The sequence below is a fragment of the Solibacillus cecembensis genome (genome assembly GCF_050272495.1).
In the GTDB taxonomy this organism is placed as follows: domain Bacteria; phylum Bacillota; class Bacilli; order Bacillales_A; family Planococcaceae; genus Solibacillus; species Solibacillus cecembensis.
In genome coordinates this window covers 7057-64727 of record NZ_JBNNMF010000019.1, presented here as the reverse complement: position 1 = coordinate 64727, position 57671 = coordinate 7057, and the positions used below count along the sequence as shown (strand labels likewise).

Below are 57671 nucleotides of genomic sequence, written 5' to 3'. Positions count from 1 at the left end.
CAAAATGTAGAGATGGCGAAAATGAGGGAATACATTGAATAAGTTGATGATTGGAATTGTAATTATCGTCATTTGTTTTCCGTTTCTTATAGCCGCTGCTAGTGTTTTTCATAAAAAAACATCGGAATTTGAGCAACTTGTACTTGGGGAGTTATCACAATACCTTTCAAGTGAAGAGGTAGTTGTTCCGACTCAGGAGTTTCAAATTGAAAAGCCATCATTAATTTCCAGTTATGATGAGTGGATTATTTATCATGAAACGGCGGGAAAACGGTACCAGTATGTTGCTGGTGAAATAGTGGAAATAGCAGGAGATTAAATTTTTTAAATCGTCATTCATAAAAAATGTCAACTAAACTTGAAGTTAGTTTAGTTGACGTTAATTTATACGTTTTTTTCAGTGGCTAATCTCTCAATAACACGACGTTTTCGATACAACATCATACCCGCCTCGGCAATATCCTCAATCATAGACTTATTAATAAATGCGCCAAATACCATCCCAGCAATCGGGATCATTTGTAAAAACTTCTTCACGCCGAAATTATCGCGGTACGTATAAAATACTTCTTGCCAACCTTGCATTTGCGACACCATATTTTCTGCTGACTTCGGTTCTGAATAATCTTTGGCTAATTCTTTTAAAATGGCTTCCTTACCAACAATATCAGAAGAGGCAAACTGTAAGCATTTGACAATAAAAATTCGTTCCATTTTATCATTCGGATCATAGCCATGGATAAAGGCAATTTCTTGCAATGTTTTAAGGGCCATCCCTAAAATAACAGGAATATCGATAGCCAGTGTAAAAATGCCTCCGAAGCCTGTTGATGCACCTTGGACAGTTGCTAATTTTGCCCGACTCTTTTGGAGTTTTACACTTAGCTCAACCATATCAGCAATCGGCATGTTTTGAATATCTTCAATGGACTCGATTGAGTGCAATGTATGCTTTTGAATATGTTGAAGCATCGACTTTTCACTCAATAAGTATTTTCCGCCCGTTTGAACATAGCTTACTAATTCATCGATTAATAAGGAAATCTTCTCTTGAATGATCTTCGGTGTTAATTTATCAAGTATTTTAAATGGGATTCGACCGATTTTCTCCCAAAACCATAACCCCTTTTGATCCTTTTCCCATTCTTCAATTGTCGTTAAATGGTGCAATAATTGTTCTTTTGATTCCACCGAGTTGCCTCCTAGTTATATGAATAGTATATTTACGCTTGGAATCCTTGAAAAGTTTCAAGAGGTTCATATAGGCACAACGTTTCCTATTCAAACTGCGTAAGCATTGGGACTAAATCATCTTTCAATTGCTCATAAAATGAAGCATCTAAGTTTAGTAGTTGCCAGTAATTTTTTTGCTCCCATAGTAAATACATTGTATCTAATTTTTCTGCATGAAAACGAAAACGATGGTTGAAATGGTCGCGCTTGTTTTCGTCGCTCAAATGCATGAAGCCACGGATAATATAATAAAGTTGATGATATTTTTTCTTTGCGACTTGATAGGCTTCGGTGCTAAATTTCCCGATTTCGGTTGCAGGGTCCTCAAACTGACGGAAATGTTTTTGCGCTTCTAAGTAAGCTTCTAATTTTTGATTAGCTGAATATAAAATATGGTGATTGGCACGATGTTCTGGGCATTCTTGATGGATAACAGCACTTACGAGTTGAAAAGCTTTGTCGTATGTATCCGGCACTATTTTTGGTGATTTCTTTAATTGGAAAAACATAAAGATCCCCCCATTTAATAACTTTTCAGAAAATTATAACTCATTCCCAGCGAATTTGCTTCTTAATTTTTGGAGGGGATTCGGTTGGATACGTAAAAAAAGACCAACATGTTCTATGCACAACATGTTGGTCTTGCTCTATTCGTTTAGAATTGTAAGTGTTTTTCGATATATGCTTTTACATCAGCGATTGGCATACGTGTTTGTTCCATTGAATCGCGGTGACGTACTGTTACTTGACCGTCCTCTTTTGAATCGAAGTCATACGTAATACAGAACGGTGTACCGATTTCATCTTGACGACGGTAGCGTTTACCGATTGATTGTGATTCATCGAAGTCTACTGGGAAAGCTTTACGTAAATCAGCCCAAACATCGCCAGCTTCTTCTGATAATTTTTTCGATAACGGTAATACTGCTGCTTTAAATGGTGCTAAAGCAGGGTGGAAGCGTAATACAGTACGTTTGTCATCGCCTTCTAATTGCTCTTCATCATAGGCATCACATAAGAATGCTAATGTCACACGGTCTGCACCTAATGATGGTTCGATGCAGTATGGTACGTAGCGTTCGTTTGTAATTGGATCAATGTAAGTGAAATCTTCACCTGAATGCTCCATATGTTGTTTTAAGTCGAAGTCTGTACGGTCTGCAATACCCCATAGCTCACCCCAACCGAATGGGAAGCGGAATTCGATATCTGTTGTAGCGTTTGAGTAGTGAGAAAGTTCATCATCTTCATGGTCACGTAAACGCATTGAATCTTGCTTCATACCAAGGTTTAATAACCAATCTTTACAGAAGTTTTTCCAGTATGAATGCCACTCAAGGTCTTCACCTGGCTTACAGAAGAATTCTAATTCCATTTGTTCGAATTCACGTGTACGGAATGTGAAGTTACCTGGCGTGATTTCGTTACGGAATGATTTACCGACTTGTGCGATACCGAATGGCGTACGTTTACGCATTGAACGTTGAACGTTTTTAAAGTTAACGAAAATTCCTTGTGCTGTTTCAGGACGTAGGAAAATTTCGTTTGATGAAGATTCTGTTACACCTTGATGCGTTTTGAACATTAAGTTGAATTGACGGATATCTGTGAAATCAACTTTACCGCAATCTGGGCAAGTTACTGCAAGCTCTTCCATTTTTTCTTTCATTTGGTCAAAGCTCATACCATCCACGATAATTTCGTTGCCAGTCTTTTCTAATGAAGCGTCTTCAATTAATTTATCTGCGCGGTGGCGAGATTTACATGCTTTACAGTCGATCATTGGATCATTGAAGTTTCCTACGTGACCAGAAGCGATCCATGCTTTTGGGTTCATTAAAATTGCTGCATCAAGGCCGACATTGTGTTCAGACTCTTGAACGAATTTTTGCCACCAAGCTTTTTTAACGTTGTTTTTAAGTTCTACACCTAGTGGACCGTAATCCCAAGTGTTTGCTAAACCGCCGTAAATTTCAGATCCTGGAAATACAAATCCACGATGTTTTGCTAAAGCTACGATTGTTTCCATTGATTTTTGTGTCATGAAAAATTCCTCCAATTGTAAATTTAATCAATTTCGCCTTGACGTAATTGCGTCCAGATTTTGAATTGCGGGGAGGTCTTGCAATTAACTCCATTCAAAATCTGTGACATCCGCTGGGGCATGTTCATTTATTGGGTATTCAAATACCCGCTGAATGAAAATAACAAAAGCACCCGTCTCCGGGCACAATAACTATGCCCGGGGACGAGTGCATCATATGTGATATACCCGCGGTTCCACCCCGCTTGTTTTCTAAATTATGTAACCAATCTCAGCGCATTATGAAAAAGTATGCCATAATGTGCGCAAAAATTGTACCGAAACACGATTTAAAAAACCTCTTTTAAAAAAAGCTCAGGGTGCCGTTTCTCAATTTGAATATAGGCTTACACTATCCCTACTCGCTGTACGTTAAATTGATACTTATTAATCCCATCATCGCTGTACTATTAAGTTGTTTTAAAGAACAATACAGTTCTACGCTCATATTGTAGCATGGGATTGTTTTCTTCGCAATATAGAGCGAAATAGTATATAATAATTAAGAAATAAGTATAACATTATTTGAAGCGGGTGAGTCTAATAGAACTCAATAAACGTCAAGAGGCTATATTGCAAATTGTTAAAGAGAATGGACCAATCACAGGTGAACATATCGCAGAGCGCCTAGGATTAACGCGTGCAACCTTGCGTCCGGATTTGGCCATTTTAACGATGGCTGGCTTTTTAGATGCCAGGCCGCGTGTTGGCTATTTTTATGCCGGCAAGAAATCTACTGTAGCAATTACAGAGTCTATGCTGAATTTAAAAGTTAAGGATTTTCAATCTGTACCAGTAGTTGTTGCTGAAGGTATGACGGTTTACGATGCGATTTGTCATATGTTCTTAGAAGATGTCGGAACGTTATTTGTAGTGGATAAAGATGGGTATTTACAAGGGGTTTTATCACGTAAGGACTTATTAAGATCAAGTATAGGTACACAAGACTTAAATAAAATACCGGTACATATTATTATGACGAGAATGCCGAATATTGCGTATTGCTTAGCTTCAGATTCTTTAGTTATGACAGCAAATAAATTAATTGAACGCGAAATTGATTCGATGCCTGTTGTAAAGGAAACTGAAAATGGAATTGAAGTAATTGGACGCCTAACAAAAACAAGTATTACGCGTGCATTCATCTCTTTAGCAGAAACGCATGATTTATAGGAGAGCCTAATGAAAAGTTTAACAATTTTTGTTGTTTCAGATTCAGTTGGTGAAACAGGTGAGAATGCGGTAAAGGCAGTTGTCAGCCAATTTCGACCGAATTTTGATAAAGTGAGAATTCGAAAATTTCCCCGAATCAATGATATTGAACTCATTGAAAAAATCGTACAAATTGCAGTCAAACAACAAGCAGCAATTGTCTTCACTTTAGTCGAAAAGGAAATGCGAAAAGCGCTCTATAATTTGGCAGTAGAAAATAATGTGCCTACCATTGATTTACTGGGCTCAATGATGGATTTAATTGAGCTATCATTTAATGAATCACCGTTACAAGAACCGGGTCTCGTTCATCAACTGGATGACGATTATTTTAAAAAAATAGAAGCGATTGAATTTGCGGTAAAGTATGATGATGGTCAAGATCCAAGGGGGCTATTATTAGCGGATATTGTATTAATCGGGGTGTCACGAACTTCTAAAACACCACTTTCACAATATTTAGCACATAAAAGTTATAAAGTAGCAAATGTACCACTTGTCCCTGAAGTGGAGCCACCCATTGAATTAATGCAAATCGATCCAAAGAAGTGCTTTGGTTTAGTCATTTCCACGGGTAAATTAAATAATATACGTAAAGAGCGTTTAATTACACTTGGACTAACTGAAAATGCTGCGTATGCACAACAGCAACGGATTGAGCAGGAAATTAGCTATTTTCACCAAATAGCTGATAAAATAGGATGTCGGGTTATTGATGTAACAAATCGGGCAGTCGAAGAAACAGCAAATACGATTTTAGATATGCTAGAAGGCGAAAAATAATAGCCCACTTAAACCACCTCAGTGAAAAGAGGAGGTTTTTTGGTCGTAAAACGCCATATGTAAGAAAAAAACGCTTTTACAAAAAAAAATCTGTTATTTTTTCTATTTTCAGTAGGATTTTTGGTGTATAACACAGAAATAGTAAAAAATAGATAGCAACGTTCAGTTTTTTGTTTTATAATAATAAAATTGTGGTAAAAATATTATGAATAAGTTTTTTAATAAAAAAATCATAAATTTTGTCGTATTTTAGAGGATTTTTTTTATTCTTCTCGAATTATGTAGAGAGTAATAATAGTAGATGGTGATAAGATGGCTGGGAAAATACCTGAACATGTGATTGAGCAGATTCGTTCGCAGTCTGATATAGTCGATGTGATTAGCGATTATATGCAGTTAACGAAAAGAGGGCGCAACTGGTTTGGATTATGTCCATTTCACGGAGAGCAAACACCCTCTTTTTCCGTGTCTCAAGAAAAACAAATCTTCCATTGCTTTGGTTGTGGAGCTGGGGGAAATGCAATAACGTTTGTGATGGATATCGAGCATATCGCATTCCCAGAAGCATTAATCAAATTGGGAGAACGTGCAGGTATTCCGTTAGATGTACAAGTGCAATCAGAACATACGACGTCAAATAATCCATATTCAAAAAAAGAAGAAATGATGAAAGAAGCACATGCATATGCTGCTGAATTTTATCATCATTTGTTGATGAATACAGAAGATGGAGAGCTTGCGTTAAGTTATTTACTAGAAAGAGGATTTACGCGTGAACAAATCGAAACTCATCAAATAGGATGGGCGTTACCGAATTGGGACACACTTTCGATATTGTTAGAACGAAAAGGTTTTCTTTTAGAAGAGATGGCTGAATGTGGGCTTATCATTCAAAAAGAAAGTGATCAAACATATTTCGATCGTTTCCGAGGAAGAATAATGTTTCCGATTCGAGATGAGAACGGAAAAACGATTGCTTTTTCGGGTAGGATTCTTAATAAAGATGCCGATGAAGCAAAGTATTTAAATAGTCCTGAAACACCCATTTTCCATAAAAGTCAGGTGCTTTACAATTTGGACAAGGCTCGTGCATCGATAAGAAAAACACGGCATGCGGTCTTGATGGAAGGGTTTATTGATGTACTGGCTGCCAATCGAGCAGGTGTTTATAATGCAGTCGCAACAATGGGGACGTCGCTTACACCCCAGCATATTACAAAGCTCAAACGCTTAGTTCAGCAAATTACGATTTGCTACGATGGTGATAATGCTGGTTTTGAAGCGGCGAAACGTGCTTCACAAATGTTACATGAAGAACGAATAAAAGTTGAAGTGGCTGTTTTACCGAACAAGCTTGACCCGGATGAATATATTCAAACGCATGGTCAAGAAGCGTTTACAAACCAAATAATTGAAAAACCGCACGCCTATATCGCATTTATGATGATGCATGCGAAGCGCGGGAAAAACTTCCAATTTGAAAATGACACCTTACAATACATTCAAGAAGTTCTTGAAACATTGAAAGATAATTCTTCACCGACCGAACGAGATTTATACATTCGTCAGTTGGCAATTGAGACAAATATTTCTCAAGAAGCGATTAGTGCACAATTACGAAAAGTTGTAGCAGATGGTGCAAAAGAACAAAAGCGTAGTCAAAATGCACTGAAGCAACCGATTGAGTTGGTTCAGCAAAAGCAGCCAAAAACGGCGACGGATCGGGCAGAGCGATTATTACTTGCTCATATGCTACATGATGTAAATGTTGTGAATAAAGTTTTGAAATTAGGAAACAACGCACCATTTATCCATGAAGAATATTTATCCGTATTTGTTCGTTTAGTGGGTTTTTATGAAGAATATGAAATGGCAGATTTTCATCGTTTTGTAGAAGTTTTAAATGACAATGAATTGCGCAAAATAGTTATGGAAGCTGCATATATCGACCGTGACCCAGAAAATGGTGAAGCGGAAATTAGTGATTGTTTAAAGCATATTGAAAAACACCGTATCGAAATAGAAATAGAAAAATTAACGCATAATCAAAAAGAAGCTGAAAAGATGCACGAACATAGGCGAGCTCTTGAAATAGCCCAACAGATTATACAGTTAAGAAGAGCGGTAAAAGGAATATAAGGCGATTTGTTTTTAGAAGGAGGAAGGTTTATGGCGGAAAAGTCAAAACATTCAAAAGAGACAGTAGTAAATGGGCTTACATTAGATGAAATGAAGAAAAAACTTTTACAAAAGGCAAAGCAAGTTGGGGAAATTTCTATGAAGGAAATTTCCGAAACACTGACTTTATTCGAAGTAGAGAATGAAGAAATTTTTAACTTTGCTGATGAAGTAGAAAAAAGTGATGTAACAGTTGAAGGAAAAGAAGAGTTTGAAGAAGAAGCGCTTTCGAAACAAGAAGCAAGCGAAGAAACTTTCGATTTAAACGATTTAAGTGTTCCTCCTGGCGTTAAAATCAATGACCCGGTTCGTATGTATTTAAAAGAAATTGGTCGTGTTGACTTACTTTCTGCTGCTGAAGAAGTTCGTCTTGCAGAGCGTATTGAAGAAGGCGACGAGGAAGCACGTAAGCGTTTAGCAGAAGCGAACTTACGCCTTGTTGTATCGATTGCTAAACGTTATGTTGGGCGCGGTATGCTATTCCTTGACTTAATTCAAGAAGGAAATATGGGTCTGATTAAGGCGGTTGAAAAGTTCGATCACCGCAAAGGATTCAAATTCTCGACTTATGCAACATGGTGGATTCGTCAAGCCATTACACGTGCGATTGCTGACCAAGCACGTACAATCCGTATTCCAGTACACATGGTTGAAACGATTAACAAATTAATTCGTGTACAACGTCAATTGTTACAAGATTTAGGCCGAGAACCATCTCCAGAAGAAATTGGAGAAGAAATGGACTTAACGCCTGAAAAGGTTCGTGAAATTTTAAAAATTGCACAAGAGCCTGTATCGCTTGAAACGCCAATTGGTGAAGAGGATGATTCACACTTAGGAGACTTTATCGAGGACTCAGAAGCACAATCACCTTCAGACCATGCAGCATATGAGCTGTTAAAAGAGCAATTAGAAGATGTTTTAGATACATTAACAGATCGTGAAGAAAATGTATTACGTCTACGCTTTGGCTTAGATGATGGCCGTACACGTACTTTAGAAGAAGTAGGTAAAGTATTCGGTGTTACACGTGAGCGTATTCGTCAAATCGAAGCGAAAGCACTACGTAAATTACGTCATCCGTCTCGCTCAAAACGCCTGAAAGATTTCTTAGAATAAATAGCATATAAAGTAAATAACATATAAAGGGTGAAGAAAATAAATAAATTTTCTTCACCCTTTTTCATGATGAATGTAGCCAAAAAGTAAGCCATAAAAAAGAAAAGGTTGTTACTTTTTACTGATGTATGAAACCTTGCAAGTAATTACAATGGTAATAGAATGAATATATAAGTAGATTTGGGGAATTTTACATGTCAAATCAAAAAAAACAAATTATTATGAATGAAATTACTTTTTGGAAGCAAAACAAATTGTTACCGGAGCATTACTGTGATTTTTTAATGACGCTTTACTCAGAAGGAAATCAAAATGAGGAAGTTTCAGGGAATGCCAAAAAAGCAATAAATCCTGTCATTAAAAGAAAAAAGTGGGGCATTGCATCGATATTCCCGATCATTGCGCTAATGTTTACCGTGTTATTATTTACGATTCAATATGAATGGGTAGTCGTGGCTATTGCAGGAATCTTTGCTGCATGCTGTTTAGCTGGAGCTTTTTACTTTGCAAAGAAAAATAAATTACTAGCTACGATGCTTCAATTAGCAGTAGCGTTATTAATGCTGGGCATTTCGGTGAAAATAAGTATGACGTATTTTGCTGGAAATAATAACATGCTATATGGCTTACTAATTACAAACTGTATTTTATGGCTGATTAGTGGGGTTATGCTGAAAATCACATACTTTACAATTTCCGGAGTTATCGGTTTTTGTATTATTATTGGTGCATGGTTTTACATATGAAGTCTTTAACTTGATTCAGCATTCATCCCCTACTTCTATGAGTGGGAGATGAATGCCAAATATGCAATTCTATTCAGTGGGAGTTCAAACCCCAGCTGAATCAAGTTAAGCCCCGGCGGATGTCACAGATTTTTTAGGGGAGTTTTTAGAGCGTGCTGGAAAAAAATCTGGACGCAATTACGCCGTGGCGTAATTGATGGTTCACCAATAAAATAATCGTTTAAAAAGGACAAATGCTTTTGTGAGCGAATTTGTCCTTTTTTTATTTTTGAATAAAAATTCTACTTTAAGCTCGATTTTACTGTGAAAGTTTATGTATTTCATATAAAATGAAGGGGATACATGAGTGAAAGAAAGGGTGGGATGACATGAATTTTGACTTAACAGCGGAACAACAAATGTTGCAAAAAATGATGCGGGAATTTTCGGATGAAGTTGTAGCACCAGACGCAATTGAACGTGATAAGACAAAAGAATTTCCAATGCCTATTTTTAAAGAATTATCCAAGATGGGGATAATGGGCTTACCATTTTCAGAAGCTTACGGGGGAGCAGGGGCAGATACGATTAGTTTTGCCATCGTTACCGAACAGTTGAGCCGTGTTTGTGCTTCTACGGGCATTACGTATTCTGCGCATATATCATTAGGCGGAGCACCACTTGAATTATTCGGGACAGAACAACAAAAACAAAAATATCTTGTGCCGATTTGTACAGGGGAATCCTTTGGGTCATTTGGTTTAACAGAGCCGAATGCTGGATCTGATGCAGGGGGCACGGAAACTACAGCGGTATTAGAAAATGGACAGTATACGATAAATGGTTCCAAAGTTTTTATTACAAATGCGAGCTATGCCAAACATTTAGCGCTAACAGCTATTACGAATCGACAAAATAATGAAAAAGAAATTAGTGCAATCATTGTGTCAACGGATGCTGCGGGTTTCCAAATTAAATCTGACTATGAAAAAATGGGCTTAAATGCTTCGAATACAACGGAGCTGCTACTTGAAAATGTCGCAGTACCTGAAGAAAATCTTTTAGGGAAGCGTGGCAACGGCTTTAAGCAATTTTTAACGACATTGGATGGTGGACGCATCGGAATAGCTGCGATGGCGGTTGGTATTGCGCAGGGTGCTTTAAATAAAGCCGTTCAATATGCCAAACAACGTAAACAATTCGGTAAAACATTAGCGCAGTTTCAAGCGACGCAGTTTAAATTAGCGGATATGGAAGTGAAAATTGAAATCGCAAGAAATTATGTTTACAAAGCGGCTTGGCTAAAGGATCAAGGACGTCCATTTGGCAAGGAAGCGGCAATTGCGAAATACTATGCATCCGAAATGGCGATGGAAGTGTGTGATGAAGCAATCCAAATTCATGGTGGGTACGGATATATGAAAGAGTATGAAGTGGAACGCTATATGCGAGATGCCAAACTATTAGAAATTGGGGAAGGAACTTCAGAAGTCCAAAAAATGGTTATTGCAAGACATATATTAAAAGGTTAATGTTAAATTGTCGTAATTGTTACAATCATAGTAAAATATATCGAATAGGGCTTTTCGTTTTCCAAAATATGCAGTACAATTGTTAGTGTTTACTAGGTTCTATTTCAGATAGAATTAAAATAATTAATGAGGGAGGGGAACGCAATGAGAAACAATCCACTTATTCCTTATGTACTTATCATGGCTTTCGGTATTGGACTAATTTTCTTCATGTCATTTGAGGGTGCAGCAGATAAGAATAGTGCTGAAGGTGAAACTTCAGGTGAAGTAGTTGAACTAAGCGGTGAGGAAATCGCTCAAAAGAACTGTATTTCATGTCACGGTGGTGATTTAACAGGTGGCATGGGTCCTTCAATCGTTGGATTAGATGCTGAGCACATTAAAGATGTTGCTTTAAATGGTACTGAAAGCGGTGGCATGCCTGCAATTCTTAAAACAGAAGCAGAGGCACAAGCTGTAGCAGATTACATTTCTGGTCTATAATATTGAAAACGTAAAGCATAGGTACTAGAGCAATCTAGTATCTATGTTTTTTGTTTTGTTAGAAATGTGAAAACTGAACATTCGCTCGATCCTATCAAGCGTGTGTGACTCCAGCTTGTCGATTCACAGGAAATTTAGCGAAAAATGGTTATATCTCAGGGGAAATGACAGGATGGGTTAGTAACTATCAGCTCAATTGTCGTAATTTATGCCCAACTCATAGCAAAAACCTCTCAACCACAAGACGGATGAGAGGTTTTTTTATATAATGGAGGTACATTGTAAAATAGAAAAGAGGAAATTGAAATATGAATGCACAAAAGCTCTCAAAACGTTTAGAAATGGTCGCATCATTTGTGCCAACGGGTGCGGTTGTGGCAGATATCGGGAGTGACCATGCGTATTTGCCATGCTATTTAGTACACAAAGGAATTGCTTCGCGCGCTGTAGCTGGAGAAGTAGTAAAAGGTCCTTATGAGTCCGCTGTGCGCCAAGTACGTACAGAAGGCTTAACAAATCAAATTACCGTACGTATGGCAAATGGATTGGCGGCAGTTGAAGAAGCTGATCATATTGATACGGTAACAATTGCTGGGATGGGCGGTCCACTAATTGTTTCGATTTTAGAAAAACATCCACAAGCTTTAAAATCGGTGACGCGTCTTATTTTACAGCCGAATATTCATGCCAAAGCAATTCGTGAATGGGCGATGCGTAATCGTTGGGCATTACAAGATGAAGTAATTTTAGAAGAGGATGGCAAAGTGTATGAAGTGCTTGTTTTACAACGCGGACAGATGGACTTATCACAAGCTGAAATTTTATTAGGTCCAAAATTAATTGCAACGAAACCGGCTGTATTTGTTGAAAAATGGTCACGTGAAGTGGCAAATTGGCAGCGCGTCCAGCAAGCAATTGAAAAGGCTGAAAAAACGGCTGACAATGAAGCGAAACATGCAGAACTAGCACAACTTGTTGATATGGTACAGGAGGTAATTTTGTGAAAAAGGTAAATGGTCACGAAATCATTCAATTATTTGAATCTTGGTCACCGAAAAAATTCGCTTGTATGCCAAATGATCCGATTGGTTTAGCGATTGGGACGTTGAATAAAGAAGTGTCAAAGGTGCTTGTGACACTAGATGTGACGCATGAAGTAGTTGATGAAGCGATCGAACAAGGCTGTGCGCTTATTATTGCACATCACCCGCCTATTTTTATGAAGCTATCCAATTTACGTACAGACAATCCACAAGGTGCATTATATGAAAAATGCATAAAAAATGATATTGCGGTATATGCAGCACATACGAATTTAGATGTGGCACCAGGTGGGGTCAATGATTTACTAGCGGATGCTCTTCAATTAACAAACTGTAAAATTTTAGAACAAACGTATCAGGAAAATCTAATGAAGTTAGCTGTTTATGTCCCACAAAATCATACGGATGAAATGCGCGGGGCTTTAGCAAAAGCAGGCGCGGGGCAACTAGGAGACTATGATTCATGCAGTTTTTCTACGGATGGACAAGGGCGTTTTCAAGCATTAGACGGCGCAAATCCAACAATTGGTGAAATCGGTCAATTAGAAGTAGTGAGCGAGCAAAAAATCGAAGTCATGTTCCCACAATCATTAAAAAATCGCGTGCTAAAAGCAATGCTCAATGCACATCCATATGAAGAACCAGCGTATGATGTTTGGACGACGGAAGTGGAATCGAATGAGCAAGGTCTTGGTCGAATTGGTTTATTAAACAAACCGATGACATTAAAAGAGTTTGCTGAGTTCGTCAAAGTTCAATTGGACGTGCCATTTGTCCGTGTTGTCGGTCCAGTTGACGGGCTTGTACAAAAAGTCGCAGTAGTTGGTGGTGACGGCAATAAATACATTCGAACAGCGAAATTTGCTGGTGCAGATGTATTTGTAACAGGAGATATCGGTTTCCATATGGCACAAGATGCAGAACAACATGGCTTAAGCATTGTTGACCCTGGGCACCATGTTGAAAAGGTCATGATCCAAGGTGTTGCGCAGAAGATGACTCAATTATGCGATGCGAAGAAATTACCTGTGCAGTTCATTCAATCGAAAGTTCATACAGAGCCGTTTATGTTTGTTTAGGTGCTGGAGGGAAAATAGTTTGAAAGTGTGAATCTTTAGGGTAGTTGGTTTGATTTCGACTATCGGTGTCATTAGATGTTTTTGACAAGAAAAGAAACTTTAAAGCACCTATAAATGTTGATAAGTCAACGTTAATAGGTGCTTTTCATTTATAACTTAAGTTTAAAAGGTAGAGTTTACTACAGGGTTTTTCTTTTTTAGACAATAACATAATAACTAAACAAATTGATTTTAAAAATAAAACTAAAATTCCATACGGATGCATACTATTTTTCTAAGTGGAGGGATTCAATAATTTTAGTAGCTGGCAAATAATGAACATTACATTGATAAGTCCCATCTGGCAAATGGTTGTATGTATCACCTTTTATTTGATAGACTTTATCGTTTAATTCAATTGTAGTCGTTGCAATACTTCTTCCATTATCATTAAACTCAATAAAGCAATTGCCTTGTGCTATTTGTACTTCTCCAACTTGCAATTTAAAAAAGTCAAATCCATAAATACCTGAAACAGCTCCCGTTAATAATAACAGGAAGAATAAGGCTATAACATTACCGCCTGTTGCCTTTTTTAGCTTTACCAGAAGGACCAAATAACTTAAAGTGACAATAAATAAAATTAAAAAGATTATAAGAGTACTATAAAAAGCTATTAACATCCTTTTCTCCCTTTCGATGTATTGTTAATATACATACGTTTTGAATTGGCGAATGTTTCATAATTTTATGGATTATTATGGATATTAAAAGGGTGCACAACTTTATTATTAATTCGATGATATTGTTAATGTTTTGATATTCGGTGTTTATTGAAGAAGGTTTTATTCAACTAACCGCAAAGGATATACCATTGAAAATGTTGTATAAATAATATTAAGAGATATTAGATATGAGGTGATTAATTTGGGGGAAATGAAAAAAATTATATTTAAATTGGCTGAAATGCTTGCACTCTTATCAATTGGTTTACTGTTCACGCTATATATTTTAAGATCTGTTTACGAGAACTATGGAATCGCATTTACCGGAAACGTATGGGTGAACTGGTTTGGAGTTGCATATATTTTCTTTGTTTTATACACATTGATTTTTGGTTTGTTTATATTTAAGGGAAACAATCTCTTTAAACAGCGACTTACATCGGTAATCTTTTGGCTTCTTTTTATTGGGTCAAATTATGTAGTATTTATTCCTTTTATAAAAGGGGAAAATCCATTTTAAGCTAAAAAATAAGACGGGGCTTAGAGTACAGCAAAGATTTATAAAGTATGCAAAATAAACTAATTAAACGTTCCTATAACTAACGAAGCACTCATAAAAAGAGACAGTACCTATTTGGGATGCTGCCTCTTTTTTCTTAATACAATTCACTTAAACATACTTTAAAATCTTCTGTATAAGGAATCGTTACCAAACAGGCCTGAACATAGAGGGGATATTCCCTTCATTTGTTTCATAAACTATTCTTTTTAAATCTTCTTTGAGCATTTGCAGTCGTTCCGCACCTATGTTTCCAATCCAGCGTTGTTCAAGCTCATTTAGTATGTTTTCCTTTGCTTTCACTACTAACCAACCTCGTTCAGTTAAAATAATAATTTTCCCTCTTTTATCTGTAGGGTGAGGTTGTTTATTCACATAACCGCTTTTTTCAAGATAGTCCACCATTTTACTTACAGCTTGCTTTGTGATCCCTAAGTATTCGGCTAATTCTATACCTGTTGCTCCATTAGGCGTCATACATTTAAACATAAAACCATGTACAGGTCTAATATCTCCAAAACCCAATTCACTCAATCTGGTATGTAGTTCATTAATCGATGTACTAAAGGATAATGACAACAGTGATGTAAGGTCCAATTCACTAAAATCACTATGATTCATACATAAACCCCCTTTTAAAAAGTCAACTTAATTGACTATATATAAATTCCATTGTACTATTCGGAATGTAGTCAATCAAGTTGACTATATTTCAGTGTGAAAGAAATAAGATTCACCGAAACAAAAATAAAGAAATTATGGGGGTTTCTCATGGCGAACATCGTGAAAATTAGAGGGAGTGTATTTGCTCCATATGCTTGGTTGGAACCTATTAAAGAACCTAAAACTGGAAAAATGTTGGAATATGCTGGTGATGCACGCGAATTTACACCATACGCTGTAAACACAATGCGGTCCAGATTAGAGCAAGAGGTAATTATTGATTTTTTAAAAAAAGAAATTTCAACATATGCAAATGCTTGTATCGTTACTGTAAAAATTACTAATCCAGATGGAACAGTTGATATTAAAAAAGGAAAAACAAGTACAGAAAACATTGTATGTACGAATGTTGTGTGGGGCACAGATGATGTTTCTTTTGAAATGAGAGCTAGTGCCAGTAATCCATTAAATACAGAAGCACCTGCTGCTGACTATTTATTAAATGTACGTGTTAATGAAAATGGTGTGACAAATATTGAAGGCTCCCATGATGGATTTCCATGTTACGAGTTTTATAAACAAGCAGATTTCGGTCCATTTGAATTAATATATACACATGATTTTAGAGAAACAGGTGATACTCCAAAAGCGCTAGGTGGAGAAATGGAATATAGTTTTAAAAAGACAATCTAAATATAAATATGAATTAGAAGACTATCATTATTTGAACAAGAAGCAGCAAATATTAATGGGAAAGCTATTGACTATTGTGCGCGTGATATTGCGACATGTTTTGCTGAATGGCTCAATTATGTTTTACTCATAATAAAAATAAGAATTACAGAGGTGTTTCCTATTACTAACATAATTAAAATTCGAGCAAGTGTATTTATTCCAATGTCTTGGACTGAACCTAGGGAGGATATTAAAACAGGAAACTTGATTCAATTCGAAGGTGACTCACGTGAATTTACACCTAATGCTGTAAACGCTAATCGATCTAGAATAGAACAAGAAGTGGTTGTAGATTTTTATAAAAAAGAAATTTTCACACATGCGAATACTGGAATAACAACGGAAAAAATTACAACTTCAAATGGTTCCGTTAATAAAAGATCAGGGCAAGCAAGTACAAAAGATATTTTGTGTACGGATATTGTATGGAGTTCTGATGGCGTCAAATTTCAGATGAGTGCAAGTGCTAGCAACCCATTAAATGCATTGGCACCACCTGCTGATTACCTATTATCTGTACAGGTCAAAATAGATGGAACTGTCGATATTCAAGGTGAACATGATGGATTCCCTTGTTATGAGTTTTATAAGCAAGTAGATTTTGGTCCGTTTGAAGAAATTCATACACACGATTTCAGGGAGACTGGTGATACAGCCGAGGCTCTAGGCGGAGAAATGGAATATAGTTTTAAAAAGATTTTGTAAAGAAAAATAATACGCTAATCACAACTTAAGAGAAGCAACTGGAGAAGAAGAGAATGACAACAACTTTATTTGTAAAAGCAAACAATCGACCAGCAGATCAATCAGTGAGTGTGAAATTATATGACGCTTTTTTAGCGAGCTATAAAGAATCACACCCAAATGATACCGTGATAGAGCTTGATTTGTATAAGGAAGAATTGCCATATGTAGGCGTTCATATGATTAACGGTACGTTTAAATCTAGTAGAGGACTTGATTTAACAGAGGAAGAAGCAAAAGCAGTAGCAGTTTCTGATAAATATCTAAATCAATTTTTAGCAGCTGATAAAGTTGTATTTGGTTTCCCATTATGGAATTTAACAATCCCAGCTGTCCTACACACATATATTGATTATTTAAATCGAGCGGGTAAAACATTTAAATATACGCCAGAGGGTCCAGTAGGTCTCATTGGAAGTAAGAAAATTACATTACTTAATGCAAGTGGTGGTGTGTATTCTACGGGACCAGCAGCTGAATTAGAAATGGCAGTTAAATATGTATCAAGTATGATGGGCTTTTTCGGTGTAAAAGATATCGAGAAAATAGTGATTGAAGGTCACAACCAATTCCCGGATAAAGCACAAGGAATTATTGCGGAAGGGCTTGAAAAAGCTATTAAAGTAGCAAGCACGTTCTAAATAGTAAAGCACTTGTCTCTCAATAAAGCAGTACCTTCACAGATATAGTGATGGTATTACTCAGAGTAAAGACAAAAGGCATCGAGAAATTCATTCTCGATGCCTTTTTGTAAGTTTTATTAGGATATACCATTTCAATTGCTTTTTAAATATTCTTTAATTCATCGTGTATCGTATTTTTTGTGAAGTTGTAATAAATGAGAAGTTCTATTTTTCACTGAAATATTGTGAAAGATTTCACTTGAACTAACGAAGCAGTTTAGTCCAATATCGGAAAATGGATTTTTGTAAATTCAAATGGTGTATATGGACATCATTTGAATTTACAAAATAGTAGCTATAATCCTAGCATTTCACCGAAGATGTACATGCTTTTTTGTCGTCACGATAGTACAAGAAAGAATGTGCATTATACTCCAAAGACAAAAAACTATTTACTGTGTATACGTATAAATTAATTTTCTGTAGTGTCTTCACGAAAAAAGTTTTGTCTCTTCTCTTTTTGTATTTTTAACATTTGAGGTATGAAAATCCCGGATAAAATAAAAATAATTCCAATCCATTGTAAAGGCGATACGGATTCATTGAGCAGTGTAATAGAAGCGATAACTGCTGTTGGGAGTTCGACAGCTCCTAAAATTGTTGCAAGACCTGCCCCTACTTTTGGTACACCAATGGAAAAACAAATGACTGGTATAACAACACCAAAGAAACCTAAAATTAAAGCATACTTCCATAATCCATCCTGCAGTGTACCATCAATCAAGTATGTTGGGGGATATATTAAACAAACAAAGAGTGTTGCACTTGTTGCCATAAGAAAGCTTTTTGAAAAGATTGGAACTTCGGTAGATACACGTCCACTTGCAAAGAAATAAAAGGCGAAAGTTATAGCTGCTAATAACCCAAAGATTATTCCTTTAATAGATAATTGCTGTCCCAACCCATCAAATACCCCTCCTGCAAACAGCGTTCCTACAAATAAGATGAGAATAGATAATAACTTTTCGCGACTTGGAAAAGTTTTATTAGCAATTGCTTCAATTAGGACGCCTATCCAAGTGAATTGAAATAACAATACAATAGCAATGGATGCAGGTAATTCTTTTACAGAAAGCCCGTAAAAAATACTTGTTAAACTCATTGTTGTCCCAACTGCTAACAACGATAAGATATTTTTTGGGGATACTTTATGACGAGAAAAGGTAATAACGAGTAATAATAGACCAAACCAACCAAATACATATTGTCCACCTAAAAGTTCAGGAAAAGAAAATCCATTTAAAAATCCAATTTTAAGAATGGAAGATAGTACCCCGTAGCTACAGGCACCTAATAAAATTACTAAAGAAAACTTCAATTTATTCAAAAAAAACCCTCCTAAAAATATAAAAGCCCGTCGTCTATAAATAGACGACGGGCGAATGAAACAGAGAAAAAACTCTACAAAATTCCGCCACTCACTAATTCGTGTGAGTTTGCGTATCAAATTAATAGAATCTTACCCAATTTTATTCTAGATGTCAACAACTTTTTGTTTTGGAGATAAAAAATTCTTTAGTAGGAAAAATGACAATCCTTCTTTCGCTACTGCTAACTCAATAAACATGAAAGGCATACAAGTTATTAAGCTAACGGGGGCTTTAGCAAAACAAGGCTGCCTTTAGGAGAGCTTTTTCTTATTGTACTAACGAAGCAGGATAGTTGAAAAACGTGTAGGCCACGTTACTTAAAAAAAGAGTAACCAAAATGAAAAAAATTCTTAGTTATTAGGAATACCGTTTATTCCCAAACTCGCCTCAGAGAAAATTCGCATAAAATAATTAATTTCTCCTCAATATTCTTGTTATAAATTACTTCCCTACCTTCATTAAATCTTAAGAAATCCCCTATGTTTTTATTAATATTTATTTTTTATAATCAGTATTATCTTGATAAAAAAGGGGGATATTATACAAAAAACATTGCGAAATATACAGTTTTATAGGTAATAGTATTCACTAAAAAAACTCTATCTGAATCAACAGAAATTTCTATCGGATAGAACTTTTATTAATAAATATACGAGGTGTCATATAAATATGATAAAAAAAATAGGTACATTTGCATTACTCATGATGATTCTAATTATTTCTGGCTGTTTCGGAAATGATCAAAGCAAACAACAACTACAACAGGGATTCCTCACTGTCGCTGATCCTGAAAGTATCACCGTTCTTGTCAACAAACAATATGCTTTTCCGGAAGGCTATGAACCGGAAGATCTCGTTTACCCAGATGCTCCATTTTTATTTAATGAAAAAATAGAAAAAAGAATGATGCGAGAAGAAGCAGCGAAGGAACTCGAAAAAATGTTCCATGCAGCGAATCAGCAGAATATTTATCTAGCAGGTGTTTCAGCCTATCGTTCTTCTCAAACTCAGACAGTCCTATTTAATAATTATGTTGAAAGAGATGGAATCGAAAAAGCAAAAACATATAGTGCTGTTCCTGGAACAAGCGAACATCAATCAGGATTAGCAATTGACGTTAGTGGATCTGATGGTTCCTGTGCAGTATCTGACTGTTTCGCGAATACAGAAGAGGCAGCTTGGCTTGAAGATAACGCCCATAAATATGGATATATCATTCGCTTTCCTAAAAACAAAGAAGATATTACTGGTTACCAATATGAACCATGGCATATTCGTTATGTTGGTGTGAATTTAGCCAATGAATTATATAATAAAGGGCTAACATTAGAAGAATATTATGAGTAGCACCTGTGAGCAGAGAGTGAAAAAATTGAGTATCTAAAAAAAGTAAAATTCCTCCAATGATAGGTGTGGGAGAAATTAATTTAGTGTCCCCTATTGAAGAATCGGGGCATTTTTTAATCTGTTAAGTAAAGAAGATTAAGGGAGAAGTTAGGAATGAAAAAGTGGGGCTTTTTATTAATTTTTGCAATATGTTTAGGTGTAACAGCCTTTAAGATAGTACCGTTCTTTCAAGGTGAAAAAGTTGTAATAGATGAGAATGGTATGTTGGAAGCAAAGTTGTTTTCTGGAAATGTAAAAAAAGTAGACATTCCAGTAGAACAAATTTATCAAGGAAATTTACTTTTGGTCAACGGTAAGCATCCCGTTCACAATGAAAGTATAAAATCAGATATCATCAATTTAAATGCTCGTAAAGATTTGTTAAATGGATACAAAGTGTTTAATAGCGAGATATATTTATCAGAAGATATCGCTAATAAATTTTCGGATATGGTTCTTGCTGCGGAAGAAGATGGAGTTTCTAGTTTTTTAATTTCGAGTGGTTTTCGAGGATTTGATGAGCAAACTAAACTTTATAAAGAAATGGGATCCAATCGTGCTTTGCCTGCAGGTCACAGCGAACATAATTTAGGTTTATCGCTTGATGTGGGCAGTACCCAAGGGATGATGGGGGTAGCACCTGAGGGAAGATGGATTGCAGAGAACGCTTGGAAATACGGATTTACTCTACGTTATCCAGAGGATAAAACGGAGATAACGGGAATTATGAATGAACCGTGGCATATCCGTTATGTAGGATTACCACATAGTACGATTATAAAAGAAAAGAATTTTGTTTTAGAGGAATATTTAGACTATCTAAAAGAACAAAAACATATTTCTGCTATTGTAAATGATCAAAAATATGAGGTCTTTTATTATCCTGTTACTGAAAATATCACTATTAATGTGCCAGCCAATCTTAGTTATGAAGTATCGGGTAATAATGTGGATGGTGTGATTGTGACAGTATTTCCTGATAACGGTGTAGAAACTCAAGGAAGGTGACGGTGCGGAATAAACTGAGCGCAATTAATGGGCGGTATTATGGTACATGCACTATAAAATCATTCTATTCAAATTTAACTGGGATTTATAAAGCATACAAAATAAATCTAACAAGCGTTCCCAAATGCAAGTTTGGAAACGAACCAAAAAGCCACGTATGTGTTGTTAAATCAACATTTCGTGGCTTTGTTATGAACATTGTTTATCCGTCTTTTTATACAAATGGCGCAAACGGTTGATGTAGCAGCATTTTGACTTGTTTGGTTTGTTTTTCACTTTGCATAAAATCTTGTATATTTCTTAACGTTGTAAATCCGCATAAATATGACGCTACCAAGGCTATAGCAAAACAAGGTTGCCTTTAGGGTAGCTTTTTCTTATTGAACTCCTATGAAAGAACGTCATAATCTTTAATTCTCTGTGGTTTTGCGCTACATGGATGGCTAACGGGGGTTTTAGCAAAACAAGGCTGCCTTTAGGAGAGCTTTTTCCTATTGAACTAACGAGGTAGTTTAGTTGAAGAAGGAATTATTAAACTTGGCAAAGAATGTAATTACAAAGGAGAGAAAATGAATATGAACAATTTATTTACAATAGACTGCGGTGAAATACTACTAAGAGAATTTAGAATAGAAGATGTAGATGCTATTTATGAACTGACTTCACAACCCGAAGTTTATGAGTTTTTGCCAGATTGGCGTTCGACTAGAGAACAAAGATTAGATTGGGTTACAAATTATGAGATACCAGATAATAAAGAGTTTTTAGCTAATGTTCCAAGTATAGGTGAAAGATGGCTGAAGTTGGGAATTTTTTTTAAAGAAACTGATGAATTTATTGGTTTCTGTAATACGGGTATTAAAGAGGAGCTAAGTGGACCAAATCGAGAAGTTGCTTACTCTATTTCTAAGCATTATAGAAATAAGGGGTACACAACACAAGCAGTAAAAGGATTAGTAAATTACCTATTTGCAAACACGGATGTTGAACAATTGAATGCTGTGGTTCTTCCACACAATATAGCTTCAAATAAAGTAATAGTAAAATGTGGCTTTCATCTTAAAGGAAATGTTGAGATAGAAGACCAACTACATTATCATTACACGCTTGCAAAAAAAGAATTGATGAAATAAGTTACTTCAACTAACGTTGTGATTTACTTCAAGAAGGGGTAAAGCATTTTTCTTTATTGAACTAACGCCGCAGGTTTGTTGAAGAAGCAGGTATTGTTGGAAGGTCGTCGAAGTAAATTGTATAAGAGGAATTATCTAAGTAACGAGTTAGTTTAGTACAAGAAGATATTATTTACATGAATAGCATGTGATGAAATTTAACTGTACATATTTTAAAATAAAATTGAGATGGGGAATGTAAATTGGGGATTGATTTCCATAGCAATAAAAGTAGCAGAACTTATACAACTCGAAACGCTGACAAATCATGGGTTAAAGCAATAAACAACCTTGTACCTATCGGAAATATTCCTAAGGCTTTAGATATTGGATGTGGTGGAGGAATTTATTCTAAGGCGCTATCAGACATGGGAGTTGGATCTGTTACAGGTGTTGATTTTTCCAAAGCTATAATTGAAGGCGCAAAAGCAAACTGTAAAGAGTATAGAAACATCTTGTTCAAGCATGGTAATGCTTATGATACTGGCTTAGATAGTAACAGTTTTAATTTATTGCTTGAAAGAGCTTTGATACATCATCTGGAGGATTTACAAGCCTGTTTTAAAGAGGCATATAGAATGTTGCAGGATGACGGATTTTATATTGTTCAAGACCGTACACCTGAAGATTGTTTATTAGAAGGTAATGAAAGCCATATCAGAGGGTATTTCTTTGAACTTTTCCCAAAATTAATTGAAAAAGAGACTAATCGCAGGCACAATAGTCAATTTGTAATCGAAACACTTAAAGAAGCTGGATTTAGAGACATCGAAGAAGTTAAGTTATGGGAAATTAGAAAAGTGTATGATACTAAAGAACAATTACTAAATGACTTAAGTGAAAGAACAGGAAGAAGTATTTTACACGAATTAGAAGATAAAGAAATGAATTTATTAATAAATCATATAGATGCGTCAATAGCAACAAATGATAACATAGTTGAAAGAGATAGATGGACAATTTGGAAGGCAGTTAAATAATTGGTGCTTGATTTAGTTTGTGAAAAAATGTACTTAAACTCCTATGAAAGAACGTCATAAACTTTCATTCTCTGTGGTGTAGCGCGGTTTTTCCGCTACATGGATGGCTAACGGAGTCTTTAATTATATTTTCTATTCACGAAAAATCGAAACAAAAAAGACAAAATTTAATCTACACGTTTTGTAGATTAAATCTGCCTTTTTGTCTTTATACACCGATGAAAGAGCTATCCAAATTAGCCCTACCTGCTCTAATTTTCACCAAAGGGAAACTCGATCTTCTGGAGCTACATACATACCATCCCCTGGCTCAATTCCATAAGTATCATAAAATTGCGGGAAGTTCACAATCGTACGGTTTACCCGAATTTTATTGGCGGAATGGACATCATTTTTGCTCAAAATCGCTGCGACTTCTTTTGTCGTTGTGGATTTCCATATTTCTGCGTTGCGTTCGAAATATGCTTTATAATCCGGATTCCTCATTTGGGATACAACTTGCAGTGAAGCAGCCATGCCACCTAAATCAGCGACATTTTCACTTAGTGTAAGCTGACCGTCGTTTGACACACCTGGAATAATCTCAATTTCATTATAGAACGCAATCAGTTCCTCGTTTTTCTTTTTGAATTTCTTTAAGTCCTCTGCTGTCCACCAGTTATTCGCATTGCCATTTTCATCGTATGCAGATCCGTTGTTATCAAATGCATGGCTGATTTCATGACCAATGACCATGCCAATCGCACCGTAATTTTCTTCAGGTTTCGCGTTAATATCATAGAAAGGGGCTTGGAGAATACCAGCAGGGAACGTAATTTCGTTATTAAAAGGGTTGTAGTAAGCATTTACGGTATATACGCTCATACCCCATTTTAATCTATCCACCGATTTTCCTAGCTTGGCTTTCGTATCATCGGTGTATGCTTTTGTTACGGTGAAGGTATTAGAAAACAGCGAACCACCTTCGTCATATGTCTTGATAGCAACTTGATCTAATGTCGTATCCCACTTATCTGGGTAACCAATCTTAACAATCATTGTATCCAGCTTTTTAATTGCTTTCGCTTTTGTTGTTTCTGACATCCAATCAAGGGATTTAATTCTTTCCTCATACGTAGCAATTAACTCGTCTACCATTTGCTCGACATCTTTTTTTGCGTTTGATGAAAAATGTTTTTCGGCAAACATTTGCTCCAAATATCCGCTCATTGTGCTAGTTGTCAAGGCTACTGCGATTTCCTGATCTGTTTTTTCTCCTGTAACGCCGTATAATGATGCGGTAAACTCATTCGCAGGATTACGGAATTCATCTGACAACAAACCGCCTGTTGCCATAAGTAGTTGCACTTTGGCGTAAGCTTTAAGCACGTTAAGATTCGTTTCATTAAAGAATTCCGCGCCTTTTTGTGCCAGCTTCACATCGAATACAATCACTTTATCAACACTGTCAACTTTCATCGATTTCAAAACTTGTTTCATATCTACTGATTTGAACATGTCATCGAATTGTTCGATTGTATATGGGTTATAGTATTGATTGACGTCGCTTTGTTCATGCGGTTCAAGTGATACGGAAGCTAAACTTTTCTCCATTTCATAAACTTTCTCGGCAAGTACTTTCGCAGCAGAATTTTCCTCGCCAGATAGTCCGAGAAGCTTGGTCATATATAAAATATAGGCTTTTTTCGCATCAGAGTCTTCCGTTACGAAGCTATTCTTATCGAGACCAGTAGCTAATCCAGTGTAATACAAAGCATTTTCACTGCTGTTCTTTGCATCGTTCATGATGGCAAAATTGAATAATGAGCTTAAACCCAATTCTTTTTCCAGGGCAAGATCTGCGCGAACAAGTTCATCAAGTGTTTTAGCCTCGTCAATTGCCGTTACATATTTTTGAATGGGTTCAATCCCTTGTTTATTTCTATTTTTTGTATCCAATGCTGTTGAATAAAAGTCGGTAATTTTTTGTTCTTTTGCTCCTTTCGCGAATTTTTTGCCAGCAAGGTCATCGATTATTTTTTCTACTTTATCGCTATTTTGCTTTTGCAGCTCGGAAAATACGCCACCCTTATGTTCGCCAGCTAAAATTGTCGAATTATTTAACCATTCTTTATTCTTTGCTTCATAAAAATCGTCATTTAAATGGGAACCTTCAAGCGTCCATATTCTAGCGATCATGTTTTGGAACTCATCGATTGTAATAGTGTCATTTGCGCCTAATGTGCCGTCGGGGTTAGAGGTTAGTACGCCTGCTTTTGCCAGTTTATCGATATCTTTCTTAGCCCAAGTGGGTACATCGGTGAACTCGATACCAAATGTGCCCCTGCGCAGATCATTTCCGACGGGCTTTGGTAAATCGCCGAATGCTCTACTCAACATGACTAAAGCTTCAACCATCTTAGCTGGCTCATTTTCTCTTAAATCTCCATTTTCAGAACCTTTTATAACGACCTCTTTATTAATTCCTAGCCGATAAGCGTCTGCTGCCATCAACAAAGTTTTAACAATCTCTCCTCTTGTTGCTGTTGACGACGTTTCATCAGCTTCCACCGATAGGCTAACGGGTAGGACCATTATTATGGCCATGAGTAAGGATAAAAACTTCTTATTCATCTTTGTGCTCCTCTGCAGTTGATTTTTATGCCGCTGTATTTGATTTTTTTTAGTAGCGTGTCCTTTTAAATGCGGAAAAGCCTCAAGAAATACTTAATCTAATTATGTCTAAATTTAATGGAAATATTCTTTTTATCGATAAGAAGAATATGGAACCGAGCAGTTTAGCTTCATAAGAATAGAGGTTTTGATAACCTAAATGTCGAAAAGAATGTATAGCCGCATAAAGCAGAAGGAGAGTTACTTTGAAAAAAATTAGGGAAGCAACAAAAGAGGATATGATAGAAATTTATAAGATGGGCTATGATGTTTGGGGAGATAATCAGCCATATGAAGAATATATAACTATGTGCCAGGCTTCCAATAAGTATAAAAAGGGAAAGTGGTACGTTCTTGAAGCAACAGATACAAAGCAACTATTAAGCTCCCTCATCGTATATGAACTAAATCTTTTTGAAGACCAAATTGTAAAAGGGATTGGTTCAATCGCTACTCCTTTATATTTAAGAAAAAAAGGTTATGCTTCTTTATTGGTCAAAGAAACGATAAATAAACTAGAACAGGAAGAAAAATGTAATAACTTTTTCCTTTATAGTGATATTGAGGTGGAATTTTACAAAGGATTGGGTTTTATTGTACTACCTAATGATAGTCAAAAATATAAAGACAGTGTTTGTATGTATTACTCAAAAGAAAATGATATCGACTCCATTTCACTTGATATCCCCGATTACTTTTAAAGTACATTTTTTAAAAGTTATATTGACAAAACAATTTTTAAGTGTAGAATGAAGAACAATTCAAAATATTTTATATAGAACAAAGGCTATGAAAAGAAATAGTATCAATTATTTTTACGAACAGAAAGTTACCGGTTGATGAGAGGTGCATGTAAAACGATTGTGAATTCATCTTGGAGCTGTGTACCGAAAAGATTATATCTAAGTAGGCTACGCCGGTGAGCACCCGTAATCATGTGCGAGAGTATCGTCAAATGACCGTACTTCTTAAGGTAAGTAATGTGAATTGCTTATACATTAAAGGTGGTAACACGAGTTGAATCGTCCTTTTGGTTAATCCAAAAGGGCGGTTTTTTTTTATGTCTTTTACGCAAATAATTTGGAAATTTAAAGTTTTAAGGAGAAAGTAATTATGAAACAAACGATGAAAAAGTGTTCATTTATATCGCTGTTGTTGCAACAGTAGCAGTTATATCTAAAAAATTAGAACGTTAGAAAGAGGTCATAAATATGAAAGATTTTTTCAGTAAACTATTAAACGGTATGAGTATCGCCATTGTTTGCGCAATAATACCAAATGCTCTATTAGGTGAAATATTAAAACTGCTTATTCCATCTTTTCCGCCTCTTCAGCATTTATACGATGCGACTGCTATTGTCATGAGTATGTTACCAGTTTTAGTTGGTGTTTTGGTTGGTATGCAATTTAAGCTTACTCAGATTCAAACTGCAAGTATCGGTCTTGCTACTGTAATTGGGAGTGGTGTAGTTAGTAAGACGGCTGATGGTATATTTACCATTGGAGGAATTGGGGTTGTAATTAATGCCGGGATTACTGCTGCTTTAGCAGTATTATTTGTCCGCTTAATTGGTACGGGGGTAAAAGAATACTCTATTTTATTAATCCCAATGCTAACTGTAGCCATTCCTGGTATGATCGGTTTCAGTATTTTACCTTATGTTCAAGGGACTGCTAATATAATTGGCGATGGTGTAGCATATTTAACAAATCTACAACCTGTAGTAATGGGTGCATTAATCGCAGTTGCATTTGGTATCATTATCCTCTCTCCAATTTCAACTGTAGGTATTGCAACGGTTATCATGCTTTCAGGAATTGGTTATGGTGCTGCAAATTTAGGAATTGTAGCAGTTGGAATCGGATTATGTATTGCAAGTTATAAAGCCAATTCTCTTGGTACAGCTTTAGCACATGTTTTAGGATCACCTAAAATCCAAATGCGTAATTTCTTCCTTAAGCCTGTAATTGCCTTACCTATGTTAATTACTGCGGCAATTCTTGGTGGTTTAGCAGGAGTTTTAAATATACAAGGTACACCTTACAGTGCAGGATTGGGGTTAGCTGGACTAGTTGGTCCTTTGAACTTTATTAATTTAGCAGATGGCGGCTGGAATGCAACGAACATTACTCTTATGTTAGGAATGTTTTTAATTCTACCGTTACTTTTAAATCTATTCTTCATCTACTTATTTAAAAAGAAACTTAAACTTGTTCAAGATACGGATTACAAACTAGATTTTGAGTAATAAGTTGTATGAAGTAATAATATAGGGATAAAACCCAAAAGGCATGAATGTTGTTAAATCAACGTTCGTGCCTTTTTACTATTAATATGGTTGAATAAGCATCTCTGTTCTTATTCAACCAACAGGGGCCTTAGTGTAACAACAGTACTGCTTTTCTTATTATGCTAACGGTACAAGTTAGTAAAAGGGATTTGGCTGGAATTGTCGAATTAAACTGAATGTAGAAAAATGTTTATTTGGGGTGAAATATTATATGGCTATATCAGAAAAAAGAAGGGGAATGTTGGAGTCATATAACAAAAATGGATATTTAAATAAATCAATTTTTGTAGTACCTAAAGGGTAAATCCTTGAATGTAAGGACTAATTCATTTTAACTTTTTTATTTAATCAATTATAAAAGAACAGTACTATAGAGGAAAGTGGCATCCATTTTTATAATTCACCTGGGGGGATTGTATGATTAAAGATCCATGGAGAGCATTGGTATGGATTGGATTATCACAATTATGTGCTTTAAGTTTATGGTATAGTGCTTCAGTAATTGCACCTGAACTAATTGAAAATTGGAATCTTAGCTCTAATTCAGAAGCTTGGCTTTCCGCTTCTGTTCCTATTGGATTTGTCATAGGTGCATTGTTTAGTTCATATTTTGGGATGGCTGACCGCTTTAATCCTAGAAAGGTTTTAGCACTTTCCGCATTTATAGGTGCAGTATTGAATGCTTTACTCATTATAGTCGATTCCGGTTTTTTCGGTATTTTACTAAGGATATTAACCGGAATAACCCTCGCTGGTGTATACCCAATAGCTGTAAAAATTATATCAGAATGGTTTCCTAGAAAACGTGGGTTGGCGATGGGAATTTTAATTGCGGCACTAACATTAGGATCATCCTTGCCTCATTTTATTGTTATATTCTTTTCTTCATTAAGTTGGAAATTCGTGATCATTTGTAGCTCAGTATTGGCTTTATTATCATCATTCATTGTCTCGTTTATTTTAGAAGATGCCCCAGTAAAATCTAAAAAATTGCCTTTTTCTTTAAAAGTAATCAAAAAAGTAGTTATGAATAAACCAGTAATGCTTGCGAATTACGGCTACTTTGGCCATATGTGGGAATTGTATGCGATGTGGACATGGCTTCCCGCATTTTTGACTGCTAGTTTTTTAACCTATTCACCAGAAATTCCTCATTGGTTCATTGCATTATCATCTTTTATTTCAATTGGAATTGCAGGAGGGATTGGATCTGTAGTCGGTGGACTGATCTCAGATAAAATCGGAAGAGCCAATTTAACGATTCTTTCAATGTTTATCAGTGCAATCTGTTCGATAATAATAGGTTTTACATTTGGGGAATATGTTTGGTTAACTTTAATCATTTCTATTATTTGGGGAGTGTCCGTCATATCGGATTCCGCCCAATTTTCAGCAGCAGTTTCAGAAATAGCTGAAGTTGAGTATGTAGGTACAGCCCTTACTTTTCAAATGTGTATCGGTTTCCTCATTACGATATTCTCTATAAATCTAATCCCTATTATTCAGAGAATAGTTGGTTGGGAGTGGGTCTTTTCAATATTAGCGATTGGACCTATTCTTGGAATTATATCTATGGTTAAATTTAGACGTTACGAATTTAATAAAGATGAAATTTCTATTAAAAAGGATTGAAGTAACATGGAATTACGACATTTAGAGTATTTTTTAATGGTTAGTAAGGAGTTGTATTTTACAACCAACTTTAAGTCAGTGAAATGTACCTCATAGCAATAGAGGGTGAAAGTTATTTCCTGAAAATTATACAAGCAGGTGAATAGGATGTATGAACTCAATGATTCAAGATTCTTTCTTGTGGACACTCAGTCGATCTTTATTATTATAGGTATTATTGTAATTTTATTGGCTGTTTATGGATTTTTTAAAGCTAGGAAAGTAAATAATTAATAAAGCAAAAAGGCTACGATACAAAACTCGTAGCCTTTTATACATATTATCCTTTCACAGGCATTGCTTTTGCAGCCATCTCTGCATCAAAATCATTCTCTGATTTAGAAATAACGACACATGCAACCCCGTTACCGATTAAGTTCGTTACAGCGCGCGCCTCGGACATGAAGCGGTCAACCCCGATTAAAAGAGCGATCCCTTCAACTGGCACCATTGGGAATGCAGCTAATGTGGCAGCTAATGTGATGAAGCCTGAGCCTGTTACACCGGCAGCACCCTTTGATGTAATCATTAATACCCCAAGAAGTGTGGCAATTTCCAACCATGATAGATCCACACCGTAAGCTTGTGCGATAAATAACGCAGCCATCGATAAATAAATGGACGTACCATCTAAGTTGAATGAATAGCCTGTTGGTACGACAAGACCAACGACTTGCTTCCCACAGCCTAAGTTTTCTAATTTACGCATTAATGATGGTAATGCCGATTCAGAAGAAGATGTACCAATAACGATGAAAATTTCATCTTTAATGTATGCGATAAAACGGAAAATATTGAAGCCGAAGTATTTCGCGATAGAGCCTAATACGAACACAACGAATAAGAACATTGTAATGTATACCGCAACCATTAATAGGCCTAATGATTTGAGTGAACCTAAACCAAAGAAACCGATTGTATACGCCATCGCACCGAAAGCACCGATTGGCGAAATTTTCATTACCATACCAACAATTTTGAAGAAAATTTCAGAAACTTGTTCAAAGAATGTGATGACAGGTCTCGTTTTTTCCCCTAAAGAAGCTGTTGCGATACCGAATAAGATCGCTGAGAATAATGTTGGCAATAAAGCACCTGAAGCAATTGCACCGACAAAGTTTTCTGGAATAATGTCATAGATGAAGCCACCTAAACCAGCCTCACTAGAAGATGCTGCTGCGGATGTAAAGTTTGAAATGTCCGCATCCTGAGCTTTAGAAGTGTCAAAACCATCACCAGCATTGATCAACACGGCTACCATAATACCGATAGCAAGGGCAATTGTTGACACGATTTCGAAGTAAAGTAATGCTTTACCACCAATCTTACCAACCTTTTTCATGTCCCCCATACCGCCAATACCAATAACAACGGTTAAGAAGATAATTGGAGCGATTAACATTTTAATTAGCTTGATGAATAAATCAGCTAGTATTTTTAAACTTGCACCAAATTCAGGCCAAATCGCACCTACGATAATACCTAGAATGATGGCAATAATAACTTGTACTGTTAAGTTTTTTAGTAATTTCATGTGGTAACCCCCTATTTACGTCTCGTTTTTTGTTACCGTTTACATTTGCAATCATAACGTAAGTTTTTTCCGAATATTTATTTTGATAATAAAAAACTTATCGTTCATTTTGTTCAAAAAAAGTTAAAGATGGCGTAAAACCTAGTCATATAAGGGTTTGCTTTGTTATACTACTGTTTTGGTATCTGGTTGATTTGTTATAGTACAAACGAAAAAACTACTTATTTTTTATAAGTAGTTGAGTTTTGTTTATTATGTTTATTTGTATGATGTCAGAAATTTCCGTTTGTTTTTTCTATATCCTTATAGAGCTGTGTTAAAAATTGGGGGTTTCCAATATTTTCATAGAATTGATAAATCGGTTGTAAAGTTTTTGCCCATTGCTCTCGCTGTAGTTCCGAAAGCGAATGGAACGTTACATTTGGGTTGTCCTGCAATTGTTGGAGATTGATTTTGTTAAGTGCGACAGCTTGTTCATGTTGCCAACGCTCCATTTCCTTTAAGGATTGTGTAATCACGTTTTGTGAAGATTCATCCAAAGACTGCCAAAAATCGTCATTCATTAAAACACCATAAGCTAATAAACCGTGATTGGATAACGTTATTTGGGGTTGCATCTTATAAAAACCTTTTGAATACAAGTTGGACAGCGTATTTTCCTGAGCTAAAATTTCATTGTTTTGTATTTTCTTATATAAATCATTGAAGGTCGTACTAATTGGCTGCGCGCCTAACAAGTTAAATTGCTGTACTAATAAATCGCTTGGCATGACACGAACGGTTAATCCTTGAAATTGTTCGACTGTTTGGATGGGCTCTATTTTAGACGCGATTTGCTTGAAGCCATTATTCCAAAAGGAAAGCCCATGCACATTAATGATGGATAGTTCTGCAAGTAAGTTTTTACTTAATTCACCATGCAGTGCCGCATAAATTTGGTCCTCATTTTCAAATAGGAAGGGTAAGTCAAGTACTTGCCAGGAAGGGAGCGCTTCAGTCATTTTAGAAATCGTGGGTGCAATCATTTGAATAGCGCCATTTTTTAATGCCGCTAGTTCGTTTTCATCATTGTATAAGATGCCATTTGGATAAACTTGGACATTTATTTTTCCTTGTGATTTCTCTTTTACAAGCTGCGCAAATTTATCGGCTGCCAGTCCTTTTGGTGTATTTTCAGCGACAACATGACTGAAGTTAATGGTAATTTGATCATCTAAGCCGAGCTGTTCGTCATCATAAGGTAAGGCGTTCGTTTGCCAAACATTTTGGCGAAATGATAGGACGGTGAGCAAAATAATGAGTGTAGCAATGGCCGTAATTAAATAAAATCGCAAAAAATCACCTCATTTATCGATAGTTTTTCAAGTAATTTAATAGAAGTTGTCTTTTTACATTGGTTGTTTGTTATATTATAGAGCAAAAAGGGAGGCATTAAATGAAAATTAATAAATTGTCGACGAATGGAAAAATTGTGCTTCTGGCATTTTTCATTATCGCCTTCACCTTTTTAGTTGCGGGTATTTTATTGTTAAACAATTTAGCGAATAATGATGAAACCGATTTAGGGCAGCGTGCAATGTTAGTGGCGCAAACGGTTTCTGATTTACCAGAAGTTCAAAAACAGTTGGAGTATACGGATACTAAAGAAAATAGCCTCGCGTTCAATCAAATGATTAACCGAATTAAAGTGATTAACAATGCGCAGTATATCGTCGTCATGAATATGGATTCCGTTAAATTATCGCATCCCTCATCTGGGCAAATCGGTCAGGTGAGTCAGTCGAGTGATATTCAAGCAGCATTTAATGAAAACTACTATATATCAAAAGCGGTAGGGGAGCAAGGGATTGTCGTACGTGCTTTTGTACCAGTGTTAAATGACGAACATAAACAAATTGGTGTTGTCGTTGTGGGTATTTTATTGCCGACTTTTTTAGAGCTTATTTTAGAAAATTTAAACGAAATGATTGTTACGATCTTGCTGTCCATTTTATTTAGTATTTGGGGAGCGCGTACACTTGGGCGCCATATAAAGAAACAAATGTTTGGACTCGAACCACATGAAATCGCGAAAATGTATGTGGAACGGACTGAAACGTTTAATGCCATGCATGAGGGCATTATTGCCGTTGATAAAGAGATGAAAATTACGATTTTTAATAAAAAGGCGAGCCGAATTTTAGGGGTAGGTGGAAATCCTAAAAAGTATATCGGAAAAAATATTTATGATGTGCTTCCAGATACACGACTTCCTGAAATTGTTGAGAGTGGTCGCGCGGTTTATAATCAAGAAATTTACGTGAATAATCATAGTATATTAAGTAATCGAATTCCGATTTTCGTCAGCGGTCAAGCGGCTGGCGCGGTGGCTATTTTTAAGGATTTAACGGAATTTAAGCAGTTAGCGGAAGAGTTGACAGGGGTAAAGGCTTTTGTACAGGCACTCCGTATCCAAACGCATGAATATAAAAATAAATTGCATACGATTGCGGGATTATTACAGCTCGGTCATAATAAACAAGCACTCGACTATTTATCGCAAGTAAAAATTCAGCATGAGCAAGTGACAAAGTTTTTAAATGAACGCATTTATAATGAAAATATTTCTGGGCTATTATTAAGCAAGATAAGTCGGGGCAATGAGCTCGGCATTCAAGTGTTAATTGATGAAGAAAGTAAATTGACGCGATTTCCTGAACAGCTGGATCATCATGATTTTGTTGTATTATTTGGGAATTTAATTGAAAATGCATTTGATGCACTGGTTGCAGTCGAACGTGAGCAAAAAGAAGTAACGATTTCAATTGATGATAATGATGGAATTTTAGCAATTTTAGTAGCGGATAATGGTGTAGGTATGGCACCGGACCAGGTAGAAAAGATTTTTGAAAATGGATTTTCAACAAAGCATAGCAAAAATCGAGGGATCGGTCTTTATTTAATTCACGAAATGATTACTAAAGGAAATGGCTCGATTGAGATAGTAAGTGAGGAAGGTAAAGGGACAACCTTTATTTTGACTTTTGAACTTTAAAGGGGATTTGAATAGTGAAAACAATCCGGGTATTGCTAGTAGAAGATGATCCGATGGTACGTGAAGTCAATCGTCAATTTATTGAACGGGTGGACGGTTTTGAAGTCATTGATATGGCACCAAATGGGATTAAAGGCATTGAAAAAATGAAAGAATTATCACCGGATTTAGTTTTGATGGATATTTTTATGCCAGAACAAGATGGCGTGGAAACTTTGCGCCAAATTCGTCATCAAAATTTAGAGGTCGATTGTATTTCGGTAACGGCGGCGAATGATATACAGACGATCCAGCAAATTCTCCATTTAGGTGTGTATGATTATATTATGAAGCCCTTTACATTTGAACGGATGGAGCAAACATTGCTAAATTATCGTGTGTTCAAGGAAAAGATGGGGTCCGTAGAAGATGTAACCCAGCAGGAATTAGATGAAATAATGGGACAAACAAAACAAACAAATCCAGAGCCGGAACTTGAGAAGCCACTTTCACAAGAGCTACCAAAAGGGTTTAACCGAGCTACGCTAGCAAAAGTATTACAGTATTTAAAGCAATCGGATAGTGGGGTTTCAGCAGATGATGTGGCAGCGGGCATTGGTGTAGCAAGGGTAACGGCTAGGCGCTATTTGGATTATATGGAGAAAAGCCAGATGATTCATGTCGATATTCAGTACGGTAGTGTCGGGCGGCCGGTTAATCAATATTTTTTAACATGATTCAGCAGGGGTCTTCCCCTGGTTGAATAGGGGAACAAAGGCTAAACCCGTCACGTCCTGTGACAACGCCTTTGTGATCAACTTCGTGTTGACCCAAGCCCCCGGCGGATGTCACAGATTTTAAGGGGAGTAGGAAGTCAGCCTAAAGACGTCACATCGTGTGACGACGGCTGACTGACCCACGTCCTGTGGCCCCGAGCTCGAAAAAATCTGGACGCAATTACGCCTCGGCGTAATTGATAAGAATGAATGAAAAAGCAGTAGCGCATAATTCGATGTGCTACTGCTTTTACGTTTAGTAAGGCATAATTTTTTCTACTGGTTTCGGTGTTTTGATTTTTGGTAGAATTTTGTCGAGTGTTACCGAGCGAACAATTTCATGTGTTGCCGGATCATTTTTATCAAATTGATCTAAAAATGCAATGACCTCTTTTACAATCGGTGTTGGTGTCGATGCGCCTGCTGTAACGGCAACCGTTTCAACATTTTCTAGCCACTCCAACTTAAGCTCAGAAATATCCGAAATGCGGTAAGATGGTGTACCGGCAATTTCCACCGATACTTGTGTAAGACGATTGGAGTTATTTGATTTTGGATCGCCCACGACGATTAATAAATCAGAAACGCCTGCTTGCTCAGCAACAGCTTCTTGACGAACTTGTGTGGCTAAACAAATTTCTTTATGCACTTCAACATGAGGGAATTTTTCCTTTAGGCTGTCCATTAAGAAGGAAACATCCCATTGGCTCATTGTCGTTTGATTTGTTACTAATATTTTTTCGTTCTCAAATTGAAGATTTTCAATATCTTTCATCGATTGCACAAGGTGAACATAGTCTGGTGCAACACCAATTGCTCCCTCAGGCTCTGGATGCCCTTTTTTACCGATGTAAATAATGTCATAGCCTTCTGCCGTTTTTTCACGAATTAAATCATGAGTCACAGTAACATCTGGGCAAGTCGCATCAATAGAAACAAGCCCTTTACGTTTCGCGATTTCACGAATTTCAGGCGACACCCCATGTGCAGTGAAGATGACTGTCCCTTCTGTTACTTGCTCAATAATTTCTTTACGATTATCTCCGTCAAGCGTAATGATGCCATCTTGTTCAAATGCATCTGTTACATGTTTATTATGCACAATCATACCTAAAATGTAGATTGGTCTTGGTAAGGATGTATCAAGCGCAGCATTGCGTGCAATCACCATTGCATCAACTACCCCATAACAATAGCCGCGTGGATTAATTTTAATAACTTTCATTGCGCAAACCCCTTTCAAAGCTCAGTAAGTCCATTATAGCGGACTCAGAAGTTTAATTCAAAATATCGTTGCTGGGGGGAGGTTAATAGAGTTGGAGGGAGATTAGGAGCGCTGTTACTTTGCGGGATTTTCGCCAAGACAACTTTAATAGCAAAGGGGTATCTTTTTATTTGAAAAAAAACATTTTCTTTGAGAGGAAATGAAAAATGTTTCGTTATAGTAGTAAGGGAGGTGATCAAAGTGGATATTAAACTAGCCGTTCGAAATGTGCAGTCTGGGAAGGAAACGGACTACACATACATAGTGAAGTACTACGAAAACAAAATTTATACAACTGTATTTCGCCTAGTCCGTCAACATGATGTTGCACAGGATTTAGTACAGGAAATTTTCATCAAAGTTTTTTATAACCTACATAAATACAAAGCTGTTGGATCCTTTAATGCATGGCTCTACCGTATTGTTGTGAATCAATGCTATGACTATTTACGTAAGCAGCCAAAGCAACCCATGCTTGAGGAGATAGAATTTATTGAAATACAATCTCCTGAAAACAAGATTTTACAAAAAGAGCAGCTTCAACAATTAGACCAACTGCTACATCAACTGGATAAAACCGAATATTTTATTTTGCTCTTACGCTATGTAAATGAACTTAGCTATGACGAAATTAGTGAGGTGCTTCAAATCCCATTAAATGAAGTGCGCAACAAACTACATCGCAGTAAGCGTAAATTACGACAGTTCGCTACAAAAAAAGGAGGGTATTTCCATGAAATGCAATGACATCTTATTGGAGGATTATGTAGAAGGCTTTTTAAATACCGCTGAAAAGACTGAGCTTGTAATGCACCTAAGTAGCTGCAACAAATGCCAACAAACCCTTGAAAACTTAAGAGCCGAGCAAAGATTACTCGCTACCACTTTAAATGAGACACAATTAAAAAGCGGTCTAACTGAAAATTTAATGCAGGAAATAAAGCAGCAAAAGAAAATCAAAGCAAGACGCCACCGTTACCAAATGATGTTCATCACTGCCGCTATTTTAATGATTAGTTTCACCTTAATTGCGACAATGAATAAACCAAGCCAGCATGCCGATGTCTTACCACCTGATACATCTCAGGATATAGAAGCAAATCAGCAACACGTTGCGGACACAGAAGAGGAGTCTAACACACATGGTATTCCATTACATGTAGGTCCTGTGCTTGATATTAAAATTGACAGCGTTATTGAAAAAAACGGCATGAAAGAAATTACTTATCGTGCTAACTACAATGAAGCGATGCAGCAATATTCAGAAGCAACCCTTCGAAAGTTAGTAAGTACCTATCAATTAGATGCACAGGAGTTTCCACTTCGTCACTGGCACGGACTCATTTCGATCGCCGTCCGCAATAGTAAAAATGAAGTCGTAGCAACTTTTGAAATAAATGAAAAAGGAAGTATTGAACCGATTTATCCGGGTGTGAGCAAATATAGTCAAGCTACAGATGTTCTCGGTGAAGGAATTACACATTTTTCATTGCCTGTTGAAACCGACCCGACAACCTTTGAAATTGTAGGTTATCTAGCCGAGCTACCAACATTCGCTGAGCCGTTTACTTTCAAAAAAAATGAAAACACGAGCTTCGACTATTTAGGTCATACGTATACGATTTATGACACACAGCTAAAAGATGACGGACTACATCTTTCAATCAGCGTAGATGGGCAGCCTGAAATTACTCCTTCCGGTTGGCACATTACGTTCAATGGAACACGTCAACGTCACATTACTTACTTTAAAGTTGAAAATAATCAAACGATACTTTCTGTTATTCTTCCGGGAATGCAAACAATCCCAGATGAAATGACGATGCTACCTTATTTAGGTATCATCCAAGAAAACTTTAAACCGTCAATTATTTTAGATTTAAAGGAAACGGTAAATAATTAAATTACTGAATAACTTTTTAAACTGAAGCATCCCGCTATGTTTCAGTTTTTTATGTTAACGTTACCAAACGACGCTTTGGGAAGGTTTTTAAATCTATATAAGTCTTACTTTAAGACTTATTATTCATTGAATATTCAGTAATCTTAAGTATAATATAGATATATACAATTATTGGAAAGGGGATATAGATGAAAAAGAAATTAAGTGTATTTTTACTATTAACAATATTGGCTTGTGGTATTTTTTCATTTTCAAATAATTCTTATGCAGTGACACAGGAGTATGAATTAATAGACGGCTTTCATTCTACGGAGTTTCAAACTGAAACAATTTTAGAGTTTCAAGGTATTTCCTACTTAACTACGAAAGAATATTTACACACACCTTCTGGATTACCTATTTATAAAACTAAATTATTTTATGCCGATCACCGTGAAGCACCCGAGTTTATCGAATTTACAAAAGATGTTGAAGGACATTTGTATAAAGGTACTCTAGAACTATATCAAACCGAAAAAGATATCGCTGCCTGGAAAGCTATGTATAGAGGGATAATCTCCAAAGTCGAATCGTCTAACGAATAACAGTTACATTTCATGAAAAATTTATACAAGTTGTATTCAAATAACGTTCCCAAATGAAAGTTTTGGGACGAAATAAAACACTTGAAACGTTGTCGTACCAATGTATTAAGTGTTTTTCTGTATTTCATTTATATACACCTTTTTATGCATTATCGTTTGAACTTAGATACAACAAAGCTTTTGATGCTGTTCAAAAGAGATTGCACTGGATTATATTTTGAATAGAATCTTGCATATACAGCGGTTTCTTTGACGTTATAAATCAGCGTTTTTAACTTAATTTTTATCGAACTTTATTCAAAAGCTACATGAATCGTGCTCATAATTTACTGAAATTAACAAAACCCCATGTTAAACTGGAAAAACTAAGGAGTTGGAGGGGGAACGGATGCAAACGGTACATATTATTTTTGGTGAGTCTGCCTATGGATCTTTACGCTGTGCTATGAAAGGGGAGCAGGTGAAAATCATTGGTTTTCCGAGCCTTCTTGGTGAAGGCCCTATTCAAAATATACATACTGAAACGGGTTTAAAAAATCGGTTGCAATGGCTTGAAAATAATTATTTGTTCGACACAGAAGACATTGAGCGGTATAAACAATTATTTGAAACGGGACTCCAGCAAGTAGAACAAATCGCAGAAGGTTCCAAAATTATAATTTGGACATGTGAAAACGCTGCCGAACAGTTTGGTATACGTTTTGTTGCGAAACTCCTCGCAGGGAAAAAGGTCACATGCTATGTATGTAATACCTTTTTCAATGTTCTTGAATCATATAAAGGTAGAGATACATGGTGTGAAATTCGTTATTCAGGTGAAATAGGCTCAGAGGAAATGAAGAGATTTATGAAAAACGAATGGATCGAACTTATGACCAATGAGCTGTTCGTTACGTATCAAAAAGAAGCGGAACAGTTATTGGCAAGTGATTGTGCCGTGCGTACTTGGCGACATGGAAAAATGTATTATGAGGATGAAAACCGCGATGATGCTTTTATTATTAAGATGGCGAAAATGCTTCATCGTGATAGGCAGGATGAAAGTTCGTGGCTCAAGGCTGTGTTGTTAATCGGGCATGTGTTAGGTGAAAGTGAGCATGATATTTCCGATTCATGGATCAACTACCGTGTGCACAAACTGATCGAGCAAGGTTTTTTTCAGTCTGAAGGGGATCTAAGAGCAATTCGTAAATACAAAGTAAAGTTAAATGATGTGTAAGCCAAAATGTGTTCATACTTTAGCATGATATGTTAATGGAGCAAAGCGTACTGGAATCATTCGAATGAATCATTGTGTATAATGGGAGCTAAGAAAAATGTACATAGTGGGGGAAAGCGCATGGTTTTTTCATTTTTTAAAAAGAAAAAAGAGGGAACAGTACTTAAAAATCAAGTCGAATTTTGCATGACGAACTTATCATTAGGCGCTGCGGATGCATATGATGTGCTCATCGAACGAGATGATGTGGAGATTATGGAAACCGGCTGTACATCCAATTGCGAAATTTGTGAATGTCATTTATTTGCGATCGTCAATGGTGAAATCGTGCTCGGGGATGATGCTGATGCATTGCTCAAAAATGTGCAGCAAGAGCTTGAGGAAAATTCGGTTTCATAAATAATTTAGGCCTGTCACTCCATAAAACTTTGGAAGGACAGGCTCTTTATTATTTCGTTGGTTGAATATAAGGAACAATCGGAGCTGTGACCCCAACAGATGCACCACGAATGAATGGCGCGTCTACTAATTGTTCAAAGCTTTCTGAACGTCCTGTTAACATGACGCCTAGCACTTTTACAGCGCGGAAATCTTTACCTTCATTTTCAGTAATAAATTGTTGAATTACTTCATTGTAACCATCTTTATCATACTGCTTTAATGATTCAATAAAGTCATCGTACATATTTTTTTCAAACTTCCCTGGGCTAAATCCGTAAACAGGCATCCCTAAAGGACCCATACTTTCATCCCCGAGATCGGAAGTCATATACAGCCAGTCGATATTGAAGCTGTCTGGGATAAGCTCGGAAATTTCATCGGTTGTCATTGGTCCATTAAACGAAATAGCTACTTCCGCCACATAATTCTCAAGCTGTGCGACTTCTGCTAATTCATTTTGAACGCCGTCATAATATTCTATAATAGACGGATGATAGAATGTCGCCACTTTTTGCTTCGTTTGTTTATCGTATTCGTAACTGTTCGCTCCAGATGAACGGAAACCAGGAATGAGTTCATTATGATCAATCCCAATTCGAATCCAACCGTATGAACTTGTAAGCGTGCTCCATGGAACTAAGTAACCATTCACATTTTTGGAGCGATTCGTAATAATATTGCCCCCAAACATCGATTGGTTGCTCGTCACCCGTGAATTAATTTGAACGTTCGGCTCTGCTACCGCATTGTGTAAAAATAATGCTTCATGTAGCCGCGCTGTACTTTTTGCCGCAAAATAATTGCCGACCTTGTAAAAGCTGATGAGTAAAACAAATCCAGCAATCATTGAAATGAGAGTGATTTTTAATAATTGCTTCCATTTTGCTTTTTTTAATGCTTTTTGAATCGTTGAATCCATGATTTTTTTCCTCCTACCTGTGTTTGAATCGATTTTCGGGCGCGGTATAACTTTTGCTTCACACTATCGATTTGAATCCCCAAAAGTTTTGCGATTTCTTCATATGAAAAATCGTAATAATACTTTAAAAAGAAAATTTCATCTTTGTTAAAAATCGCGTCAAAATCATCGTCACAATGCTGTAATTTTGTATGAATCTCTTTTGAAAAATGAATATTTTGGTGTTCCTTTTTGCGTTTGAAATCGATGTATTCATTTAATGCAACGCGGAAAAACCAAGGGCGAATCGTTGCATCGTTTAATGTATCGAGCAATGTGTAAATCTTATAAAAGGTATTTTGAATAATGTCCTCCGCATCCTCTTTTGACGCCCCTTTAGCGCGCAACAAACGAAACACTTCCTCTCCAATCTGAATGAGGTAGGAGGTAAATTGATCTTCTTTTTTCATGTTTTGTCCTCCTTATACTTATACAACGAATGAGGTTTGAGAAATGTATACGCGGATGTACAACTTTTTGATTATGGGGCATTTCTTTTCCCTATTGTATCGAAAGTTCGTTACAATAATTGGTAGAGGTGAAAAAAATGATTTTTGTATTTGATTTAGATGGAACGATTTGCTTTCAAGGACAACCCCTTGATCAAGAAATAACGGCGGCATTGAAATTTTGTGAAGAGCTTGGACACGAAGTGATTTTTGCATCAGCTCGTCCAATTCGTGATATGTTACCGGTCATACCAAAGGATTTTCATTCATGTCGCATGATTGGGAGTAATGGGGCTTTTACATTTTTTGAAGGAAAAGTTGAGGTGGAGTTTTTAGACGCAGCGATTCAAACGCAAATCATGAATCTAATTGCACAACATGGATTATCGTATTTAGCTGACAGTGATTGGGATTATGCGTATTCGGGCAGTGAGGATCATCCAATGTACCGAGGCATAAACAGCGAGAAAAAGGCAAAGCGTTTAGCTATTGAACAATTAAATGGCTTTTCCAAAGTGTTATTATTTGATCCACCGTCCCATGTAAAGGAATTTGTACATACATTATCCGTCACAACATTTGAATATGCAGATGAGAAAATTATTGATATTTGCTCGAACGATTTAAATAAAGTTAAAGGTTTAAGTCGTTTAGGCGTCCAACAATACATCGCTTTTGGCAATGATGTCAATGATGTATTAATGTTCCAACAAGCACAGCATAGCGTTTGTGTCGGGATGCATGAAGTCGGGGAACATGCAGCAGAACGGGTAGCACAAAAGGAAGTCGCACGTAAAATTAAGCATCTTGCAGGCCAATGGTCCAGCAAGCCAGTTTTCGCTAACTAGCTTAAAATAGAAGGACTGTCACGAAAGAATTCACTCTTTTGTGGCAGTCCTTTTTGTATGTGAAATTACCAGTGAGTTGGTGGAAGTTTTGGTGATACTTATGGGGCAAGTGGATAGAAAGTTAAAAGTGATGGATAGAACTCTAAATACGATGGATAGAGCCATTCAACCGGATAGTCGCAAACAATCGTGCCAGTAAGGTGCTTGGCATTCTCAGCAAGGTGAGTTTTATCTCGGAAAATAGCTATTTTAAAGGTTAAAAATCATATGGTGGTTGGAAGATTCTTGGTACAGAAGGGCGTGGAGTTGTTGGTGCAGATGGTGGTCTTTGATTTTCTTGCTGACCGGTTGGTGCGGATGGAGGTCTTTGGTTACCTCGTTGTCCTGTTGGTGCGGATGGAGGTCTTTGGTTACCTCGTTGTCCTGTTGGTGCAGATGGAGGTCTTTGGTTACCTCGTTGTCCTGTTGGCGCGGACGGCGGTCCTTGATTACCACGGCCTTCTGTTGGAGCAATGGCTGTTGATTCGAATATTTCCCTTGCTAAGTCGGCAGATGTATCGGGCTCGCCTTTAAAACCTTTATACATTTTCCACAATGCAGGTAGATTTTTGAACATTGGAGCAGCCTGTTGAACGTACGGTGTAAACTTTTGGGCATTTGAAAACAATGAATTTGCGCCCGCTAAAAAACCTTCTAAGCGTGGGGCGCCGCCAGCTGCAGCTGCTCCTGCTATACCTGCTTCCTCTGCCAAACCAGCTGCCCCAGCCAAACCAGCAGCTCCCGCTAATCCCGCCCCTGCTAAACCTGCTTGTGCCAATCCTACTCTTGGGGCTTGGAATGGCATTTGTCTCGGCATCGGCATTTGTGAAAACATCGAACCTCGCATTTGATAAGGTGAATACATAGGATAACGCATTGGCATTTGCATTTGCATTGGATTCATCATAAAACCAGATGGATAATAATATGGAGGACGCATAATAAGCTCCTTTCTTTAATTCAGCATGATTTTGCTAAAATGGACAATTAATTCGCATTTTTTTTCCCTATTCCCTCATTCCTGTTTGACGACAAAACTATTTATCGTTATGATATGCAGATGGTCACTTAAATGTACGAAACATGGTACAATAGGACAGATGTTAGGAGGTACGAAACATGTCAAAATATACTGATTATAATTTCAAGCCATTTTTGCAGGACGCTATTGCAAAGCTTGGATTTACAGAACCGACACCGATTCAAAAAGAAATGATTCCACTCGTACTAAAAGGAAAAAGTGCGATTGGACAAGCACATACTGGTACAGGGAAAACGCATAGTTTTTTATTACCAATTGTGGAACGTATTCAAGAAGGAAAACAAGAGGTGCAAGCAGTAATTACATCGCCAACACGCGAGCTTGCGCAACAAATTTTTGATGCGTTAAACCAGTTAACTGAAGGAACGGAAATTACTTCGAAATTATTTATCGGCGGAACAGATAAACAACGTTCAATCGACCGATTAAAAATACAACCCCAAATTGTTGTAGGTACACCAGGACGTATTCGCGATTTAGTAAAAGAAAACGCCTTACTTGTACACACTGCGCCAATCTTAGTCGTTGATGAGGCAGACTTAGCCTTTGATATGGGCTTCATCGAAGAAATTGATGGCTTTGCTTCAACTATGCCAGATAAGCTGGAAATGTTCGTATTTTCAGCAACAATTCCAGAAAAACTAAAGCCTTTCTTAAAAAAATATATGGATGCACCTACGCATATTCATATGAATGATAAGCGCCCCGTTGCAGAAGGCATTGATTTTGTATTAGTACCTGTACGTTCAAAATCACGTAACGCACGTTTATTGGAAGTCATGAAGGGAATTAATCCATTTTTATCAGTCGTATTTTGTAACACACGTAAAAATGCTGAGTCTGTTGCGACATTTTTAGCAGAGCAAGGCATTCGTGTAGGACAAATTCATGGAGATTTATCACCACGTGACCGTAAAAAAATGATGAAACAAGTTCGTGATTTAGAATTCCAATACATCGTAGCGACAGATCTTGCTGCGCGCGGAATCGATATTCAAGGGATTTCACACGTGATTAACTATGAGCTTCCAGAAGACTTAGAGTTTTTCATTCACCGTGTAGGTCGTACCGCTCGTGCTGGCACAAAAGGAACAGCGATTACATTGTTCCAGCCAGAAGATGAAGATGCAATTGTTCGTATCGAAAAAATGGGTATTCCATTTGTACAAAAAGATGTGAAAAATGGTGAATGGACTGAGTTGAAAGAGCGTCACTCACGTAAAAACCGCGTGAAGCAAATCGACGAAATTGACCAAAAAGCGATATCTCTTGTTCGAAAGCCGAAAAAGGTTAAACCAGGCTATAAACGTAATATGAGATGGGAAATGGAAAAAGTTAAAAAACGCGAGCGTCGTATTAAACGTCGTACAAATAAATAGGAGGGAATATTGATGTTACTAGGTTCTCACGTATCTATGAGCGGTAAGAAAATGTTACTTGGTGCAAGTGAAGAGGCACTTTCTTATGGAGCGAATACATTCATGATTTACACAGGTGCGCCGCAAAATACGCGTCGTAAGCCGATTGAAGAATTGAATATTGCAAAAGGTCTTATGCATATGCAAGAACATGGTATGAGCAATATTGTCGTCCACGCGCCGTACATTATTAATCTAGGGAATACGACAAAACCCGAAACATTTGAGCTTGGTGTCAATTTCTTGCAAGAAGAAATTAAACGTACTGCAGCGCTGGAAGCAAAACAAATTGTGTTGCATCCAGGTGCGCATGTCGGTGCAGGAGTAGACGCTGGGATTGCACGAATTGTGGAAGGGTTAAATGAAGTGCTTTCACAAGATTATCCAGTTCAAATTGCACTGGAAACAATGGCTGGCAAAGGTACAGAGATCGGTCGTAATTTTGAAGAGCTTGCGCGTATTTTTGATGGTGTCACGAATAATGAACGATTATCCGTTTGTTTCGATACATGTCATACACATGACGCAGGCTACGATGTCGTTAATGATTTTGATGGTGTATTAAATGAATTCGACAAAATAATTGGCTTAGATCGATTAAAAGTACTACACATTAATGATTCTAAAAACGTGCGTGGTGCTGGGAAAGACCGTCACGAAAACATTGGTTTTGGTGAGCTTGGTTTTGAAGCGATGCACTATATTGTGCATCACCCGCAGTTAATGCACGTACCGAAAATTTTAGAAACGCCATTTGTAGGAGCAGACGCGAAAAATAAGCAAGCGCCTTACAAAGTAGAAATCGCCATGTTGCGAGATGGCAAGTTCCAACCAGAGCTAATCGACGCAATGCGCGGGTAGTTTTGGTTAAACATTTTAAAATTCATTCCGTTTACAAAAGGGATATCAATTGAACAGCAAGAAAAAAACGCAGTGCCTATCAAATGGTGCTGCGTTTTTTCTTTTTGTGGAGAAACTTTAGAGTAGAAAATTTCTAATAAAGGGGGAATTCTCTTCTTAGAGGATAAAATTAACACTTGTAAAAACGAACAATTGTTCTTAAAATAAAAACGAGAACATATGTTTTATATGGAGGTGCTTTTATGATAAATTGTCCGTTGCCGAATCGTTCGATTATTTGTATTGATATGCAATGCTTTTATGCAAGTTGTATGGCGATGTTGGAAGGACTGGATGTCATGAAAGTACCAATCGCAGTGATTGGCAATTTTCAGCAGCCTGGAAGTATTGTACTAGCTGCATCTCCACCAATGAAAGAACGATTTCGTATTAAAACAGGAAATAGACGTTATGAAATACCCAATCATCCAGACATCCGTTTATTCGAACCGAAGATGGCATTTTTTTTGGATATGTCGATGGCAATAACAAAGCTCATTGCACAATTCGTTCCACGAGAGGCGATTCATGTGTATAGCGTTGATGAGAGTTTTATTGATTTGACGGGATGCGAGAAAATCTGGGGATCACCTGAAAAAACGGCAAAAGCGATTCAGCAAGCGGTTTTTCAGCAATTTCATATTCGTTCTGCCATTGGGCTAGGTCCGAACATGTTAATGGCCAAGTTGGCACTTGATTTGGAGGCTAAAAAGACAGGCTTTGTAAAATGGACGTATGAGGATATACCGAAAAAACTGTGGTCCGTTCGCCCGCTTTCTAAAATGTGGGGTATTGGTCATCGGATGGAAGTAAGTTTGAATAACATGGGAATTTTTACGGTCGGGGGTTTAGCGAATATGAACTTGGAGGCGCTGGAACAACGGTTTGGTGTGATGGGGAATCAGCTATACTATCATGCCCATGGGATTGATTATTCGACCTTTGGAGAGCCGATTGTCAGTGGGCAAATTAGTTTTGGAAAAGGACAAATGCTAATGCGTGATTACACGACACGCGCTGAAATTTGTGTGATTCTGCTTGAAATGTGTGAGGACGTGGCAAGGCGTACACGTACAGCGGGTTATGTAGGGCGCACAATCTCGCTTGGGCTGTCTTATAGTAAAGCTGCGATGACGAAAGGTTTTTACCGTTCGAAAACGATTGCGGAACCAACAAATGAAACGATGGCGATTTATAAGGTGTGTAAAGAATTACTCGATACACATTTTGCTGGGGAACCAGCGCGCCAGTTGTCCGTACGGATCTCCAATGTGGAGCAAGAACGGAGTATTCAGCTAGATTTATTTGATACAGGCAAAGAGCAGCGTTTGCTTTTAGGGCATACGGTGGACAGCATACGAGAGCGATTTGGCGCAACATCGATTTTACGTGCTGTCTCCTATACGAAATCAGGTACAGCAATTGCACGCAATCGGTTAGTTGGTGGGCATCTTGCGTAAAGGGGCGTAGAATGGAAATGAATAAAGACCGGGGTACGATGAAATGGACGGCAATGATGTTACCAGAGCATATTCAGCGTTTGCGTGATTGGGAAAAAGAATTAGCTTACACAGCACCGAAAGAAAAAACAGAATGGGAACTAGAAGATTTGCAACAAACCATTGTACAAGCGTATAAGCAAGGGCTAATGGTTACTTTTTCGATTTTTAAGCAGGGAATATGGTCTGTGGAGCTTGGGGTCATTACAACGTTAGAAATAGCTAAACAGCAATTGTTGGTAGAAACAGAAACGGTTGTAAAGAAGGTTGATTTTGCAATGATTCAATCCGCACAAGTAGTTGACGGCTATGATTAGTTTAGATGAACGACCAATCGTCCATGAATTTATTGTACTTGATCTGGCCATCCGTTCTCTTCAGCAGGATTATTCAAAGCTTGAAGGATTGAAAATGCATGCGTTTTATAGTCGTTGGACGGATTTGTTAATGAAGGGTCTAAATGAGGCGTATATCGTGCAAAAAAGGCAGCTAGCGAATAAGGGGATACGCATTGTTCGATGGGTTAAAATTGATGCGCATTTTAGTGATGTTACGATTGCAACGGCTGGTGAAGATATAGCCCTTCGCTATGCGAACCAAGTGTTAAAAATGGAAGTAGAACAATTGCTCATACAAAAGGCGACTTCAATATAATTTTCAACAAAAACAGGCAGTAATGATAAAAAAACAAACCTTTATTGTTACTGCCTAATCCTGGATATCTGTCCACCAGGTATGAATAAAATAGCCATTAAAACTCTTTAACCTCGATATGCCCATTCCTCATAATCGTAATTTTTCCTTTAATTAAATTTTCTCGAAGATTATGTGATTTTGAAGTTTTGTTCAGCATCCCTGGAGATGACGAATGACAGGAATTACAAAAAGAAATAATAAAAAAATCGTCTGGTAAAGATATGTTAAGACTTATCAAATAATCAATCCCATTTTGATCGAAACCAGCTGCATTAAATTGAAGCACATTGTCACCAACAAAGTTTTGCAAAAGCTGTAGCGTAAAAGTACCTTGAGCTGTCTGAACGCTCTTTATTGTACCGAATCCTGTGACATTTAAAATGGTTCCTACATTAGTAGATATACATTGAGGTGGATTAACTAATGTTGAGTTGAATGCTATGCCCAAAAATTCGGTTGAAACGAAACTGCCTTGAAGATTACAATTTGGACAAATATTTGCTATAAACTCAACGTCCGGAACTGTATAGCTCACTCTACCAGAACAATCGCATTTAGGTATTTCGCATACATCTATTGCTTTTATTGCTTTTGATACTGGAATAACACCACATGGTTTCAAACGATTTTTACAAAGGTTGCAGGAACAATTTTTTTTACATGAACACAAAAAAAAACCTTCTTTCCTATGTTTACTATTAATTTATTCGAAAAGGTATTTTTTGCTTGTATAAGCGTTGGCATGTAAAATCAAAATTCCTATGGTTGTATTGACCTTTTAAAAAAGGGAATATTCAATTTCAAGAAAAGCCAGTTTCAGGGTTATATGCTTTTCTGCTTGGGTAGAAGAGATAGGCTATTTTCAATTTATTGGTTTATAAATAGCAATCCCCACTAGGTTTCTAAAAGAACATAGTGGAGAATCTTAATGTATATTTTATAGATTTTTCAATCAAAATTACTATGACCGGCTTTGTAGCGCTTGCCTACGAATACCAAAAACGCAATCACTTACCCATGATACCAACCCGTTTTTGGATTAATCGATACGACCCGGTACCACTGACCAACGCCGTCAAATTGTACATAAAATTCGAGTGAGCCAACCCCATTAAATGCGCCCGCTTCAACTAGTTTGAATTTGTCGCCCTTTCCAACGAATTCCTTCTGAAGTTGGTTTAACGTGTTGTCTTTTATGCCAGGAGCCCAGCTGTATGGATTTTGGAATGATAAATTATGCGTCGCAACCCAACCTGTTAATCCCTCGTATTGTATTTTCGACCAACCGTACTTTTCATGGCTATACCAATCTTCTTGATCGTAGCCAAAAGGTACACCACCTACGACTTTTACGTTGGCGTCAGCTGGAATGACACCGATTGTGCTATAAATTTCACCAGGTGAAGATTTAATATCAATTGTGTCCAGTGCAATAGCGCTATCAAATTCGCCTGCGTTAACGATAATGGTTTTATCACCTGACGTTAAAATTGCTGTTTCTTCTTTTGCGTTCCACGTAGTTTTTACGCCAAATGATTCACTAATGAAGCGTAATGGTACTAATGTTGAACCGTTATACACTTGCGCAGGCACGTCAATTGTAACCGTTTTGTTGTTGATTTTCGCTGATTTTGAGCCGACCTTTAACCAAATAGCTGTTTGCCCTTTTTTGGCGGTAATTGTTTTATCTTTTTGATTCCATTGAACTGTCGCACCTAATTCTTCAAAGATAGCACGTAATGGTACGAGGGTACGATTGTTGACTACTTTACCGCCGTCTAATGTAACCGTCGTATTCGCGCTTGCTGTTTCCCCGCTAATGCCACTTAACATCACAATTGCTACTAATGCCATTAAAAACTTTTTCATTTTCTCCAACCTTTCCGATGAACTACATTACTATATTACCATAAAAAGGTTAGTGATTTTTTACTGATTATCATATGATATTTGCACTATTATCGGTTGTTTCAGACAACTAAAGAGACAAAAACTATAGGAAGAAGCCTTCTCAAATGTTGAATTGAGCGAGTTTTTGTGTGCAATAATTTCTTAAATAAATCATTGGAAATCAAGTTGGATAAAATTTGAATTTTATTACAATTATTCCACCATCTCTGTATAATGAAAATATAGAATATTTAGATATTTTACTTTTGTGGAAGAAATGGACGGAAGAAGAGGTGTAAAATGAAAAATATAAACGCGAAGGAAACAAGTTTGATGAAAGTGTATATATGGGCGATTTCCTTTATAAAGCCATATAAGAGTAAAGTTTTACTATTAATTATGTGTGGATTAATTATTTCTGTAAGCGAACTAATCATTCCAAAAATGTTTGGCTATTTTATCGACGATGTTTTAAAAAATAACAATATCAATTTATTTGTTTATTGTTTGATCGCCATATTTTTAATATTATTGCTGAAATTGATTGCTACCGCCTCAAAAGAATATTTGCAACGATACATACAGGAAAATAGTGTGAGAGATTTACAGTGGAATATTGTAACGAAATTACGAATTCAAGGTGTCAGTTATCTTGAAAAGAACTCTACTGGGAAAATACTCGCCCTAGTAAACACGGAAGTTGCAGCATTACAAGAATTATATAGAAGGTATTTCCCTGAAATTATACAACATATTTTATTTGTTTCGATTGCTGTTTATTTTATGTTAGATATTAGTCTTTATTTAAGTATCGTAATCATCCCTTGCTTTTCCCTCTATTATTTATTCGGTCCAAGGATTGAAAAGAAAGCTACGACTATTTCAAAAAAACTAGCGAAAAGTCAAATCAATTTAGGACAAAAATATTATGAAAGTGTCTCTTTACTCAAAGAATTGAATGTGTTTAATAGCTTTGAATGGGATTTAAATAAAACATTAAAAGAAGTAAAAAACAATACGGATTTATATACAAAGCGCTATTGGTATGCCTATTTAAGAGGATCGATTCGCCGTTTTACTTATTACTTTGGCGCAATCATGCTCATTTTACTAGGGAGTTACTTAATAAAAGAAGGAACGATAACTGCCGGAGAATTTGTTTCGTTTTTACTATTATATTTAATTACGATGCATAAATTAACATCCATCATTACGCTTTTAACGGAGCAAAAAATGCTTATGTTTCAAGCGAGTAACCTATATGAATTTACCCATTTAAAACCAACGATTATTGAAAATGTCGGGGCCATCCATTTAAATGAGGTAAAAGGAAATATCAATTTTGAAAATGTCTCTTTTTGTTATACGCCAGATCATCCGATAGTAAAAAATTTAAGTTTCACGATTAAGTCTGGTGAGAAAATAGCGTTTGTTGGAGAATCAGGAAGTGGGAAATCAACAATTGCCAAGTTGATTACACGTTTTTATGATTGCGATAGCGGGGAACTGTCAATTGATAGGCATCCCATTCATATGCTGAGTTTGGATACGATTAGACAATCGATTGGCATTGTCTTTCAAGATGTTTATATTTTTGGCTCAACCATTAAAGAGAATATTCTATTTGGAAATCCAAACGCATCAGAAGAAGAGATCATTGCGGCAGCAAAGGCAGCCCATCTACATGACTATATTACGGAATTGCCAGATCAATATAATACGAAAGTTGATGAAAAAGGGAATACTTTATCAGGTGGACTCAAACAACGAGTAGGTTTGGCAAGGCTATTTTTAATGAATCCATCCATCGTCATATTGGATGAACCAACATCTGCTTTAGATAATATAACGGAAAAAAATATACAAAGATCTTTAGATAACTTTTTAAAGGACAAGACGGTCATAACGATTGCGCACAGATTAAGTACGATTCGAAATTATGATTATATATACGTACTGGATAAGGGCATGATTACAGAATCTGGTTCACATGAGCAGTTACTCGCAAAGAATGGTCTTTATAAGGAGTTTATATTACAAACGAAAGAAGCTGGGCGCTTATGAAGAATATGCATTGGATTTGGCATTACATTAAAAATCAAAAGTTACTCTATTTTTCTGCTATCTTTTTATTAATACTTGAATCAATCAGCTTTGTTTATTCAATTACGTTGCAACAATATATTATTGATCAGATTATAATGGGGTCCGATTTTGGTGGAATTTTAAAATATGTACTATTAATCGCTTTATGTTATTTGGTATTCATCATACTATTTGTTGTGAATCCTTATATTCAAAGTAAAATTCATGGTCGTGTAAAATACCAATTAGTGGAGCAAGGTTTATCGACTTTATATAGTACGCCAATCAATACCATTCAAAAAGAAAGAAATGCGCGCTATGTCCACTTTTTTTCAAATGAAATACCGATAGTAGCAAGATTAATAGGAGAAGATATTTCGGATATTATCAAGCATTTAGTAAGCACGATTATTATTGGTGTTTTATTTTTAAAGGCATCTCCTCTACTTTTCGTATCGATCCTTATATTGTCTTTGTTCTATATAAAATCGGGAAAAAATTTATCAAAGAAGCAAAAAGAAGCTTGGAAAGATATTCAAAATAAAAAATCTTCCCTACTCATTGTATTAGAAGAATGTATTACATCTACGCGTGATGTAATCGCAAATAATCGAGGAGATTGGGAAAAAAAGAGGTATCAAAACAGTTTTATTCAATACTTTCAAAGTGTCATGTTGGAAGGAAAGCTAAAGATAAAAATGGTGTTTTCATTAGAATCGATCACGTCCATTGCACAAATCATTGTCATTGGCTATGGGGGATACCTTGTTTTTAAAGGGGCCATGTCTATTGGTTTATTAGTTGTTATTTACCAACTTACATTAGAGCTGCTCCATTCATTTGTCAAAGTGTACAATTTAATCTTTTCGTTTTCTGGCAAAATGGCTTCCGTTGAAAATATTAGCAATTGGTTTGATGCAAATTCAAAGAAAACCGAGCGTACTCAAACGATTTCCTCAATTGAGTCATTAACAATGAATCATATTTCTTTTCGGTATAATCCAGATGAAAAGTTTATCTTAAAAGACTTTTCTTTAAATATACCAATTGGCAAGAAAATCGCAATTGTTGGACCTAGTGGTAGTGGGAAATCAACGATTGGAAGTTTACTTGAAAATTTATATGAAGTAGAGGAGGGGAGTATACAGGCAAACAATATTAATATAACGAATATTTCAAAAGATAGTTGGAAATCGAAAGTAAGTATTGTTTTTCAAGATCCCTACATATTTCCAGGTACGATAAAAGATAACTTATTACTGGGATATAATAAAATAACGGATACTCAAATGATCCATTTAGCCAAAGAAATGTGTATTGATGACATGATTCAAAAATTGCCGGATCAATATGATAGTTCACTAGGGGAGCGTGGCATAACGATTTCAGGCGGTGAAAAACAAAGATTAGCATTAGTCCGTGCTTTAATTAGAGAGCCAGAAGTATTAATTTTAGACGAGTCTACATCGGCATTAGATGTAAACACAGAAAAAATAATACAACAAAATCTCGCGGTGATTCGAGAAAATAAAACGACCATTATTATTGCGCATCGACTTTCTACTATTAAAGATTCAGATATTATTTTTGTTCTTGATGAGGGGACCATTGTCGAGCAAGGTAGTCATGATGAATTATTACAAAATCAATCATTGTATTATGAGTTGGTGATGCATGAGATGAAGGATAGTGAGCAGTGAAGAAATAAGATTGTTGCTTTCATTCTATATGCGCTAAATAGCCTAGTGTTCCATGGTTTAGAATGTTGTAGAACCTATTAATGTAATTATCCGGTTCAAGATGGAGCTTTTTATGAGAAGTGGGCTGAGAGTTATTCATCAATCACTTAATGAAACGGGGAAGTTGCTCATTTAGACTCCTCTAAACGCGTTAGATTTCATTAAAATAAATATATTGTCTATCAAACTGGAGTGATCCAGCTTGTATACGTTTAAAATTTTACAACCACCTACTCATTAATTTGAGCAGGTGGTTGTTTTAGTTACTATAAAAGATTCTATTTCTCGTCTACATAAACAAAATTCGTCGTTTTATTTGTATTGCCATATAAAACTTTTTTAAATAATTTCAAAAAAGATGCATTTTTTTAACCCAGTTTTAACCTTTGGGATTTATACTGAATTGTAACTATTTTCTGAATATTATATAAAGGGGTGAAAAAACTGTAATCACACATAGAAAAATACAATAGTATACTAGAAAGAAAGTGAGAAAAATTATGCAGAAATCATTTCAAAAACGACTGTCTATCATCGCAATTTGTCTATTATTCGCGCAAACTCTATTCGGAAGTTTGCCCGCATTCGCACAGACGACGAGCAAAGGACAGTCCTACGTAGGAAACACCGTCGCAACAAATCCAGTCACGATTCAAGGAGCGACAACTTCAGCAGATAGTGCAGCGATACAAACAACAACGGTCACAACACCAGCAAGCACAACGATTTATGTGAATCAAAATTCAGCGGGTCCGACTGAAGATGGGATAAGTTGGGATACAGCTTACAAAGATTTACAGGTGGCACTTACCAAGGCAACTTATGGAAATGAAATTTGGATTGCCGAAGGAACGTATAAACCAACAACACCAACAGATTCAAGTGATCCTCGTACTGCTTCATTTAAAATGAAAAACGGCGTGGCGATTTATGGTGGGTTTGAGGGGGTAAAAGGAGAAACAATAACTGGACGAGATTTCGAGAATAATAAAACCATTTTAAGTGGTGATATTGGCACACTAGATGTTAATAGCGACAATTCTTATCATGTATTCTACCATGACAACTTGGATTTAATCGATAAGACAGCAATTCTTGATGGTGTCACAATTACTGGGGGCAATGCGGATGGAAGTGTTCGACATTCTAATGGAGGAGGCATGTTCAATGAAGGGGGCAATCTGACCCTTTCGAATGTGATATTTAGCGAAAATAAGGCTTCTTCTAATGGAGGAGGCATGTACAATACAGGAGATAATTTGACCCTTACGGATGTGGAATTCAGCAAAAATGAGTTTTCTTCTTCTTCTAATTCTTCTGGAGGAGGCATGTACAATACAGGAAATAATCTGACCCTTACGAATGTGGAATTCAGCGAAAATAGGTTTTTTATTGGTTCTTTAATTGGAGGAGGCATGTACAATACAGGAAGTAATCTGACCCTTACGAATGTGGAATTCAGAGGAAATGAGATTTCTGCGGTGGGTCTTATTTATGGAGGAGGCATGTACAATGGCGGAAGTAATCTGACCCTTACAGATGTGGAATTCAGCCAAAATAAGGCTTCTTCTAATCTAGGTGAAGTTAAGGGAGGAGGCATGTACAATGGCGGAAGTAATCTGACCCTTACAGATGTGGAATTCAGCGGAAATGAGGTTTCTTCTTCCTCTTCTTATCCTTCTTCTGGAGGAGGCATGTACAATAGCGGAAGTAGTCTGACCCTTACGGATGTGGAATTCAGCGGAAATGAGGTTTCTTCTTCTTATCCTTCTTCTGGAGGAGGTATGTACAATTATAACAGCAGTCCAACCCTAACGAATGTGATATTCAGCGGAAATCTGTCTTCTTCTGGAGGAGGCATGTACAATTATGACAACAGCAGCCCAACCCTCACAAATGTCACGGTGAGTGGAAATACAACAAATGGCGGTAATCAAGCGGCTATTTATAATCAGTCTAATGGAAGTACACCTATAATCCGCAATAGTATTATTGTAGGGAATAATGGTCCGGCGTTTGATGGAGATGGGACTCCATCAATTGAACATAGCCTTATAGGAGATGATACAACAGGAAAGCTATATGATGGTATGGGCAGAAAAGGCGATGATGACTATAAAGTAGAAGATATCTTCATAAATCCGAACCCAGCTCTTCCTGCCAAAGTAGACTATCGTTTAAAAGAAGAATCACCAGCGATTGGTAAAGGGTTTGGGTATTCAGAATTAGCGTCAATAACAGAAGATGTCGAGGGCAATTCTCGTATTCAAGAAGAAACTATTGATTTAGGCGCTTATGAATCTCCACATAAGACAACTGAGGTAATGGTTACATTTAATCTCGATGGAGGTACCGGGAAACTGAATGCAATGGTAATGTTTAATTCACCGCTCCCATCTATAGTGATTCCAACAAAACAGGACTATATTTTTGATGGATGGTATAAAGATAAAACTTTTACAAGCGCATATATGAACGATCCGGTAAAAGCAAATATCACGTTATTTGCAAAGTGGACAAATCCAACGTATTTAGTGAGTTACAATGGAAACGGTGCGACAGGTGGTCAAGTCCCAGGTAACAATAGTTATGAGGAAAAAGTAATTGTAACAGTAGCCGCCAATTCAGGAAATCTTGAAAAAACAGGATTTACGTTTACAGGTTGGAATACACAGGCAGATGGCAAAGGAACACACTACGCGGTGAATGATACATTCAAAATGGGCGCAACGAATGTCACACTGTATGCAAAGTGGACAGTCAATCCAACGTATACAGTCAGTTACGATGGGAACGGAGAGACAAGTGGAAAAGTTCCTGGTAGTAATAATTATGAAGAAAAAGCTACTGTAACCATAGCCGCCAATTCAGGTAATCTTGAAAAAATAGGATTTACGTTTGCAGGTTGGAATACACAGGCAGATGGCAAAGGAACACACTACGCGGCGAATGATACATTCAAAATGGGCGCAACGAATGTCACACTGTATGCAGAGTGGACAGCCAATCCAACGTATACAGTCAGTTACAATGGAAACGGTGCGACAGGTGGTCAAGTCCCAGGTAACAATAGTTATGAGGAAAAAGTAATTGTAACAGTAGCCGCCAATTCAGGCAATCTTGAAAAAACAGGATTTACGTTTGCAGGTTGGAATTCACAGGCAGATGGCAAAGGAACACACTACGCGGTGAATGATACATTCAAAATGGGCGCAACGAATGTCACACTGTATGCAGAGTGGACAGCCAATCCAACGTATACAGTCAGTTACAATGGAAACGGTGC

The 57671-nt window shown here is 36.7% G+C and carries 53 protein-coding genes and 1 other annotated feature (1 of these 54 running past the window's edge); of the genes, 38 read left to right on the top strand and 15 right to left on the bottom strand.

Annotation, left to right across the window (positions count from 1 at the left end):
• Positions 1 to 42: the 3' end of an MBL fold metallo-hydrolase gene (locus tag ACQKIH_RS16335; protein WP_427767903.1), read on the top strand. The gene continues 765 nt to the left of window position 1, outside the view; 42 of the gene's 807 nt are visible here — the last part of the coding sequence; the start codon falls outside the window, past its left edge; it ends in the stop codon at positions 40 to 42.
• The gene (locus ACQKIH_RS16330) at positions 35 to 319 is read left to right on the top strand and encodes a hypothetical protein (RefSeq protein ID WP_427767902.1); all 285 of its coding nucleotides are present in this window, start codon (positions 35 to 37) and stop codon (positions 317 to 319) included. The genes ACQKIH_RS16335 and ACQKIH_RS16330 overlap by 8 nt, the downstream gene beginning before the upstream one ends.
• A gap of 65 nt (positions 320 to 384) precedes the next feature.
• On the opposite strand, the gene ACQKIH_RS16325 is transcribed toward ACQKIH_RS16330, so the two are convergent.
• From ACQKIH_RS16325 to ACQKIH_RS16315, 3 genes are all read right to left on the bottom strand, one after another.
• Positions 385 to 1191: an EcsC family protein gene (locus tag ACQKIH_RS16325; RefSeq protein ID WP_427767901.1), complete on the bottom strand. Its 807-nt coding sequence runs from the start codon at positions 1189 to 1191 to the stop codon at positions 385 to 387.
• Positions 1192 to 1277: 86 nt separating this feature from the next.
• Positions 1278 to 1742, bottom strand: a complete 465-nt coding sequence (locus tag ACQKIH_RS16320) for a hypothetical protein (protein ID WP_427767900.1) — start codon at positions 1740 to 1742, stop codon at positions 1278 to 1280.
• 146 nt (positions 1743 to 1888) lie between these two features.
• Positions 1889 to 3277 carry a glycine--tRNA ligase gene (locus ACQKIH_RS16315; RefSeq protein ID WP_057989597.1) on the bottom strand — a complete coding sequence of 463 codons (1389 nt, stop codon included), beginning with the start codon at positions 3275 to 3277 and terminating at the stop codon, positions 1889 to 1891.
• A 573-nt stretch (positions 3278 to 3850) separates the two neighbouring features.
• Between ACQKIH_RS16315 and ccpN the strand changes: the two genes are divergently transcribed.
• From ccpN to ACQKIH_RS16270, 9 genes are all read left to right on the top strand, one after another.
• Positions 3851 to 4489, top strand: coding sequence for a transcriptional regulator CcpN (gene ccpN / locus ACQKIH_RS16310; protein WP_083493783.1), 639 nt, complete (start codon positions 3851 to 3853; stop codon positions 4487 to 4489).
• Between the two features lie 9 nt (positions 4490 to 4498).
• Positions 4499 to 5311, top strand: coding sequence for a pyruvate, water dikinase regulatory protein (locus ACQKIH_RS16305; RefSeq protein WP_057989594.1), 813 nt, complete (start codon positions 4499 to 4501; stop codon positions 5309 to 5311).
• Positions 5312 to 5623: 312 nt separating this feature from the next.
• Positions 5624 to 7450: a DNA primase gene (gene dnaG / locus ACQKIH_RS16300; protein ID WP_057989591.1), complete on the top strand. Its 1827-nt coding sequence runs from the start codon at positions 5624 to 5626 to the stop codon at positions 7448 to 7450.
• Positions 7451 to 7480: 30 nt separating this feature from the next.
• A complete protein-coding gene (rpoD, locus tag ACQKIH_RS16295; protein WP_427767899.1) occupies positions 7481 to 8608 on the top strand; it encodes an RNA polymerase sigma factor RpoD in 1128 nt (375 codons plus the stop codon).
• A 194-nt stretch (positions 8609 to 8802) separates the two neighbouring features.
• Complete coding sequence (locus ACQKIH_RS16290; RefSeq protein ID WP_057989587.1) at positions 8803 to 9354, top strand: hypothetical protein; 552 nt, start codon at positions 8803 to 8805, stop codon at positions 9352 to 9354.
• Positions 9355 to 9722: 368 nt separating this feature from the next.
• Positions 9723 to 10865, top strand: coding sequence for an acyl-CoA dehydrogenase family protein (locus ACQKIH_RS16285; protein WP_427767898.1), 1143 nt, complete (start codon positions 9723 to 9725; stop codon positions 10863 to 10865).
• A 144-nt stretch (positions 10866 to 11009) separates the two neighbouring features.
• Positions 11010 to 11348, top strand: coding sequence for a c-type cytochrome (locus tag ACQKIH_RS16280; RefSeq protein WP_057989583.1), 339 nt, complete (start codon positions 11010 to 11012; stop codon positions 11346 to 11348).
• A gap of 308 nt (positions 11349 to 11656) precedes the next feature.
• Positions 11657 to 12352 (top strand): tRNA (adenine(22)-N(1))-methyltransferase, encoded by a 696-nt coding sequence (locus ACQKIH_RS16275; protein WP_427767897.1) that lies wholly within the window; start codon positions 11657 to 11659, stop codon positions 12350 to 12352.
• Positions 12349 to 13470 carry a Nif3-like dinuclear metal center hexameric protein gene (locus ACQKIH_RS16270; protein WP_057989580.1) on the top strand — a complete coding sequence of 374 codons (1122 nt, stop codon included), beginning with the start codon at positions 12349 to 12351 and terminating at the stop codon, positions 13468 to 13470. The genes ACQKIH_RS16275 and ACQKIH_RS16270 overlap by 4 nt, the downstream gene beginning before the upstream one ends.
• A 266-nt stretch (positions 13471 to 13736) precedes the next feature.
• Here the strand turns inward: ACQKIH_RS16270 and ACQKIH_RS16265 are convergent, their stop codons facing one another.
• Positions 13737 to 14132: a hypothetical protein gene (locus ACQKIH_RS16265; protein ID WP_057989578.1), complete on the bottom strand. Its 396-nt coding sequence runs from the start codon at positions 14130 to 14132 to the stop codon at positions 13737 to 13739.
• A 253-nt stretch (positions 14133 to 14385) separates the two neighbouring features.
• On the opposite strand from ACQKIH_RS16265, the gene ACQKIH_RS16260 reads away from it, so the two are divergent.
• The gene (locus ACQKIH_RS16260) at positions 14386 to 14694 is read left to right on the top strand and encodes a hypothetical protein (RefSeq protein WP_427767896.1); all 309 of its coding nucleotides are present in this window, start codon (positions 14386 to 14388) and stop codon (positions 14692 to 14694) included.
• 186 nt (positions 14695 to 14880) lie between these two features.
• Here the strand turns inward: ACQKIH_RS16260 and ACQKIH_RS16255 are convergent, their stop codons facing one another.
• The gene (locus ACQKIH_RS16255; RefSeq protein WP_427767895.1) at positions 14881 to 15354 is read right to left on the bottom strand and encodes a MarR family winged helix-turn-helix transcriptional regulator; all 474 of its coding nucleotides are present in this window, start codon (positions 15352 to 15354) and stop codon (positions 14881 to 14883) included.
• 150 nt (positions 15355 to 15504) lie between these two features.
• Between ACQKIH_RS16255 and ACQKIH_RS16250 the strand changes: the two genes are divergently transcribed.
• The 3 genes from ACQKIH_RS16250 (at position 15505) to ACQKIH_RS16240 (ending at position 17516) form a co-directional block, all read left to right on the top strand.
• A complete protein-coding gene (locus ACQKIH_RS16250; RefSeq protein WP_427767894.1) occupies positions 15505 to 16089 on the top strand; it encodes a DUF3238 domain-containing protein in 585 nt (194 codons plus the stop codon).
• A gap of 162 nt (positions 16090 to 16251) precedes the next feature.
• Positions 16252 to 16836 (top strand): DUF3238 domain-containing protein, encoded by a 585-nt coding sequence (locus ACQKIH_RS16245; RefSeq protein WP_057989662.1) that lies wholly within the window; start codon positions 16252 to 16254, stop codon positions 16834 to 16836.
• Between the two features lie 53 nt (positions 16837 to 16889).
• Entirely contained in the window at positions 16890 to 17516 is a 627-nt protein-coding gene (locus ACQKIH_RS16240; RefSeq protein ID WP_427767893.1) for an FMN-dependent NADH-azoreductase, read from the top strand.
• A gap of 454 nt (positions 17517 to 17970) precedes the next feature.
• Here ACQKIH_RS16240 and ACQKIH_RS16235 read toward each other — a convergent pair whose 3' ends face one another.
• Entirely contained in the window at positions 17971 to 18885 is a 915-nt protein-coding gene (locus tag ACQKIH_RS16235; RefSeq protein WP_427767892.1) for an EamA family transporter, read from the bottom strand.
• A 712-nt stretch (positions 18886 to 19597) separates the two neighbouring features.
• On the opposite strand from ACQKIH_RS16235, the gene ACQKIH_RS16230 reads away from it, so the two are divergent.
• From ACQKIH_RS16230 to ACQKIH_RS16215, 4 genes are all read left to right on the top strand, one after another.
• Positions 19598 to 20275 carry a M15 family metallopeptidase gene (locus tag ACQKIH_RS16230; protein WP_427767891.1) on the top strand — a complete coding sequence of 226 codons (678 nt, stop codon included), beginning with the start codon at positions 19598 to 19600 and terminating at the stop codon, positions 20273 to 20275.
• 153 nt (positions 20276 to 20428) lie between these two features.
• Positions 20429 to 21322, top strand: coding sequence for a VanY-A/VanY-F/VanY-M family D-Ala-D-Ala carboxypeptidase (vanY, locus tag ACQKIH_RS16225; RefSeq protein ID WP_427767890.1), 894 nt, complete (start codon positions 20429 to 20431; stop codon positions 21320 to 21322).
• Between the two features lie 575 nt (positions 21323 to 21897).
• Complete coding sequence (locus tag ACQKIH_RS16220) at positions 21898 to 22455, top strand: GNAT family N-acetyltransferase (protein WP_427767889.1); 558 nt, start codon at positions 21898 to 21900, stop codon at positions 22453 to 22455.
• A 242-nt stretch (positions 22456 to 22697) separates the two neighbouring features.
• Positions 22698 to 23474, top strand: a complete 777-nt coding sequence (locus ACQKIH_RS16215) for a class I SAM-dependent methyltransferase (RefSeq protein WP_427767888.1) — start codon at positions 22698 to 22700, stop codon at positions 23472 to 23474.
• A 258-nt stretch (positions 23475 to 23732) separates the two neighbouring features.
• On the opposite strand, the gene ACQKIH_RS16210 is transcribed toward ACQKIH_RS16215, so the two are convergent.
• Positions 23733 to 26087 (bottom strand): M13-type metalloendopeptidase, encoded by a 2355-nt coding sequence (locus ACQKIH_RS16210; RefSeq protein ID WP_427767887.1) that lies wholly within the window; start codon positions 26085 to 26087, stop codon positions 23733 to 23735.
• A gap of 245 nt (positions 26088 to 26332) precedes the next feature.
• Here ACQKIH_RS16210 and ACQKIH_RS16205 point away from each other — a divergent pair, with 245 nt between their 5' ends.
• From ACQKIH_RS16205 to ACQKIH_RS16195, 3 genes are all read left to right on the top strand, one after another.
• Positions 26333 to 26827 carry a GNAT family N-acetyltransferase gene (locus ACQKIH_RS16205; protein ID WP_427767886.1) on the top strand — a complete coding sequence of 165 codons (495 nt, stop codon included), beginning with the start codon at positions 26333 to 26335 and terminating at the stop codon, positions 26825 to 26827.
• Positions 26828 to 26906: 79 nt separating this feature from the next.
• Positions 26907 to 27159 (top strand) — a binding site (T-box leader).
• A 178-nt stretch (positions 27160 to 27337) separates the two neighbouring features.
• Complete coding sequence (locus ACQKIH_RS16200) at positions 27338 to 28375, top strand: PTS sugar transporter subunit IIC (RefSeq protein ID WP_427767885.1); 1038 nt, start codon at positions 27338 to 27340, stop codon at positions 28373 to 28375.
• Between the two features lie 459 nt (positions 28376 to 28834).
• Positions 28835 to 30049 (top strand): MFS transporter, encoded by a 1215-nt coding sequence (locus tag ACQKIH_RS16195; RefSeq protein ID WP_427767884.1) that lies wholly within the window; start codon positions 28835 to 28837, stop codon positions 30047 to 30049.
• 319 nt (positions 30050 to 30368) lie between these two features.
• Here the strand turns inward: ACQKIH_RS16195 and dctA are convergent, their stop codons facing one another.
• Both dctA and ACQKIH_RS16185 read right to left on the bottom strand, forming a co-directional pair.
• Complete coding sequence (dctA, locus tag ACQKIH_RS16190) at positions 30369 to 31622, bottom strand: C4-dicarboxylate transporter DctA (protein ID WP_427767883.1); 1254 nt, start codon at positions 31620 to 31622, stop codon at positions 30369 to 30371.
• Between the two features lie 272 nt (positions 31623 to 31894).
• Entirely contained in the window at positions 31895 to 32956 is a 1062-nt protein-coding gene (locus tag ACQKIH_RS16185) for a DctP family TRAP transporter solute-binding subunit (protein ID WP_427767882.1), read from the bottom strand.
• Positions 32957 to 33057: 101 nt separating this feature from the next.
• Between ACQKIH_RS16185 and ACQKIH_RS16180 the strand changes: the two genes are divergently transcribed.
• A complete protein-coding gene (locus ACQKIH_RS16180) occupies positions 33058 to 34656 on the top strand; it encodes an ATP-binding protein (protein ID WP_427767881.1) in 1599 nt (532 codons plus the stop codon).
• Positions 34657 to 34670: 14 nt separating this feature from the next.
• Positions 34671 to 35372, top strand: a complete 702-nt coding sequence (locus ACQKIH_RS16175) for a response regulator (protein WP_427767880.1) — start codon at positions 34671 to 34673, stop codon at positions 35370 to 35372.
• Between the two features lie 295 nt (positions 35373 to 35667).
• Here ACQKIH_RS16175 and ACQKIH_RS16170 read toward each other — a convergent pair whose 3' ends face one another.
• Positions 35668 to 36636: a 4-hydroxy-3-methylbut-2-enyl diphosphate reductase gene (locus ACQKIH_RS16170; protein WP_427767878.1), complete on the bottom strand. Its 969-nt coding sequence runs from the start codon at positions 36634 to 36636 to the stop codon at positions 35668 to 35670.
• Positions 36637 to 36876: 240 nt separating this feature from the next.
• On the opposite strand from ACQKIH_RS16170, the gene ACQKIH_RS16165 reads away from it, so the two are divergent.
• The 5 genes from ACQKIH_RS16165 (at position 36877) to ACQKIH_RS16145 (ending at position 40780) form a co-directional block, all read left to right on the top strand.
• On the top strand, positions 36877 to 37422 hold the full coding sequence (locus tag ACQKIH_RS16165; RefSeq protein ID WP_427767877.1) for an RNA polymerase sigma factor: 546 nt from the start codon (positions 36877 to 36879) through the stop codon (positions 37420 to 37422).
• Entirely contained in the window at positions 37409 to 38578 is a 1170-nt protein-coding gene (locus ACQKIH_RS16160) for an anti-sigma factor family protein (RefSeq protein ID WP_427767875.1), read from the top strand. The genes ACQKIH_RS16165 and ACQKIH_RS16160 overlap by 14 nt, the downstream gene beginning before the upstream one ends.
• Positions 38579 to 38766: 188 nt before the next feature.
• On the top strand, positions 38767 to 39162 hold the full coding sequence (locus tag ACQKIH_RS16155; protein ID WP_427767874.1) for a hypothetical protein: 396 nt from the start codon (positions 38767 to 38769) through the stop codon (positions 39160 to 39162).
• A gap of 388 nt (positions 39163 to 39550) precedes the next feature.
• Positions 39551 to 40381 (top strand): DUF1835 domain-containing protein, encoded by an 831-nt coding sequence (locus tag ACQKIH_RS16150; protein WP_427767872.1) that lies wholly within the window; start codon positions 39551 to 39553, stop codon positions 40379 to 40381.
• A 120-nt stretch (positions 40382 to 40501) separates the two neighbouring features.
• Entirely contained in the window at positions 40502 to 40780 is a 279-nt protein-coding gene (locus ACQKIH_RS16145) for a YuzB family protein (protein WP_083493554.1), read from the top strand.
• Between the two features lie 49 nt (positions 40781 to 40829).
• Here ACQKIH_RS16145 and ACQKIH_RS16140 read toward each other — a convergent pair whose 3' ends face one another.
• Entirely contained in the window at positions 40830 to 41741 is a 912-nt protein-coding gene (locus tag ACQKIH_RS16140) for a sigma factor regulator N-terminal domain-containing protein (RefSeq protein ID WP_427767870.1), read from the bottom strand.
• Positions 41714 to 42190: an RNA polymerase sigma factor gene (locus ACQKIH_RS16135; protein ID WP_427767868.1), complete on the bottom strand. Its 477-nt coding sequence runs from the start codon at positions 42188 to 42190 to the stop codon at positions 41714 to 41716. The genes ACQKIH_RS16140 and ACQKIH_RS16135 overlap by 28 nt, the downstream gene beginning before the upstream one ends.
• Positions 42191 to 42327: 137 nt before the next feature.
• On the opposite strand from ACQKIH_RS16135, the gene ACQKIH_RS16130 reads away from it, so the two are divergent.
• Entirely contained in the window at positions 42328 to 43077 is a 750-nt protein-coding gene (locus tag ACQKIH_RS16130) for an HAD hydrolase family protein (protein ID WP_427767866.1), read from the top strand.
• A gap of 256 nt (positions 43078 to 43333) precedes the next feature.
• On the opposite strand, the gene vrrA is transcribed toward ACQKIH_RS16130, so the two are convergent.
• The gene (gene vrrA / locus ACQKIH_RS16125; protein ID WP_427767865.1) at positions 43334 to 44056 is read right to left on the bottom strand and encodes a VrrA/YqfQ family protein; all 723 of its coding nucleotides are present in this window, start codon (positions 44054 to 44056) and stop codon (positions 43334 to 43336) included.
• A gap of 179 nt (positions 44057 to 44235) precedes the next feature.
• On the opposite strand from vrrA, the gene ACQKIH_RS16120 reads away from it, so the two are divergent.
• The 5 genes from ACQKIH_RS16120 (at position 44236) to ACQKIH_RS16100 (ending at position 48629) form a co-directional block, all read left to right on the top strand.
• A complete protein-coding gene (locus ACQKIH_RS16120; protein ID WP_057981962.1) occupies positions 44236 to 45537 on the top strand; it encodes a DEAD/DEAH box helicase in 1302 nt (433 codons plus the stop codon).
• Positions 45538 to 45549: 12 nt separating this feature from the next.
• Positions 45550 to 46437, top strand: coding sequence for a deoxyribonuclease IV (locus ACQKIH_RS16115; RefSeq protein ID WP_057981964.1), 888 nt, complete (start codon positions 45550 to 45552; stop codon positions 46435 to 46437).
• A 242-nt stretch (positions 46438 to 46679) separates the two neighbouring features.
• Positions 46680 to 47936, top strand: a complete 1257-nt coding sequence (locus tag ACQKIH_RS16110) for a Y-family DNA polymerase (protein ID WP_057981966.1) — start codon at positions 46680 to 46682, stop codon at positions 47934 to 47936.
• Between the two features lie 17 nt (positions 47937 to 47953).
• The gene (locus ACQKIH_RS16105; protein ID WP_160320424.1) at positions 47954 to 48292 is read left to right on the top strand and encodes a YolD-like family protein; all 339 of its coding nucleotides are present in this window, start codon (positions 47954 to 47956) and stop codon (positions 48290 to 48292) included.
• The gene (locus tag ACQKIH_RS16100; protein WP_057981971.1) at positions 48285 to 48629 is read left to right on the top strand and encodes a YhjD family protein; all 345 of its coding nucleotides are present in this window, start codon (positions 48285 to 48287) and stop codon (positions 48627 to 48629) included. The genes ACQKIH_RS16105 and ACQKIH_RS16100 overlap by 8 nt, the downstream gene beginning before the upstream one ends.
• Before the next feature lie 97 nt (positions 48630 to 48726).
• On the opposite strand, the gene ACQKIH_RS16095 is transcribed toward ACQKIH_RS16100, so the two are convergent.
• Positions 48727 to 49293, bottom strand: coding sequence for a hypothetical protein (locus ACQKIH_RS16095; RefSeq protein ID WP_427767862.1), 567 nt, complete (start codon positions 49291 to 49293; stop codon positions 48727 to 48729).
• Between the two features lie 389 nt (positions 49294 to 49682).
• On the bottom strand, positions 49683 to 50540 hold the full coding sequence (locus ACQKIH_RS16090; RefSeq protein ID WP_057981975.1) for a stalk domain-containing protein: 858 nt from the start codon (positions 50538 to 50540) through the stop codon (positions 49683 to 49685).
• 321 nt (positions 50541 to 50861) lie between these two features.
• Here ACQKIH_RS16090 and ACQKIH_RS16085 point away from each other — a divergent pair, with 321 nt between their 5' ends.
• From ACQKIH_RS16085 to ACQKIH_RS16075, 3 genes are all read left to right on the top strand, one after another.
• A complete protein-coding gene (locus tag ACQKIH_RS16085) occupies positions 50862 to 52625 on the top strand; it encodes an ABC transporter ATP-binding protein (protein WP_427767860.1) in 1764 nt (587 codons plus the stop codon).
• On the top strand, positions 52622 to 54346 hold the full coding sequence (locus ACQKIH_RS16080; protein ID WP_427767859.1) for an ABC transporter ATP-binding protein: 1725 nt from the start codon (positions 52622 to 52624) through the stop codon (positions 54344 to 54346). The genes ACQKIH_RS16085 and ACQKIH_RS16080 overlap by 4 nt, the downstream gene beginning before the upstream one ends.
• A 539-nt stretch (positions 54347 to 54885) precedes the next feature.
• Positions 54886 to 57671: InlB B-repeat-containing protein (locus tag ACQKIH_RS16075; RefSeq protein ID WP_427767857.1), on the top strand; the 2786-nt coding region annotated here is incomplete at its 3' end.

Coding starts and splice junctions, on each gene's coding strand:
- ACQKIH_RS16100 (WP_057981971.1), top strand. CDS start 48,285: ATGATTAGTTTAGATGAACGACCAATCGTCCATGAATTTATTGTACTT.
- ACQKIH_RS16210 (WP_427767887.1), bottom strand. CDS start 26,087: ATGAATAAGAAGTTTTTATCCTTACTCATGGCCATAATAATGGTCCTA.
- ACQKIH_RS16320 (WP_427767900.1), bottom strand. CDS start 1,742: ATGTTTTTCCAATTAAAGAAATCACCAAAAATAGTGCCGGATACATAC.
- ACQKIH_RS16305 (WP_057989594.1), top strand. CDS start 4,499: ATGAAAAGTTTAACAATTTTTGTTGTTTCAGATTCAGTTGGTGAAACA.
- ACQKIH_RS16130 (WP_427767866.1), top strand. CDS start 42,328: ATGATTTTTGTATTTGATTTAGATGGAACGATTTGCTTTCAAGGACAA.
- ACQKIH_RS16255 (WP_427767895.1), bottom strand. CDS start 15,354: ATGAATCATAGTGATTTTAGTGAATTGGACCTTACATCACTGTTGTCA.
- vanY (WP_427767890.1), top strand. CDS start 20,429: ATGAAAAAGTGGGGCTTTTTATTAATTTTTGCAATATGTTTAGGTGTA.
- ACQKIH_RS16105 (WP_160320424.1), top strand. CDS start 47,954: ATGAATAAAGACCGGGGTACGATGAAATGGACGGCAATGATGTTACCA.
- ACQKIH_RS16280 (WP_057989583.1), top strand. CDS start 11,010: ATGAGAAACAATCCACTTATTCCTTATGTACTTATCATGGCTTTCGGT.
- ACQKIH_RS16220 (WP_427767889.1), top strand. CDS start 21,898: ATGAACAATTTATTTACAATAGACTGCGGTGAAATACTACTAAGAGAA.
- ACQKIH_RS16160 (WP_427767875.1), top strand. CDS start 37,409: ATGAAATGCAATGACATCTTATTGGAGGATTATGTAGAAGGCTTTTTA.
- ACQKIH_RS16240 (WP_427767893.1), top strand. CDS start 16,890: ATGACAACAACTTTATTTGTAAAAGCAAACAATCGACCAGCAGATCAA.
- ACQKIH_RS16250 (WP_427767894.1), top strand. CDS start 15,505: ATGGCGAACATCGTGAAAATTAGAGGGAGTGTATTTGCTCCATATGCT.
- ACQKIH_RS16090 (WP_057981975.1), bottom strand. CDS start 50,540: ATGAAAAAGTTTTTAATGGCATTAGTAGCAATTGTGATGTTAAGTGGC.
- ACQKIH_RS16085 (WP_427767860.1), top strand. CDS start 50,862: ATGAAAAATATAAACGCGAAGGAAACAAGTTTGATGAAAGTGTATATA.
- ACQKIH_RS16275 (WP_427767897.1), top strand. CDS start 11,657: ATGAATGCACAAAAGCTCTCAAAACGTTTAGAAATGGTCGCATCATTT.
- ACQKIH_RS16145 (WP_083493554.1), top strand. CDS start 40,502: ATGGTTTTTTCATTTTTTAAAAAGAAAAAAGAGGGAACAGTACTTAAA.
- ACQKIH_RS16230 (WP_427767891.1), top strand. CDS start 19,598: ATGATAAAAAAAATAGGTACATTTGCATTACTCATGATGATTCTAATT.
- ACQKIH_RS16180 (WP_427767881.1), top strand. CDS start 33,058: ATGAAAATTAATAAATTGTCGACGAATGGAAAAATTGTGCTTCTGGCA.
- ACQKIH_RS16200 (WP_427767885.1), top strand. CDS start 27,338: ATGAAAGATTTTTTCAGTAAACTATTAAACGGTATGAGTATCGCCATT.
- dnaG (WP_057989591.1), top strand. CDS start 5,624: ATGGCTGGGAAAATACCTGAACATGTGATTGAGCAGATTCGTTCGCAG.
- ACQKIH_RS16150 (WP_427767872.1), top strand. CDS start 39,551: ATGCAAACGGTACATATTATTTTTGGTGAGTCTGCCTATGGATCTTTA.
- ACQKIH_RS16285 (WP_427767898.1), top strand. CDS start 9,723: ATGAATTTTGACTTAACAGCGGAACAACAAATGTTGCAAAAAATGATG.
- vrrA (WP_427767865.1), bottom strand. CDS start 44,056: ATGCGTCCTCCATATTATTATCCATCTGGTTTTATGATGAATCCAATG.
- ACQKIH_RS16120 (WP_057981962.1), top strand. CDS start 44,236: ATGTCAAAATATACTGATTATAATTTCAAGCCATTTTTGCAGGACGCT.
- ACQKIH_RS16195 (WP_427767884.1), top strand. CDS start 28,835: ATGATTAAAGATCCATGGAGAGCATTGGTATGGATTGGATTATCACAA.
- ACQKIH_RS16290 (WP_057989587.1), top strand. CDS start 8,803: ATGTCAAATCAAAAAAAACAAATTATTATGAATGAAATTACTTTTTGG.
- ACQKIH_RS16170 (WP_427767878.1), bottom strand. CDS start 36,636: ATGAAAGTTATTAAAATTAATCCACGCGGCTATTGTTATGGGGTAGTT.
- ACQKIH_RS16265 (WP_057989578.1), bottom strand. CDS start 14,132: ATGTTAATAGCTTTTTATAGTACTCTTATAATCTTTTTAATTTTATTT.
- dctA (WP_427767883.1), bottom strand. CDS start 31,622: ATGAAATTACTAAAAAACTTAACAGTACAAGTTATTATTGCCATCATT.
- ACQKIH_RS16115 (WP_057981964.1), top strand. CDS start 45,550: ATGTTACTAGGTTCTCACGTATCTATGAGCGGTAAGAAAATGTTACTT.
- ACQKIH_RS16155 (WP_427767874.1), top strand. CDS start 38,767: ATGAAAAAGAAATTAAGTGTATTTTTACTATTAACAATATTGGCTTGT.
- ACQKIH_RS16260 (WP_427767896.1), top strand. CDS start 14,386: ATGAAAAAAATTATATTTAAATTGGCTGAAATGCTTGCACTCTTATCA.
- ACQKIH_RS16135 (WP_427767868.1), bottom strand. CDS start 42,190: ATGAAAAAAGAAGATCAATTTACCTCCTACCTCATTCAGATTGGAGAG.
- ACQKIH_RS16140 (WP_427767870.1), bottom strand. CDS start 41,741: ATGGATTCAACGATTCAAAAAGCATTAAAAAAAGCAAAATGGAAGCAA.
- ACQKIH_RS16315 (WP_057989597.1), bottom strand. CDS start 3,277: ATGACACAAAAATCAATGGAAACAATCGTAGCTTTAGCAAAACATCGT.
- rpoD (WP_427767899.1), top strand. CDS start 7,481: ATGGCGGAAAAGTCAAAACATTCAAAAGAGACAGTAGTAAATGGGCTT.
- ACQKIH_RS16080 (WP_427767859.1), top strand. CDS start 52,622: ATGAAGAATATGCATTGGATTTGGCATTACATTAAAAATCAAAAGTTA.
- ACQKIH_RS16110 (WP_057981966.1), top strand. CDS start 46,680: ATGATAAATTGTCCGTTGCCGAATCGTTCGATTATTTGTATTGATATG.